The 53,543-nt window shown below is 65.0% G+C and carries 58 protein-coding genes and 1 tRNA gene (2 of these 59 running past the window's edge); 31 read left to right on the forward strand and 28 right to left on the reverse strand.

Going from position 1 to position 53,543, the window contains the following annotated elements:
• The 4 genes from pheT to AB3147_RS09665 form a co-directional block, all read left to right on the forward strand.
• On the forward strand, window positions 1-1,872 hold the 3' portion of the coding sequence (gene pheT, locus AB3147_RS09650) for a phenylalanine--tRNA ligase subunit beta (protein ID WP_286939365.1). It extends 546 nt beyond the left edge of the window; the window shows 1,872 of its 2,418 coding nt (coding positions 547-2,418); its start codon lies off the left edge, out of view; it ends in the stop codon at window positions 1,870-1,872.
• Between the two features lie 2 nt (window positions 1,873-1,874).
• Entirely contained in the window at window positions 1,875-2,213 is a 339-nt protein-coding gene (locus tag AB3147_RS09655) for an integration host factor subunit alpha (RefSeq protein ID WP_082579019.1), read from the forward strand.
• Between the two features lie 58 nt (window positions 2,214-2,271).
• The gene (locus AB3147_RS09660; protein WP_175138542.1) at window positions 2,272-2,706 is read left to right on the forward strand and encodes a MerR family transcriptional regulator; all 435 of its coding nucleotides are present in this window, start codon (window positions 2,272-2,274) and stop codon (window positions 2,704-2,706) included.
• A gap of 245 nt (window positions 2,707-2,951) precedes the next feature.
• Window positions 2,952-3,028: transfer RNA gene (locus AB3147_RS09665), tRNA-Pro, on the forward strand.
• Between the two features lie 56 nt (window positions 3,029-3,084).
• Here the strand turns inward: AB3147_RS09665 and AB3147_RS09670 are convergent.
• From AB3147_RS09670 to AB3147_RS09680, 3 genes are read right to left on the reverse strand one after another with little or no spacing between them, the layout of a single operon-like run.
• Window positions 3,085-3,564: a tyrosine-type recombinase/integrase gene (locus tag AB3147_RS09670; RefSeq protein ID WP_367351802.1), complete on the reverse strand. Its 480-nt coding sequence runs from the start codon at window positions 3,562-3,564 to the stop codon at window positions 3,085-3,087.
• The gene (locus AB3147_RS09675; RefSeq protein WP_367351803.1) at window positions 3,545-3,898 is read right to left on the reverse strand and encodes a hypothetical protein; all 354 of its coding nucleotides are present in this window, start codon (window positions 3,896-3,898) and stop codon (window positions 3,545-3,547) included. The genes AB3147_RS09670 and AB3147_RS09675 overlap by 20 nt, the downstream gene beginning before the upstream one ends.
• A gap of 23 nt (window positions 3,899-3,921) precedes the next feature.
• Window positions 3,922-4,233, reverse strand: a complete 312-nt coding sequence (locus tag AB3147_RS09680) for a hypothetical protein (RefSeq protein ID WP_367351804.1) — start codon at window positions 4,231-4,233, stop codon at window positions 3,922-3,924.
• Between the two features lie 377 nt (window positions 4,234-4,610).
• Between AB3147_RS09680 and AB3147_RS09685 the strand changes: the two genes are divergently transcribed.
• Entirely contained in the window at window positions 4,611-4,931 is a 321-nt protein-coding gene (locus tag AB3147_RS09685; RefSeq protein ID WP_367351805.1) for a hypothetical protein, read from the forward strand.
• A 136-nt stretch (window positions 4,932-5,067) separates the two neighbouring features.
• Here the strand turns inward: AB3147_RS09685 and AB3147_RS09690 are convergent, their stop codons facing one another.
• Together AB3147_RS09690 and AB3147_RS09695 are read right to left on the reverse strand one after the other, a co-directional pair.
• The gene (locus tag AB3147_RS09690; RefSeq protein ID WP_367351806.1) at window positions 5,068-5,514 is read right to left on the reverse strand and encodes a hypothetical protein; all 447 of its coding nucleotides are present in this window, start codon (window positions 5,512-5,514) and stop codon (window positions 5,068-5,070) included.
• A gap of 13 nt (window positions 5,515-5,527) precedes the next feature.
• On the reverse strand, window positions 5,528-5,716 hold the full coding sequence (locus AB3147_RS09695; protein WP_367351807.1) for a hypothetical protein: 189 nt from the start codon (window positions 5,714-5,716) through the stop codon (window positions 5,528-5,530).
• Between AB3147_RS09695 and AB3147_RS09700 the strand changes: the two genes are divergently transcribed.
• Complete coding sequence (locus tag AB3147_RS09700) at window positions 5,707-6,891, forward strand: hypothetical protein (protein ID WP_367351808.1); 1,185 nt, start codon at window positions 5,707-5,709, stop codon at window positions 6,889-6,891. The genes AB3147_RS09695 and AB3147_RS09700 overlap by 10 nt on opposite strands.
• A 376-nt stretch (window positions 6,892-7,267) precedes the next feature.
• On the opposite strand, the gene AB3147_RS09705 is transcribed toward AB3147_RS09700, so the two are convergent.
• The 4 genes from AB3147_RS09705 to AB3147_RS09720 all read right to left on the reverse strand — a co-directional run bounded on the left by AB3147_RS09705 (window position 7,268) and on the right by AB3147_RS09720 (window position 10,110).
• Window positions 7,268-8,539, reverse strand: a complete 1,272-nt coding sequence (locus AB3147_RS09705) for a putative Na+/H+ antiporter (protein WP_367351809.1) — start codon at window positions 8,537-8,539, stop codon at window positions 7,268-7,270.
• A 170-nt stretch (window positions 8,540-8,709) separates the two neighbouring features.
• On the reverse strand, window positions 8,710-9,231 hold the full coding sequence (locus tag AB3147_RS09710) for an anti-virulence regulator CigR family protein (protein ID WP_367351810.1): 522 nt from the start codon (window positions 9,229-9,231) through the stop codon (window positions 8,710-8,712).
• A gap of 247 nt (window positions 9,232-9,478) precedes the next feature.
• Window positions 9,479-9,703, reverse strand: coding sequence for a CrpP-related protein (locus tag AB3147_RS09715; RefSeq protein WP_175185015.1), 225 nt, complete (start codon window positions 9,701-9,703; stop codon window positions 9,479-9,481).
• A 164-nt stretch (window positions 9,704-9,867) separates the two neighbouring features.
• The gene (locus AB3147_RS09720) at window positions 9,868-10,110 is read right to left on the reverse strand and encodes a CrpP-related protein (protein WP_279973418.1); all 243 of its coding nucleotides are present in this window, start codon (window positions 10,108-10,110) and stop codon (window positions 9,868-9,870) included.
• A gap of 250 nt (window positions 10,111-10,360) precedes the next feature.
• Between AB3147_RS09720 and AB3147_RS09725 the strand changes: the two genes are divergently transcribed.
• Together AB3147_RS09725 and AB3147_RS09730 are read left to right on the forward strand one after the other, a co-directional pair.
• On the forward strand, window positions 10,361-11,275 hold the full coding sequence (locus AB3147_RS09725) for a PhzF family phenazine biosynthesis protein (RefSeq protein ID WP_367351811.1): 915 nt from the start codon (window positions 10,361-10,363) through the stop codon (window positions 11,273-11,275).
• A gap of 258 nt (window positions 11,276-11,533) precedes the next feature.
• Window positions 11,534-11,968, forward strand: coding sequence for a GNAT family acetyltransferase (locus AB3147_RS09730; RefSeq protein WP_367351812.1), 435 nt, complete (start codon window positions 11,534-11,536; stop codon window positions 11,966-11,968).
• 39 nt (window positions 11,969-12,007) lie between these two features.
• Here the strand turns inward: AB3147_RS09730 and AB3147_RS09735 are convergent, their stop codons facing one another.
• The gene (locus AB3147_RS09735) at window positions 12,008-12,961 is read right to left on the reverse strand and encodes a M14 family metallopeptidase (protein ID WP_367351813.1); all 954 of its coding nucleotides are present in this window, start codon (window positions 12,959-12,961) and stop codon (window positions 12,008-12,010) included.
• Between the two features lie 242 nt (window positions 12,962-13,203).
• Between AB3147_RS09735 and AB3147_RS09740 the strand changes: the two genes are divergently transcribed.
• Window positions 13,204-13,404 carry a hypothetical protein gene (locus tag AB3147_RS09740; RefSeq protein ID WP_224776782.1) on the forward strand — a complete coding sequence of 67 codons (201 nt, stop codon included), beginning with the start codon at window positions 13,204-13,206 and terminating at the stop codon, window positions 13,402-13,404.
• Window positions 13,405-13,504: 100 nt separating this feature from the next.
• Window positions 13,505-14,101, forward strand: coding sequence for a BPSL1445 family SYLF domain-containing lipoprotein (locus AB3147_RS09745; RefSeq protein ID WP_175124033.1), 597 nt, complete (start codon window positions 13,505-13,507; stop codon window positions 14,099-14,101).
• Window positions 14,102-14,197: 96 nt separating this feature from the next.
• On the opposite strand, the gene AB3147_RS09750 is transcribed toward AB3147_RS09745, so the two are convergent.
• Window positions 14,198-14,431 carry a hypothetical protein gene (locus AB3147_RS09750; protein ID WP_175124034.1) on the reverse strand — a complete coding sequence of 78 codons (234 nt, stop codon included), beginning with the start codon at window positions 14,429-14,431 and terminating at the stop codon, window positions 14,198-14,200.
• Window positions 14,432-14,556: 125 nt separating this feature from the next.
• A complete protein-coding gene (locus AB3147_RS09755; protein ID WP_006226939.1) occupies window positions 14,557-15,027 on the reverse strand; it encodes an Lrp/AsnC family transcriptional regulator in 471 nt (156 codons plus the stop codon).
• A gap of 160 nt (window positions 15,028-15,187) precedes the next feature.
• Here AB3147_RS09755 and AB3147_RS09760 point away from each other — a divergent pair, with 160 nt between their 5' ends.
• From AB3147_RS09760 to AB3147_RS09785, 6 genes are all read left to right on the forward strand, one after another.
• Window positions 15,188-16,099, forward strand: a complete 912-nt coding sequence (locus AB3147_RS09760) for a DMT family transporter (protein WP_367351814.1) — start codon at window positions 15,188-15,190, stop codon at window positions 16,097-16,099.
• A 63-nt stretch (window positions 16,100-16,162) separates the two neighbouring features.
• Entirely contained in the window at window positions 16,163-16,909 is a 747-nt protein-coding gene (locus tag AB3147_RS09765) for a sulfite exporter TauE/SafE family protein (protein WP_367351815.1), read from the forward strand.
• 72 nt (window positions 16,910-16,981) lie between these two features.
• A complete protein-coding gene (locus tag AB3147_RS09770; RefSeq protein ID WP_175138534.1) occupies window positions 16,982-17,206 on the forward strand; it encodes a hypothetical protein in 225 nt (74 codons plus the stop codon).
• A gap of 327 nt (window positions 17,207-17,533) precedes the next feature.
• The gene (locus AB3147_RS09775; RefSeq protein ID WP_006218759.1) at window positions 17,534-17,746 is read left to right on the forward strand and encodes a hypothetical protein; all 213 of its coding nucleotides are present in this window, start codon (window positions 17,534-17,536) and stop codon (window positions 17,744-17,746) included.
• A 147-nt stretch (window positions 17,747-17,893) separates the two neighbouring features.
• Complete coding sequence (locus AB3147_RS09780; RefSeq protein WP_367353527.1) at window positions 17,894-19,000, forward strand: AGE family epimerase/isomerase; 1,107 nt, start codon at window positions 17,894-17,896, stop codon at window positions 18,998-19,000.
• Between the two features lie 99 nt (window positions 19,001-19,099).
• A complete protein-coding gene (locus tag AB3147_RS09785) occupies window positions 19,100-19,315 on the forward strand; it encodes a hypothetical protein (protein WP_006388022.1) in 216 nt (71 codons plus the stop codon).
• Window positions 19,316-19,435: 120 nt separating this feature from the next.
• On the opposite strand, the gene AB3147_RS09790 is transcribed toward AB3147_RS09785, so the two are convergent.
• Entirely contained in the window at window positions 19,436-20,371 is a 936-nt protein-coding gene (locus AB3147_RS09790) for a LysR substrate-binding domain-containing protein (RefSeq protein ID WP_175138533.1), read from the reverse strand.
• A 105-nt stretch (window positions 20,372-20,476) separates the two neighbouring features.
• Between AB3147_RS09790 and AB3147_RS09795 the strand changes: the two genes are divergently transcribed.
• From AB3147_RS09795 to AB3147_RS09830, 8 genes are all read left to right on the forward strand, one after another.
• On the forward strand, window positions 20,477-21,466 hold the full coding sequence (locus tag AB3147_RS09795; RefSeq protein ID WP_367351816.1) for a Bug family tripartite tricarboxylate transporter substrate binding protein: 990 nt from the start codon (window positions 20,477-20,479) through the stop codon (window positions 21,464-21,466).
• A 2-nt stretch (window positions 21,467-21,468) separates the two neighbouring features.
• Window positions 21,469-22,347 carry an N-formylglutamate amidohydrolase gene (locus tag AB3147_RS09800; RefSeq protein WP_175138531.1) on the forward strand — a complete coding sequence of 293 codons (879 nt, stop codon included), beginning with the start codon at window positions 21,469-21,471 and terminating at the stop codon, window positions 22,345-22,347.
• A gap of 122 nt (window positions 22,348-22,469) precedes the next feature.
• The gene (locus AB3147_RS09805) at window positions 22,470-22,796 is read left to right on the forward strand and encodes a hypothetical protein (protein ID WP_175138530.1); all 327 of its coding nucleotides are present in this window, start codon (window positions 22,470-22,472) and stop codon (window positions 22,794-22,796) included.
• A gap of 163 nt (window positions 22,797-22,959) precedes the next feature.
• Window positions 22,960-23,991: an ABC transporter substrate-binding protein gene (locus AB3147_RS09810; RefSeq protein ID WP_175138529.1), complete on the forward strand. Its 1,032-nt coding sequence runs from the start codon at window positions 22,960-22,962 to the stop codon at window positions 23,989-23,991.
• Window positions 23,978-24,994, forward strand: a complete 1,017-nt coding sequence (locus AB3147_RS09815) for an ABC transporter permease (RefSeq protein ID WP_367351817.1) — start codon at window positions 23,978-23,980, stop codon at window positions 24,992-24,994. The genes AB3147_RS09810 and AB3147_RS09815 overlap by 14 nt, the downstream gene beginning before the upstream one ends.
• Window positions 24,988-25,791, forward strand: coding sequence for an ABC transporter ATP-binding protein (locus AB3147_RS09820; RefSeq protein WP_367351818.1), 804 nt, complete (start codon window positions 24,988-24,990; stop codon window positions 25,789-25,791). Before AB3147_RS09815 ends, AB3147_RS09820 begins: the two co-directional genes overlap by 7 nt.
• Window positions 25,785-27,221: a cytochrome c gene (locus tag AB3147_RS09825; protein ID WP_367351819.1), complete on the forward strand. Its 1,437-nt coding sequence runs from the start codon at window positions 25,785-25,787 to the stop codon at window positions 27,219-27,221. Before AB3147_RS09820 ends, AB3147_RS09825 begins: the two co-directional genes overlap by 7 nt.
• Window positions 27,222-27,268: 47 nt before the next feature.
• Window positions 27,269-27,802 (forward strand): OsmC family protein, encoded by a 534-nt coding sequence (locus AB3147_RS09830; RefSeq protein ID WP_367351820.1) that lies wholly within the window; start codon window positions 27,269-27,271, stop codon window positions 27,800-27,802.
• Window positions 27,803-27,807: 5 nt separating this feature from the next.
• Here the strand turns inward: AB3147_RS09830 and AB3147_RS09835 are convergent, their stop codons facing one another.
• Window positions 27,808-28,650, reverse strand: a complete 843-nt coding sequence (locus tag AB3147_RS09835) for a LysR substrate-binding domain-containing protein (protein ID WP_175124042.1) — start codon at window positions 28,648-28,650, stop codon at window positions 27,808-27,810.
• 111 nt (window positions 28,651-28,761) lie between these two features.
• On the opposite strand from AB3147_RS09835, the gene AB3147_RS09840 reads away from it, so the two are divergent.
• Window positions 28,762-29,745, forward strand: coding sequence for a bile acid:sodium symporter family protein (locus AB3147_RS09840; protein WP_367351821.1), 984 nt, complete (start codon window positions 28,762-28,764; stop codon window positions 29,743-29,745).
• Between the two features lie 78 nt (window positions 29,746-29,823).
• On the opposite strand, the gene AB3147_RS09845 is transcribed toward AB3147_RS09840, so the two are convergent.
• Both AB3147_RS09845 and AB3147_RS09850 read right to left on the reverse strand, forming a co-directional pair.
• The gene (locus AB3147_RS09845) at window positions 29,824-30,210 is read right to left on the reverse strand and encodes a Rieske (2Fe-2S) protein (protein WP_367351822.1); all 387 of its coding nucleotides are present in this window, start codon (window positions 30,208-30,210) and stop codon (window positions 29,824-29,826) included.
• Window positions 30,211-30,261: 51 nt separating this feature from the next.
• The gene (locus AB3147_RS09850) at window positions 30,262-32,067 is read right to left on the reverse strand and encodes an ABCB family ABC transporter ATP-binding protein/permease (RefSeq protein WP_367351823.1); all 1,806 of its coding nucleotides are present in this window, start codon (window positions 32,065-32,067) and stop codon (window positions 30,262-30,264) included.
• 270 nt (window positions 32,068-32,337) lie between these two features.
• Here AB3147_RS09850 and AB3147_RS09855 point away from each other — a divergent pair, with 270 nt between their 5' ends.
• Window positions 32,338-33,162, forward strand: a complete 825-nt coding sequence (locus tag AB3147_RS09855) for an aldo/keto reductase (RefSeq protein ID WP_175124046.1) — start codon at window positions 32,338-32,340, stop codon at window positions 33,160-33,162.
• A 164-nt stretch (window positions 33,163-33,326) separates the two neighbouring features.
• On the opposite strand, the gene AB3147_RS09860 is transcribed toward AB3147_RS09855, so the two are convergent.
• Together AB3147_RS09860 and AB3147_RS09865 are read right to left on the reverse strand one after the other, a co-directional pair.
• Window positions 33,327-33,524, reverse strand: a complete 198-nt coding sequence (locus AB3147_RS09860; RefSeq protein WP_175124047.1) for a hypothetical protein — start codon at window positions 33,522-33,524, stop codon at window positions 33,327-33,329.
• Window positions 33,521-34,693, reverse strand: a complete 1,173-nt coding sequence (locus tag AB3147_RS09865; RefSeq protein WP_239213845.1) for a PepSY-associated TM helix domain-containing protein — start codon at window positions 34,691-34,693, stop codon at window positions 33,521-33,523. Before AB3147_RS09865 ends, AB3147_RS09860 begins: the two co-directional genes overlap by 4 nt.
• 191 nt (window positions 34,694-34,884) lie before the next feature.
• Between AB3147_RS09865 and AB3147_RS09870 the strand changes: the two genes are divergently transcribed.
• Window positions 34,885-35,598, forward strand: coding sequence for a metallophosphoesterase (locus AB3147_RS09870; protein ID WP_291377352.1), 714 nt, complete (start codon window positions 34,885-34,887; stop codon window positions 35,596-35,598).
• A 59-nt stretch (window positions 35,599-35,657) separates the two neighbouring features.
• Here the strand turns inward: AB3147_RS09870 and AB3147_RS09875 are convergent, their stop codons facing one another.
• Together AB3147_RS09875 and AB3147_RS09880 are read right to left on the reverse strand one after the other, a co-directional pair.
• Window positions 35,658-38,276, reverse strand: a complete 2,619-nt coding sequence (locus AB3147_RS09875) for a penicillin-binding protein 1A (protein WP_367351824.1) — start codon at window positions 38,274-38,276, stop codon at window positions 35,658-35,660.
• Window positions 38,277-38,373: 97 nt separating this feature from the next.
• The gene (locus tag AB3147_RS09880; RefSeq protein ID WP_175124051.1) at window positions 38,374-39,189 is read right to left on the reverse strand and encodes an AraC family transcriptional regulator; all 816 of its coding nucleotides are present in this window, start codon (window positions 39,187-39,189) and stop codon (window positions 38,374-38,376) included.
• 184 nt (window positions 39,190-39,373) lie between these two features.
• On the opposite strand from AB3147_RS09880, the gene AB3147_RS09885 reads away from it, so the two are divergent.
• A complete protein-coding gene (locus tag AB3147_RS09885) occupies window positions 39,374-40,639 on the forward strand; it encodes an MFS transporter (protein WP_367351825.1) in 1,266 nt (421 codons plus the stop codon).
• A gap of 13 nt (window positions 40,640-40,652) precedes the next feature.
• On the opposite strand, the gene pgaD is transcribed toward AB3147_RS09885, so the two are convergent.
• From pgaD to pgaA, 4 genes are read right to left on the reverse strand one after another with little or no spacing between them, the layout of a single operon-like run.
• Window positions 40,653-41,099, reverse strand: a complete 447-nt coding sequence (pgaD, locus tag AB3147_RS09890; RefSeq protein ID WP_367351826.1) for a poly-beta-1,6-N-acetyl-D-glucosamine biosynthesis protein PgaD — start codon at window positions 41,097-41,099, stop codon at window positions 40,653-40,655.
• A complete protein-coding gene (gene pgaC, locus AB3147_RS09895) occupies window positions 41,096-42,433 on the reverse strand; it encodes a poly-beta-1,6-N-acetyl-D-glucosamine synthase (protein WP_367351827.1) in 1,338 nt (445 codons plus the stop codon). The genes pgaD and pgaC overlap by 4 nt, the downstream gene beginning before the upstream one ends.
• On the reverse strand, window positions 42,430-44,463 hold the full coding sequence (gene pgaB, locus AB3147_RS09900; protein WP_367351828.1) for a poly-beta-1,6-N-acetyl-D-glucosamine N-deacetylase PgaB: 2,034 nt from the start codon (window positions 44,461-44,463) through the stop codon (window positions 42,430-42,432). The genes pgaC and pgaB overlap by 4 nt, the downstream gene beginning before the upstream one ends.
• A 21-nt stretch (window positions 44,464-44,484) precedes the next feature.
• The gene (gene pgaA / locus AB3147_RS09905; protein WP_367351829.1) at window positions 44,485-46,902 is read right to left on the reverse strand and encodes a poly-beta-1,6 N-acetyl-D-glucosamine export porin PgaA; all 2,418 of its coding nucleotides are present in this window, start codon (window positions 46,900-46,902) and stop codon (window positions 44,485-44,487) included.
• A 598-nt stretch (window positions 46,903-47,500) separates the two neighbouring features.
• Between pgaA and AB3147_RS09910 the strand changes: the two genes are divergently transcribed.
• Window positions 47,501-48,730, forward strand: coding sequence for a GGDEF domain-containing protein (locus AB3147_RS09910; RefSeq protein WP_175124057.1), 1,230 nt, complete (start codon window positions 47,501-47,503; stop codon window positions 48,728-48,730).
• Here the strand turns inward: AB3147_RS09910 and AB3147_RS09915 are convergent.
• Window positions 48,720-50,636: a S9 family peptidase gene (locus AB3147_RS09915; protein ID WP_367351830.1), complete on the reverse strand. Its 1,917-nt coding sequence runs from the start codon at window positions 50,634-50,636 to the stop codon at window positions 48,720-48,722. The genes AB3147_RS09910 and AB3147_RS09915 overlap by 11 nt on opposite strands.
• A gap of 155 nt (window positions 50,637-50,791) precedes the next feature.
• On the opposite strand from AB3147_RS09915, the gene AB3147_RS09920 reads away from it, so the two are divergent.
• Window positions 50,792-51,247 (forward strand): BPTD_2524 family lipoprotein, encoded by a 456-nt coding sequence (locus AB3147_RS09920; RefSeq protein ID WP_175124059.1) that lies wholly within the window; start codon window positions 50,792-50,794, stop codon window positions 51,245-51,247.
• Between the two features lie 17 nt (window positions 51,248-51,264).
• On the opposite strand, the gene AB3147_RS09925 is transcribed toward AB3147_RS09920, so the two are convergent.
• Window positions 51,265-51,687, reverse strand: coding sequence for a PaaI family thioesterase (locus AB3147_RS09925; RefSeq protein WP_175138512.1), 423 nt, complete (start codon window positions 51,685-51,687; stop codon window positions 51,265-51,267).
• Between the two features lie 75 nt (window positions 51,688-51,762).
• Between AB3147_RS09925 and dinB the strand changes: the two genes are divergently transcribed.
• Window positions 51,763-52,860: a DNA polymerase IV gene (dinB, locus tag AB3147_RS09930; protein ID WP_367351831.1), complete on the forward strand. Its 1,098-nt coding sequence runs from the start codon at window positions 51,763-51,765 to the stop codon at window positions 52,858-52,860.
• A 111-nt stretch (window positions 52,861-52,971) separates the two neighbouring features.
• On the opposite strand, the gene AB3147_RS09935 is transcribed toward dinB, so the two are convergent.
• Entirely contained in the window at window positions 52,972-53,430 is a 459-nt protein-coding gene (locus AB3147_RS09935) for a GatB/YqeY domain-containing protein (RefSeq protein WP_056569773.1), read from the reverse strand.
• A gap of 94 nt (window positions 53,431-53,524) precedes the next feature.
• Window positions 53,525-53,543, reverse strand: partial view of an excinuclease gene (locus AB3147_RS09940; protein WP_367351832.1) — the end only. The gene runs 422 nt beyond the window's last position; only the last 19 of its 441 coding nucleotides appear in the window; the start codon falls outside the window, past its right edge; the stop codon is at window positions 53,525-53,527.

Genomic DNA, 53,543 nt, shown 5'->3' on the forward strand with positions numbered 1-53,543 from the left:
ACCGGCGCGCCGCTGTCGGTGCCCACCGCGGCCGCCGTGCCCGTCACGCTCGACGAGCGCCTGCCCGTCAAGATCGAGGCGCCCGACCTCTGCGGCCGTTTCGGCGGCCGCGTCATCCGCGGCGTGAACGCCCGCGCGGCGACGCCCGAATGGATGAAGACGCGCCTCGAGCGCGCCGGCCAACGCTCGCTGTCCGCGTTGGTCGACATCTCCAACTACGTCATGCTCGAACTGGGCCGTCCGTCGCACGTCTTCGATCTGGATAAGATCGGCGGCGACATCGCCGTGCGCTGGGCGCGTGAAGGCGAAACCCTTGAACTGCTGAACGGCCAGACCGTCACGCTGGATCCGAAGGTCGGCGTGGTCGTCGCTGGCGAGCAGGTCGAAAGCCTGGCCGGCATCATGGGCGGCGAAGCCACCTCGGTGACGCTCGACACGCAGAACATCTACCTCGAAGCCGCGTTCTGGTGGCCGCAAGCCATTGCCGGCCGCGCGCGCCGCTTCAAGTTCAGCTCCGAAGCCAGCCACCGCTTCGAACGCGGCGTCGACTACGCCAGCATTCCCGAGCACATTGAATTCATCACCCGCCTCATCGTCGACATCTGCGGCGGTCAGGTCGGCCCCATCGACGACCAGATCGTCAATCTGCCCCAGCGTCCGCCGGTGCGCATGCGCCTGGCGCGCTGCCACCGCGTGCTGGGCGTGCCGGTCACACGCGAGCAGGTCGCCACGATCTTCGGCAGCCTGGGCCTGGACTACTCGGTCGAAGGCGACGACTTCATCGTCAACCCGCCGTCGTTCCGTTTCGACCTGGAAATCGAAGAAGACCTGATCGAGGAAGTGGCTCGCATCTACGGCTTCGAAAGCATTCCCGACGTGCCGCCGATGGCGCGCGCCAAGATGTTTTCGCAGCCCGAAGTGCGCCGCGGCGCGCATGCGCTGCGCCGTCTGACGGCTGCCCAGGACTACCAGGAAGTCGTGAACTACAGCTTCGTCGAAGCCGACTGGGAACGCGATTTCGCGGGCAACGACAACCCCGTGCGCCTTGTGAATCCGATCGCCAGCCATCTGTCGGTCATGCGTTCCAGCCTGATCGGCGGTCTGGTCGCCAACATCCGTCACAACGCCAACCGCAAGCAGTCGCGCGTGCGCCTGTTCGAACTGGGCCGCGTGTTTTTCCGCGATGCCTCGGCCGAAGACGGTCCGCTGCAAGTGGCCGGCGTGCGCCAGCCCATGAAGCTCGCGGGCGCCGCATGGGGCCCGGCGGTGGAAGAGCAGTGGGGCGTGCCCACGCGCCACGTCGATTTCTTCGACGTGAAGATGGACGTCGAGTCGCTGTTCGGCGCCCGCGGCCGCCGCCTGCGTTTCGAGGCAGCGGCGCATCCCGCCCTGCATCCCGGCCGTGGCGCGCGCGTCATGCTGGACGGCAAGCAGGTCGGCTGGATCGGCGAACTGCATCCGCGCTGGGCGCAGCAGGCCGACCTGGCGCATGCGCCGGTGGTGTTTGAACTGGACGTGGACGCATTGTCCGAAGGCGAATTGCCGCAGGTGCGCGAGCTCTCGCGTCAGCCCGTCGTCGTGCGCGACCTGGCGCTGTGGGTCGATGAGGACGTGACCGTACAGTCCATGCTCGACACCGTTGCCGCTGCCGTCAAGGCCGACGCGCAACTGGCCGTAGTGCAGGATGCGCGCGTGTTCGACGTGTGGCGTGACAAGGCGCAAGGCAGCGAACCCGTCGCCGAGAAAAGCCTTGCGTTCCGTTTCTGGCTACAGGACACTGAGGTCACTTTGGACGAAGCCCGCGTGGCGGATTGCCTTGCGCGCATCAAGGAAGCCCTGGTTGCCGCGCACGGCGCGCGCCAACGTGGCTGAACATGGGGACCAGTATGCTTGCCGAGCAACGCACCCTCACCAAGGCTGAGCTGGCCGAACTGCTCTTCGAGCGGGTCGGCCTGAACAAACGCGAAGCCAAGGACATCGTCGATACGTTCTTCGAGGAAATCCGCGACGCCCTGGCGCGCGGTGATTCCGTCAAGCTCTCGGGTTTCGGCAACTTCCAGGTGCGCGACAAACCGCCGCGCCCTGGTCGCAACCCCAAGACCGGAGAAACCATTCCCATCGCGGCGCGGCGCGTGGTCACGTTCCACGCCAGCCAGAAACTCAAGAGCGTGGTGGAGCAGGCCGTTCCCGCAGCACCAGAGGCCGCGGAGTGATACGCTTTGTCGGTAATTGTTATCGGCGCCCCACGCATCGCGCGCATAAAATCCGCTTATGACACGTACTGAATCCACCGTTACCCTACCGCCCATTCCCGCCAAGCGTTACTTCACCATCGGCGAAGTCAGCGACCTGTGTGGCGTCAAGCCTCATGTCTTGCGGTACTGGGAACAGGAATTCACGCAGCTCAAGCCCGTGAAGCGCCGCGGCAACCGCCGCTACTATCAGCATCACGAAGTGCTGCTTATCCGCCGCATCCGTTCGTTGCTTTACGAACAAGGCTTCACGATCAGCGGCGCGCGCAATCGCTTGGGCGACGCGCGCGACGTGCCGCACGATCAGGACGCCGCCGTGCGCCTGTCGGGCACCGAGATGCAGTCGTTGCGCAATGAGCTCGGCAACGTGTCCGCGATGCTCGCCGAAGCATTGGGCACCGCGGCCACTGCGCCCGCTGCCAGCAGCACGACGCACACGGCGCCTGCCGCCTGAGCCGCTGTCACCGCGGTTCTTCGCTTGAAATCCAAAGCTTGATATCAGTACCCGCAGCGCGCGATGGCCTTCACCCGGCCGCGCGCTCTGCACAACGTAGTGCCTTGCGCTTTGTGCGCGCCGGCTCATCACACGCAGTCTTGCGAAGGGCGCACGCAAAGCGCAAAAATTTTTTCGAGTATTCAGCACTTTTTTTGCACCAATGCGTGCAAACATTTTTTAGTTCTGCTATACTCTTTTTCTTTCGGGGCGTAGCGCAGCCTGGTAGCGCACTTGCATGGGGTGCAAGGGGTCGCGAGTTCGAATCCCGCCGTCCCGACCAGTAGTTCCAAGGCCGTCAGTGAGAAATCACTGACGGCCTTTCTCATTTGCGGGACTTTATGCAGCTCGCCGCTTCAACACCGTCAACGCCGGACTGCGCGAATCGGTAGCAGATACCTTGTTTGCATGCTCGATCAGCTTGGACAACTCCGCTGCCGAGTAATGCGAGGTAATGCCGCCGTCGGTGTGCCCGATCAGGGCCTTGCGATCCTCCTCTGGAACGTCGGCTGCGCGAAGCCTTCTCCCGTACGTATGTTTCAGGTCGTGCACCCGCAGTTTGGCAAAACCGGGGTGCGGTGCGCGCTTGTGTAATTCCTGCCACTTGGCCGCAGCGCGCTTTCGCGCATTGCGCCAGGCCGTGTCGTTCATCCGGCGCAGAGGCCGTCCCTCATAAGGAAATACCCATTCCTCATCTTGGCCGCGTTGTTTTCGGATGACGGAGCGCGCCACGTCATTCAGCACAACCAGACGTTCTTCGCCATTCTTGACGCCCGAATCTTCGAAACGGCCCCCAAAATCAGCGGGCAGCAGAAACACGCTGGGTGCCAAGCTCGGGAACCTCGATTTCCCATTCCCAGCGCAGTTTGCAAAGTTCCTGCTCGCGGCAGCCGGTGTTCACTTTGTAAGGCGCCATCGCCAGAAGGTGATCGGGCAGCTCCTTGAATAACACCGCCTGCTCGTCCCAGGAAAGAGGGTAGGGCTGACGGCTTTTCTTCTCGCTGAGCATTTCAATCATTGGCACGGAGTCGAGCCACGGACGCTTTTGGTCGTCCCGCCACTTTCGCGCGCACAAATTCAGAATGCGGACGACACGCTGTAGTGCGATGTTGATCGTGCGGTTTGACCGGCCAGCTTCTTGCCGGTCTTCCACATAAGGCTGCAGCGCCTCGTCGTCTATTTCGTCACGAATAGATCGCCGATGTAGGGGGCCAACTGCTTGAGGTAGATTGCCGACAACCAGATGGACCGCTGGTGCTGATACTCCTCCAGAAAACGGGTCGCGGCTTGACGCCAGGTCCGCGACTCGCGCACACCGAATACTTTGGTCTGCTGCAGTTGTTCTAAGCGGAAGACGAGATATTCCTCGGCTTTTTCCCGCTCGCTGACGCCAGTGCTTTCGCAAATGCGTCCAACGCCTTTGACCTGCTTGTCGATGTGCCAGACGCCGTCCCTGAGCGTGAGGCCGGTGAGCCTCTTTTGCCCCATAGTTGTGTAACTCCTTTGCTATGGCGGCGCTCGCTGCGGGGTTGATCGTTGCCCGCAGGGGCTGCCTTGTCAATCGCCTTCAATGTTGCGTATTCGTCCGCGAAGCGGTCCAGCTCGCGTCGATCGAAGGCAATTCCTTGCTTTCCGATGCTGATTTCGGTCAGGTGCGGGCGTGCTTCCTGGGTGAACACGCGGCGGCACATGCCGAGGTACGCCGGCGCTTTGCCGACTCGGATGAATCGCGGAGAAATGTCGGACATTTATCTGATCCTCTTGGACTGCGTCCATGGTTGGCGCCCCGCGCGTGGGCGCCTTCTGCCTGCTCGATCAGATCCCGGCGCGCGACGCGCTGCCGTCTCTTGCCCCATTCGGATAGGATGCTGATTTCAGAATGGACGGGCGCCATGGATAGGAATCCCTCGCTTGTGACTGGCCTTGAAAGCCGGCTTGCTGTTGCGAAAGATGCCGGTAAAGCAGACCGGTTGATGGTCGTGGAGGGCTTGGCCCCGCACTGGTTTTCGGACCATTGGCCCTCTCTCGCTATCGCTTGGTTGGAAGAAGGATTTCCGATCGATGCAGAAATTGCGGATCTTCTTGAAGCGGCATCGAACGACAAGGCCCGCTCGCAACAAGTACGGCATAAGGCCTTTGCCCTGTTGGTCGCCTGGAGACGGTCGCAATCGGTGGGCGGTCAATGACAGCACTTTCCAGCCCGTCGTCGCGCCAAAGTCGCCAACGCGCGGGCCGCGCGCGGCGAACGCGTCTATCCAGGCCTGGTCAGGCTCTTTCAGCACAAGTGGACATTTAGTCGTCGTCATACGCGCGGACCCGCCATCAGAGACTTGATTCGTGTCTGCATGAACAAATCCCCTTGATCCTCGGGTGCCATAACCCGGCGCAGGATGGGAAGCGTGTGGCGCAAAGCTTCGATGGTCCGTTCCTGCACAGGAACGATGTAGTGCAGGGCCACGTGCAGATCCCGCAAGGGCTGGACGGGCAGTTGCTTTCCGTGTCGCGTCTCCCACATTTCAAAGTGCCGCCCTCGATCGCGGGCGCGGCCTCGTATCGATAGCCGTCGCGCGCAAGGAAATCGGGGTGGCCGCGCGCGTTGACCGACACCTTGCCCGTGCGGTCCAGTTCGTCGAACAGCTGCTCGAGCGGGCGCATGACGATCTCAGCGCCGACCATCATGGGTGCGGTCTTGGGCCGCTCCTCGCGGCGCGCACGGCTGCGCCGCCGGCTTTCGATGCGCTGTTCCAGTCTGCGATCCTTTCGGTTCATTTAGGGGGCATGGTCAGGCCTCCGCGCGCTGCAGGTCCTGGATGGTGAAGTAGACGTCCATGCCGCCTTTGACGTCCGCCATCGCCCTGTGGGCGTTCTCCAGAGGTTTGCCCGTGAAGAATTGCACGGCCTCGCCCTTCAGCGGCCCGGTGTTCGTGATCGACCAGATGGACCCGGCGCACCGCGGCTTCGATGAATCCAAGGAGCGGCGCCAAGATTGCGCGGCCGGGCGAATCTCTGTCCGACATCGAGCGCCGCCAGCGCAACAAGTTCCTGGGGAAGATCGGCGCATGGGCGGAGCAGGAGCCCATCAAGGAGCGCCTGGCCAAGGCATCCGACCGGTGGCAGGCCAAGCTGGTGCAAGGCATATTCGACCAGTTCGCGCCGCTCAAAGGCATCAGCGCAACCGCCTACATGCAGGCGCACCTGTCCAAGGGAGCGGACGGCGCAGCGGAATATCTGGTCCGCCACGGCGCGGTCAAGTTGCAGGACGGCGCGTTGGACACCTACGGCGGCAAGGGGCTGGCCGAGATCCTGGCTGGCCTGAATGGCGAGCACGATCATTTCATGGCTTGGATTGCCGCGAACCGCGTCGAGCGCCAGGCCGCGGAATGGCACGTGCGATTCGACAATGGTGTGAAAACATCTGACAAGGACAGAAACTCCATTTCGCTGGAGTGGGTCATTGCAGCAATCCCACTGTATGTGTGGCTGGTTGCATATTTTTATGGGCAAGGTGAGTACATTGCTGCCGGGGTGCCGCGGGTAGTGTCGGAGATGGGTTTCACCAGTGTGCTAAACGCATCTGTGTTCGCGGCAATACTCGTAATTTTTCCGGTATTGGGCGCCTCGGGGCATATTCAACGTTTCTATTCCCTAAGTCCGAGGACGGCTTTGGGAAGCTTAGTGACTGTCGTAGGCTGTTACGCGGTTGTCCTTGCGTTCACGGCCTCGCCAAGCCGCGCACTGGCTTTCGCTCATTTTTTCATCATTACCATTGTTCTGGTCTCGGCCGGTGTTCTCGCCAGGAAAAGCGTCGAATTCAACGGCCTTTTCGCTCGGCTGTGGCGGTGGTCGTGGTTGACCCGCATCGTTGTAGTCTTTCTGTACGTGGAACTTGTGTGCGGCTTAGCGCTATGGTTTGGATATAGCGGTCGACTGATGAGGGAGGGCTTCACTGTCATTGAGTCGAAGTGTGGCCCCCCTGTTGAGGTATTTCAAAGAACGGGTGAGTCAGTCGTTTTACTGCATCACACCGCCGAACCGCGTATCGAGATTCGGTCCTTAAGTAGTGGAGGGACACTGCTAATCAGTAAGTTGACGGCAGGAGAACTAGAATCCCGAACAGCAATGTTCGGTCCATGCCCTAAATGGTGAGCGTCTTAGCCCCCCACGGGCGATGTCTACGCGCGGGACTTTTGCGGGACATCGCTGAGCGTCAAAGAGCGGCGTTGAGCACGGTTCGCAGCGAGCTAAGCGCCTAAGTTGTTGAAAGTTAAGTCCTATCTATTTCGTCTCTTGCATGGGGTGCAAGGGGTCGCGAGTTCGAATCCCGCCGTCCCGACCAGTAGTTCCAAGGCCGTCAGTGAGAAATCACTGACGGCCTTTCTCATTTGCGGGCCTTCAGGTTCCTACATCTAGCCAGGTTCCCAAAATGGCGTGGTGTACGCGCGTTTCGTGGTGCACGCGCGTCTCGTGGTGCACGCACATTTCGTGGTGCACGTGCATTTCGTGCTGGCCCTTTCTACACAGCCTACAAAAACAGCAATGCGCCGGCCGCAACGGCTGTGGGCGCCAACGCACCAAGCAACAGACCGCCAACGCTGATTGTCTCGTCTGAAAACCCGCGCTTGAGCAGCGCCACGCCCGCCGGATTCGGCGCGTTGGCGATGACCGTCAGGCCGCCGCCGGCAACCGCGCCCGACACGAGCATGTACTTCGATTCGTCGGATATGCCCTCAATCAACGAACCCAGGTAGGTCAACGCGGCATTGTCGGTGATCGCGGTGAGCGACAGAGATCCGAAAAACAACGCGAGCGGTTCCAGGCTCGAGACGATGGGCTGCAGCCACCAGGCCTGCATGCCTCCCAGGATGACCAGGCCAGCCAGGAAGAACCCAACGAGCAACGCTTCTTTGATGATCAGCGGATTCTGATGCCGTTCGTACGCCTGGGTGTAACCCAGGAACAGCAGAAAGAGGCCGATGAACGCGACAGGGTGGTGCGCCAGTGCCACGACCGCCGCCAGTACGGCCAGATGGACCAGAACAACCGAGAGCGGCACGGGAGGCCTTTCCGACCGGCCTACGCTTTCAGTTGGCAATTGCAGCAGATACTTGCGCATCATGAGTGTCGCAACGGTCGCGTTCACGATGACGGCAATCGCGGCTTTCCAGCCGAAGGTTGCCAGCATGAAGGCGGAATCCCATTGCCAGGTTGCGGCAACCATCAAGACGGGAGGGGCGGCATAGGCCGTCAAGGTTCCTCCGATCGAGATGTTGACGAACAGCACGCCAAGCGCGAAGTACTTGGGAACAGCCGGAATTGCCGGCCGGAACAGCTGCGGCGCGAGCATCAAGGCAGCGATGGTCATGGCGGCCGGTTCCGTGATCAGCGATCCCATCAGCGGTACCGCGGCCAGGCCCAACCACGCCGTCGCAACGGAGGTGTGAAAGGGCACCTTCCTGGCAATGAGGTTGACTGCGGCCATGACAGTCTGGAGTACCGGGCGGGACGCCGCCACTACCATGACGACAAATACAAACAGCGGTTCGGTGTAATTGCGAGACTCGGCGTACGCGAGCGCTTCTGCGCCGCCGGCGGCCATCGCCATGACGATAAGCAGCACAAATGCCCAGAAGCCGAAGACGATCTCGACTTCGCCCAGAAGATGGAACAAACCGGCGTGGCGAGGGTAGCGGTGCGATAGCCGCTCGAACTGCTTGACGGTGAAGGTGTGGATCAGCGCCAGCGCAAAAATGATGGCGGCTGCAATGTCGAGGGCGTGGGTGGTGCTGGTCTGCATGGACGTAGGGGTTCCGCGCGGCGGCCCGACCAGCGCTTTGACCTGCCAGCGCGAAGGAAGACGCCTGACACCCAGTCAGGCAGTGTATCAAACTGAATGGAGCGGACAGTGAAATTCGAGGGGGCGATATTGAACCTCACGGACCTCCAGTCCGACCGCCGCCGTGCTCATCAATCGAACACATCAATCAGCACATCCGCGACTACAGCCGTCGCAATGGCAACAAGGACAAGATCCGAGCCGGCGATTCGCCATTCGTACCCGGGATAGGCGGGGAGGCGAGCGAGCATTGGGCCTGGGACCAATTTTTTGGCGATACCTGGAGGCAGGGGCTTTCCGCGTGCGAGGTTTTTGCGGATGCCCGGCGGCAGTTGGCTGTAGCCCGCCAGACCGTATTCATGTGCGTAGGTTCTGGCGGTGGAGACCGTGATGCCTGCAAAGCGCAGCGTGACGCTGGAACTATCGGAATTGCCGGTTTTGCCGTTTGATCCGCCGCCGCTACCGGAATAGCCTTTTCCAGAGCCGTTGCCGTTGTTATTGTTTTTTCCGCCGCCTTTGTTTTGCCCCTGTCCCTGGCTCTGGCCTGGGTTGTCGGGTTTGCCTTTGCCCTCTGGCGGCGCGGCGAATGCGCCGGTGTTCAAAAAAATACAGGAAATGGCTGCAATAAATCCCGGCTTGGCCCTGAATGTCATGACTCGCTCCTACTCAGCCTGAGGCTGGCAGGCTGATTCTAGGGCGGGCAAACATTTTTAGGGTTTGCGGACCTGATCATTTGTAAGCGACTGCGTGCGCAGGGGGGAAGGGGCCGCAGCGGCGAGAGGGAGGGAGTGTGCGTAACCGCCCTCTGCTTGATCGAAAGACAATCACGCCGCTGCGGTGTCAGTTCCGTAGCAAACCGCGTTCCCGACGACGGTGGACGCAATGCCCGCAACCACGTCTTTAATCGAACGATTGCTGTATCAGCCGGCGGCGTTGCAGTTCAGCGAGGCGGGCTTCAGTTTCTTCGCGCCAGCCTGCTTCCCAGGAGGCCAGCCTGGCGCGCCATATCGGTAGCGATTCGCCCGTATGGCCTGGCATGTTGGCTTCTTTCATGAGGGGGCAAGCGGAAAGCGGCACGCCATATCGGGCGGCTTCCTGGCCGGCTTTGTGGACGGGGTCATCCATTTTGCGCCTCCTGCAGGGAAAGGTCCTAAGCCGAAAGATGAGCGCGATCAGGATTCGTGTCCAGAAAAGTTACGCGAAGAAATAGCGGGATGGATCAGACATGCGCCAACGTCCCCGCATCGCCAATGCAAAGCGCCCCGTTTCCCGGGGCGCCTTTCACTTCATCAAATAACCAGCAGCGACATGGTGCGCGGCACAAAACGTGTCCGGATGCCGGGTGGGGCCTGGCCGCCGCCGGTGGCTTCCATCCATCCGGCTTCCCAGGCCTCGACCTTGCCGCGCCATTGCGAAATCGATTCGCCGGTGTGACCCGGCATGGCGGCGGCACGGTAATACGGGCAGTCCCACAAGCTCAATCCGTCGCGGGCCGCTTGAGCGCCCAGCTTTTGGATGTCTTCGCGTTGCATGGCAATACTCTCCAAAAGTAGATGCACGGGACGCAAAGTATTCCGCAGGCATCTGCGATTTTCAATAGTCTGGGCGCATCAACCGAGGCGGTGCGGGTGTCATGCGGGCCGCGCACGTGATAGACCACGGACACCCCGCGCCTCGTCTGTTATGCGCGCAATTTCGCGGCTCTGTGCCTTTCGCGACCGCCTTGCGGCACGCACAATTTCCGCTTCCCGCCGGCTTCAGGCGGATCTTGAGGATGCTTGGATGCGCTACCGCTACGTCACCGCCGATGTGTTCACCGGCCACGCCTATCAAGGCAATCCGCTGGCTGTTGTATTGGACGCGCAGGGGCTGGACACCCGCCAGATGCAGTTGATTGCGCGCGAATTCAATTATTCGGAAACCAGCTTCGTGATGCCGCCGCAAGACCGCGCCCACACGGCGCGTGTACGCATCTTCACGCCGGACCGCGAGGTGCCGTTTGCCGGTCACCCGAATGTCGGCACGGCCGTCGTGCTGGCGCGCGAGCAGATCGCGGCAGGGCTGTCTGCGCCGCAAGCGTTCGAATTTGAAGAAGAAGCCGGCCTGGTGCGGATTGCGTTGGCGTACGGCGAAGACGGGCTGCAGGGCGCGGAGCTGCGCGCGCCGCAGCCGTTGTCGTGCGGCCGCGAGGCGGCGTTGGATGCGGTGGCAAGCGCGCTGCGGCTGGATGTTGCGGACATTGACGTGTCGACGCACGCACCGATGGTGGCGTCGGTGGGCCTGCCGTTTCTGGTGGTGCAGCTTGCCAACCGCGACGCGTTGCGGCGCGCGGTGCCGGACTTGGGCGGTTACGCGGCCCTGATGCCGCAGCTTGGCGCAAAGTCCATCTACGTCTACACCACCGACACGGCGGGCGAGGCGATGGACGCGCCCACCGATATCCAGGCGCGCATGCTCACCGGCCGGATGACCGAGGATCCCGCCACGGGTAGCGCGACAGCCGCGGTCACGGCGCTGCGGGCATCGCTGGCGGGCAAGGGCGTTCTGCGGTTACGGGTGGGGCAGGGCGTGGAGATGGGGCGCGCAAGCTTGCTGCTGGCGCATGCCGAACCGCGCGAGGACGGCGTATGGGCCAGCGTGGCGGGGCAGGCCGTCGTGGTGATGGAAGGCACGCTGCCTGCACCCGCGGCGGACTGACGGCGATGCGCGTTGCTGGCGGAAGACGGCCTCGTGTATGCTGCTGCGCATGAACACTTCGCATATCGCTGCCGCAATGCGCGCGGATTTCCGACGAATCACTCGACGTCTACGTTGAGTGGCCAGCCGTGTTCGGGCGCCGATTTTCCGGCGCTTATTTCAGAAGGCCACGATACCCTCGTGGCTTTTTTGTTTGCCGTATTTCCCCCGCCGAGGCGTGTCGCAAGGCCTTCATCCTTTCATAACAAGGAATGAAGCATGTCTAATCAAGACCTCGCCATCCGGCCTTTTCATCCGACCGACGAGACGGCGCTTATCGCGCTGTGGCACGCTTGCGGGCTGACGCGTCCGTGGAACGATCCACGCAAGGACATCGCGCGCAAGTTGACGGTGCAGTCCGATCTGTTTCTGGTAGGCGTGCTGGACGGCGAGATCGTGGCGACGCTGATGGGCGGGTACGACGGTCACCGCGGCTGGATCAACTATCTGGCCGTGTCGCCCGAGCATCGGCGGCGTCAGTTCGCCACGGCGCTGATGCGGGCCGTGGAGCGCAAGCTGCTGGAGATGGGGTGTCCGAAAATCAATCTGCTGATCCGTTCGGACAACATCGCGGTAAAGCGTTTCTACGACAGCCTGGGGTTTCAGGAGGACGCGGTGACGAGCATGGGCAAGCGCCTGATTCCGGATCTTTGAAGATGGCGGGTACGAAATACCCGCCTCGAATCATCGGTCTTAAATCGCCTGCGTCAAATACACGGCTTCACGTCCGACGATCGGCATGCGCGTGGGCATGAAGATCGTGCACGCATCGCACGGGGAGCGGATTTCTTCCGTGCCGTTCATGGCAATCAGCTCGCCCTTGTCGAAGGTCTCGAAGCCGATCACGGGTCGCGTGAAGGTGAAGTCTTCGGACTTCACCATGTGGACCTCCAGCAGGCGATAGCGTTGCGGGTTGGGCGGGGGCGGCGTGCCGGCCGGGGTGTCGATGAGACCCAGATGCGCCAAAAAGCGCAAGGTGACGTCGGTGGCGAGGTCGGCGGCGGAGCGGGCGAAATGCTGGCCGCATTCGACGACGAGCGCGCCGCCACTGTTCGACAGCGGGTCACCGTGATGGCCGTAGCCCATGACGCCGGTGCCCGGAAACTTGTCTTGCGGCATGACCAGATGGACCTGGGGTGATCCGACAGCCGCGGCCAGCGCGGTGTTGCGGTCCATCTCGTTGTAGACCCAGAACGGTTGCACGGGCGCGCGCGTGGAATGGATGTCCAGCACGAAGTCGGCGGCATCCAGGATGGGGCGCATTTCGCGGGCACGGCGCAGTTCGGGGCTGTCCTCCGCGCCGTCGAGCATGGCGGCGGACCAGATGCGATTCAGGTTGTGGACGAGCTGGCGGTTGTCGTAGGGCCGGTCGATGTCGAAGGCCTCGTAGGCCTCGACGTGGGCAAAGCTGACCGTCAGTGTGCCGATCTTCGGGCGTACGCCGGTGTCCAGCAGATGGGTGGCGGCCACCATCCCACAGATCTCGTTGCCGTGCGTGATGGCGTTGATGAGCACGTGCGGCCCGGGCTTGCCGGATTCAAAGCGGTGGACGTAGGGAATGCCGGTGTTGCCCTCTCGGTAGGCAGAGAGGTCACGCGGCAAGACTTCCAGCGGAGCGGTATCAGGTTCGAAGGCAGGTGTGGTCATGAGAGTTGGTTGAAGGTGGATGTTGAAGACAAGGCGAGAAAACAGCGTTTTTGATCGCATTTTTGCGATCTTCAAGATGCCTCGGCACTAGGAGCATTAGTACGTTTTTACCCCTAAAAAACTTCGCTTTCCAAGCCTTTTTCTTTGGGGCATATTGCGGCCGGGCAGTCGGAATTCATAGGTGCAGCATGAGTGGGTGGCCACAGCGTCATATCAATGGTTTTCAAGTGCAGTGCGAAGTCGTGGACTTGAATACCGGCGTGTTGGCTATTGAAATACTTGTGAGCCGCAACGGCAACGAGACCGTTGCGCGGCGCTGGTCACTGCCCCGCTTCGTGACCTTCAACGACCCCGTCAGTGCACGGCGCCATGCCGAACTGGTGCTCTCCGGCATCCTGTCCGTGGACGAGTACACCGGTGAACCTCGCTACGGAATTCTCTAGCGCTCGCTAGTGTTTTGTTTCGTTTATCACATTCGTCTGACTTGTCGGATCTGGAATGCCCGGTACAGTTGTCCCTGTATGACAACAAAAGGAGAGCTCCATGTTCGACACTTTTCCTGTTCTGCGCCGCACCGGCATGGCGATCGCGATTGGCGCCGCCGGTCTCGTTTTTGCGGGTTGCACGACGACCACGCCCAGCAAGTCGCCGGCCGCCTCGACGTCCGAGCAGCGGCAGTCGATGAACAGCGCGGCCAACGCGACCCTCGCCAAGCTTTATGAAGCCGCTCCCCAGTCCAAGGATCTGGTGGCGCGCGCCAAGGGCGTGCTGGTGTTTCCGGACGTGCTGAGCGGCAGCTTCATCGTGGGCGCCGAACATGGCAAGGGCGTGCTGCGCGTGGGCGGGCAGAATGCCGGCTACTACAGCACGACCGCGGGCTCGATCGGCTTCCAGGCCGGCGCGCAATCGAAGGCGATGATCCTGCTGTTCATGACGGACGACGCCTTGAACAAGTTCCGCAACAGCAGCGGCTGGACCGTTGGCGCGGACGCCACGGTGGCGGTGGTCAACATCGGCGCCAATGGCCGCATCGACACCAACACGGCTCAGCAGCCGGTGGTGGGCTTCGTGATGAACAACGGTGGCCTGATGGCGGGCGTGTCGCTCGCGGGCACGAAGATCTCGAAGCTCGATCGCTGATCGGGCAAGCGCCCAGTCAAAACGCCGCGGATTCTTCCGCGGCGTTTTGTTTTATGCGGGGCAGGTTGGACCCGCCCCGCGAGGTGTGCCGGCCGTTCAGCCGATCACGTTGTCGCTGTTATTGCGCAGCGCTGCTTCGCGCTCGATCTCGGCTTGCTCGATGTGCGGATCCAGCCCGCGCCAGCGCAGGATGTGGCCGCGCTCTTCTTCGGGCTCCCAGCCCAACATGCCATAGCGCGTGATTTCGGTTTCGCCGCTGGCGAACTCCACTTCAAAGTAACCCTGACGATCGGGTAGCGAATTGCCGGGGAACCATTCGGTTTCGGGCATGGTTTGCTCCTTGCTAAGCGATGGGAGGGATGCTGACGCCGATCAGGAAAAGCCGGCGTCATGCGGTTTCATTGTGGGCCGGCCCCCGCAATCCCGCAAGCGCCGGATGGATACGAAATGCGGCGTCAGGCAAGCGGCACGGCGGTGGTGTAGAGCACCTGCTTGAGGGCAAAGCTGGAACGGATGCTTGCCACGCCGGGGATGCGTGTGATGTGTTCGACGATCAAACGTTCCAGCGCATCGACATCCGGCACGAGCGCACGGATCAGGTAGTCGGCGTCGCCGGACATCAGGTAGCACTCCATGATTTCGGGCAGCACCGCGATCTCGCGTTCAAACACGTCGAGCGCGGCCTTGCGCTGCTTGTCCAGTGAGATCTGGATGAAGACGTTGACCTTCAGCCCCAATTTGCGCGCATTCAGCAGCGTGACGCGCCGATCGATGAGGCCTTCGGTTTCCAGTCGCCGCACGCGCGCCAGGCACGGCGAAGCGGACAGATTGACGCGCGCGGCAAGCTCAACGTTGGTGAGCCGGGCGTCGCGTTGAAGTTCATTCAGGATGCGGATGTCGGTGGCATCCAGGTTGATTTCCGGCATAAGTGACCTTCAAGCGGCAGGTTGGCAGTGCATGTGTGCTGAGTATGCCGGTTATTGGCGCAGAAAGCGGTCAAAAATGCTGGGGTTTACCCTATAGACTGTTCCGTCCTTCGGTCAAAGGGCCGAAGTGCAGAATAATCAGCGGCATAGCAGGGTAGTAATGAGTCAGCACGGCAGTCTTCGCAAGTTCCTCCCGCTCGCGGGTGCGGTTGCCATTTGGGGCGGAAACTGGCCCGTCATGAAGCTAGGCCTGGCGCACATGAGTCCATTGTGGCTTGCCGCCAGCCGATTCGGCTCCGCCGCGCTGATCAGCGTGCTGGTGCTCGCGGCGCTGGGTCGCTTGCGTTTGCCCTCGCGTCAGGAATGGCCGCTGGTGGCGGGCGTCGCCTTGCTGCAGATGGGCGCATTCACGGCGTTGGCGCTTTGGGCCCTGCAATACGTGGCGCCTGGCCGCGCCTCGGTCATTGCCTATGCGACATCCATCTGGGTGATTCCCTTGTCATCGATGATTTTGAAGGAACGCCTCTCGGTGGGCCAATGGCTGGCGACGGCGCTCAGCTATGCCGGCATCGGCGTCATCGTCGCGCCCGCATTCAGCCCGTGGCAGGCGCATACCGTCATCGGTCTGGTGATGCTGTTGGGCGCGTCATTTGCCTGGGCCTGCAACATCATCCAGTTGCGCGCCAATCGCCATGTGCGGCTGGGCGCCGACATGATTCCCTGGCAAACCGCGATGGCCACGATCCCGCTGGCCGCGCTGGCATGGCTGCGCGACGGTGCGCCGACCTTTCTGGGCGATGCGCAGGCCTGGCCGCTGATCCTGTACACCGGACCGCTTGCCACGGCGCTGACGTTCATCGTCGTGCTGGGCATGACGCAGAAACTGCCGCCTGCCGCGACGTCCATCGCGATGCTGTGCGTGCCGGTGATCGGTTTGATCGTGTCGTCCGTCGTGTTCTACGAACGCATCTCGGCAGACCTGGCGCTCGGACTTGCGCTGATCGCTGCCAGCGTCGCGGCTTCCGCGTTGGCCACGCGCCTGCGGCGGCCGCTCGCGCTGCGTCCGTCCTAGAACGCACTAGAATGGCGTGCGCCGGAAATGGTCCCGGCCGGTGATGCGGAACACGCTGCAGATATGGACTCGTTATACGTAGTGGTCGTGTTGGGGGCAATGGCTGCGGGCTTTGTTCAAGGCCTGTCGGGCTTTGGCTTCGGCATGGTGGCCATGTCGTTCTGGGCCTGGACCATTGACCCGCGGCTTGCTGCGGCAATGGCCGTGTTCGGCGCATTGACCGGGCAGTTGCTGGCGGCCTTCACCGTGCGCCGCGGCTTTGCCATGGCGCATCTGCTGCCGTTCGTTGTCGGCGGATTGCTCGGCATTCCGCTCGGCGTGAAAGTGCTGCCGCATCTGGACCCCGTGGTGTTCAAGGCCTTCATCGGCGGACTGCTCGCCATCTGGTGCCCGGTCATGCTGTTTGCCGCGCGCATGCCGCGCATCACGGTGGGGGGCAAGGTGGCCGATGGCGTGGCCGGCGCAATCGGCGGCGTCATGGGCGGGCTGGGCGGATTCACCGGCGTGATTCCCACGTTGTGGTGCACCTTGCGCGGCTTTGATCGCGACGTGCAGCGCGCGGTGATCCAGAACTTCAACTTGTCGATGCTGGCGGTGACGATGGCCAGTTATGTGCTGACCGGTGTCGTCACGCGCGACATGTTGCCGCTGTTTGCATTGATCGTGCCCGCAATGCTTGTGCCGACGATATGGGGCACGCGCGTCTATGTGGGCATCAGCGATGTCGCGTTTCGCCGGGTGGTGCTGGGCTTGTTGACGATATCCGGCATCGCGTTGCTTGCGTCGTCAGTGCCCCGCCTGCTTGCCTGAGTGCCTCCGCCTGAGGGGCGGAAAGGGCTTGACGGCCGTGCTATCGTTGACAAATTCAAGAGAGAATCACGCATGGCATTGCATCGTTTCGAAAAGGGCGAACTGGGACATTGGCTACGCGTCGTGGCCGACAACAACGAGCCCGGCGCGGTCCAGACCGAAGTGCCCGCGCATGTCGCGCAGGCGCTGGAAACCTTGCGCTGCATTGAATCCGGCGCCGATGGCCGCTGGGTCATCACCGACAAGGGCAGGCTCTCGCTGCGCATGGAAGAGCCGGGCGCCATCCATTTGCGCTAAGCCATTTGCGGTCTTCGCGGCGGTAAGACAATCGTCCGATTACGCAGTTCACCATATCCGTCATTTGAACAGCCGCAGGCAAAGTACTGCATGGTGGCGAATGTTTTCGCAGTATTTCGTGCTGGATGCGATCCCTACAGTGCGGCAAGGCATATCCTGAGACGGAATGTGGGAATTGACATCTTTCGGACGTATTCCACCCTGCGTCCGACCAGTAAGATGAACTTTGCGTGACGGATGCAGGTCTATTGTTTTGCGCGGGTAATTTTGTCCTGTCGCACGTCACGCGTGGTTCGCGCGTTTAGGTAACCGACTGGGAGGTAGCACATGCAGCATCGTGACCAGGAAGTACTGATCGACGTTTCCACAGCGGCCATGGATACCGGCGGATATGGCGTATTGCTGACGGTTACGGCTGAGGGCGGCACCGAAGTGGATGCCGCGTTTTCCCACTTGGGCAACTGCGCTTCGTTGGACGAAGCACGTGATCGCGCGGAAATCTTCGCGCAAAACTGGGTAGAGGAAAATATCTTCCGATAGGGCTTGCACCCTGGACGGAGCTGATCGGCACGACCGGTCTGTGTGTGCATGAGCACGTGGCGCATACCTTCGAGATGGCGACGACGATTTCGGTTATCGTTGCTGCTCCAAAACCTGGGGCCCTCGTCGGGTATGCGTCGTTCCAAGATGACTGCCGCACAGACCAATTCCTTTCTAGCGGATGATATCCGCGCGCTGCGGGCGCATTTTGATTCGGTCGTGTTGCCCATGTGGTTGGGCCGCGGTTTCAACGAAACGCTCGGCCTGCCTTACGAATCTCTGAATTCCGCCAACGGCGAACCGTTGCCAGCAACGCGTTATCGCGCGATGGCTTGTGCGCGCCAGTTGTATGTTTTTGCGCAGGCGCCGGGCGAGGCGCCCGCGCAGCATGCGGACCGGTTGTTCGAATCCCTGCGCCGCGTGTTCCAGGACGAGCACGGCGGTTGGCGATACAGCGTCGATGCAGCCGGTCAGCCGCTGGACGATACGCAGGACCTGTACACGCACGCGTTCATCGTACTGGCAGCTTCTGCCTATTTCCGGCGTGGCCGCAACGCGCAGGCGCGCAAGCTGATGCTGGCCACGGCGCGCACGATCGAGGCGCGTTTCAAGACCACGGATTCGCTGTATCACGCGGCGCTCAGCGCGGACTTCGCACAGCCGCTGAAACCGCCGGCGCAAAATCCGATGATGCATCTGACCGAAGCCTATCTGGCGGCGGCTCAGGTTGCCGAACCCGCCTGGTTTGCGCAGCATCTGCGCGAACTTGCGCAAGGCATCAGCCAGTTCTTCGTGCATGCGCCGACGCAATGCGTATCAGAGGCGTTGCAGGGCAGTGCTGCAAACCGGCTGGAGCCCGGCCATCAATTCGAATGGCTGTCTCTCGTGCACGAATCGGCGCAGGTGTTCGAAGGTCTGGACCTTGTAGAGTCCCTGCCGCGCGCCGTGCAGTGGTCGCGTGATCATGGCGTCGATGCCGCGGGCGTGATCGCCTCGCTGGACGAGTCCGGCAAGGTTGCGGACGATACCCGCCGAATCTGGGCGCAGACGGAATATCTGAGGGCCCTGGCAGTGATGGGCGATTTCCCCGCGCTACAACCGGCGCTGGCAAATTTCCGCAGCCGCTTCCTGCACCCCGCGGGCTGGAACGAGTGCCTGGATACAAACGGAAACGTGATACGCGCCGACATGCCCTCCACATCCCCCTATCACCTCGCAACATGTTTGGCGGCGTTACAAAACGTTGTTTGCTAATCACGTTAACAATTTAGTTCTCCCTATGAAGGCGATTTAATAGAAAGACATTGGTGAAATCCCTTACAATTTGCTAACACTGTTTGTGGGGAAGCATCAATGAGCGTTATGTGTTTGGCTTGCCAACGCATTAATCCAGGACTTGCAGGCGTAGCGCCGCATTCGCACCTGGGACATCAAGGATTTACCAACCCAACGCAGAAAGGCCGGGAAGAAAGCCGCGAAGATCACTTCCGCTGCCTGAATTGCGGCGCGAAATGGCTGCGCGAGACCGACAAATGGGGCGTGGACCTGGGCTTCAAGCTCGCGCCCTGATCGGAATTCACCGGCACTCGTACGACACGGGCCCCTTCATGGGGCCCGTTGCTTTTGGGGCGGAATTCGGCGTGCGGAAAGGTAAGGACGATAGCCGGCGCGGCGCGATGCGCGGGGCGTTCAGCAAGGGGCGCGTGCCGCCATGACATCGGGATCGCGGCTGGCGGTTTCCAGCAGCCATTGGCGGAAACAGGCGAGGGCGTAGTGATCGCGCCGCTGTGCGGGAGCGCACAGGTGATAACCGCGGTCGATGCGGATGACCAGTTCTGGAAAGGGCGCGGCGACCCGGCCCGCCTGCAGTTCGTCCCGGACCAGGCAGCGTTGCAGCACCGCGATGCCCATGTCGGCCATCACCGCGCGTATCAGGATGGATACCTGATCAAACCCGTTCGACAGCGCGACGCTGCCGCGCGCCACGCCAGCCGCACTGAACCATTGCGACCAGTTTTCCTGGCCGTTGGTATGAAACAGCAGCGGCTCGCCGAGCAACCCCTGCGGCGTGCTCCACAGACCTTGGGCGTGACGTTTCGCCAGTCGCTCCGGATGGCAGATCACCACCATCTCGCGACCGATGACGTAGTCCGCGTGCCAGTTGGGCCACTGCGCCGGCGTGCCAGACAGGATGCTGGCATCCGGCGTGGCGCCGGAAAAGTCTTCGTTGCGGCGGTAGGCCGAAAAGCCGAGCTGGATGTCAGGGTGGCGCTGGTGGAAGTCCGGCAGGCGCGGCACAAGCCACGCGCTGGCCAGCGTCGGAACAGAAGAAAGCGTCAAGCGCAGCCGCCGGTCGTCGGCGCGTAACTCCGTGCTGAGCGTTTCGATCGCCTGCAGCGGCGCCCGCGCGCCATCGTAGAGCTTGCGGCCGGTGTCGGTCAGCGTGAGGCCGTGCGCATTCCTGTGCATGAGAGGCTGGCCGAAGTGCGCCTCCAGGCGCGAGATGGCACGGCTGATGGCACCCTGCGTGACGCACAGCACTTGCGCAGCCTGAGTGAAGCTGCCCAGCCTGGCCGCCGTCACGAAGGCATGCAGCTCGGACATCGACGGCGAATGCAGCCGCATCTAGCATGACCTTTGGTAATGAAGGAGTGCAATATAGTCGTTTGAAAGGGGATCGTAAAGTTTGGACACTGGCGGCCTTCAGAACAACAACCCAGGAGTCGCCTCATGTCCCGCCGTCTTTTTGGCCGGTCCGCGCGCTTTGCGCTCGCCGGCATGTTTGCCACGTTGTCCTTCTGCGGCGTCACGCATGCCGCCGACTATCCCGCGCGTCCGATCAAGCTGGTGGTGCCGTTCGCGGCGGGCGGTTCGACGGACATCGTGGCCCGCCTGGTGGCTGAGTACGCAGGGCGGGATCTGAAGCAGACCATCGTGGTGGAGAACAAAGCTGGCGCTGGCGGATCGCTGGGCATGGAACAGGTGGCGCGGTCGACGCCGGACGGGTACACCATCGGCATGGCGACCATGAGCACGCACGGGTCGAATCCGGCCGTGTTCCGCAAGATGAACTATGACCCGGTCAAGGACTTCGTGCCGGTGGCCAATGTGCTGGCCGTGCCCAGCATCTTTGCGATCAATCCGAACATTCCGGCCAGGAACATGGCCGAATTTGTGGCGCTGGCCAAAGGCGCGCCCGAGCGCTACAGCTTCGCGTCGCCGGGCGTGGGCTCGCTGGGACACGTGAACATCGAGAATTTCATGATGCTGTCCGGCATCAAGTTGCTGCACGTGCCTTATCGGGGCGCGGGTCCGGCGTTGAACGACGTGATGGGCGGGCAAGTGGATGCGATCACGGACAATCTATCGTCGACGTTGCCGCAGGTGCTGGGCGGCAAGCTGCGTCCGCTGGCCGTGCTAGGCGCCGAACGTTCGCCCTTGCTGCCCGACGTGCCCACGTATATCGAACTTGGCTATCCCGACATGGGCACGGGCGGCTGGTTTGGTCTGGTGGCGCCCGCCGGCACTCCGCAAGCGGTGGTGGAGCGTCTGAACAAGGCCGTTCGCGTGGCGATGGATAACCCGGAATTCCGCAAGAAGGCCGAAGACGTGGGTGGTACGCTGATGCCCACGACGCCGCAAGAATTCCAGGTGCAGATCGACCAGGCGTTGGCCCGTTATGCAAAAGTGGCCAAGACCGCCAACATCCAGGCTGATTGACGATGACGACCGCCGACTTCCCCGCTGTTTCCGTTCATGAACCCATCGGGCCCGCGTTGCCGTTGGTCTGTGATTCGCCGCATAGCGGCGAGCGTTATCCCGACGATTTCGGGGCCTCGGCCACGCTGGCGCAATTGCGCCAGGGCGAGGACACGCACGTGGACGCGTTGTGGTCGGCGGCGCCCGCACTGGGCGCCACGCTGGTGGCTGCCAATTTTCCGCGCGTCTACATCGACCCGAATCGCACGTTGCAGGATCTGGATCCGGAACTGCTGGCCGAGCCCTGGCCCGAGCCGCTGGATCCCGGCGAGAAGACGCGGTTGGGCAAGGGCCTGATCTGGCGGCGCATGGACAAGGCCACGCCGATCTATGACCGCAAGCTGACGCTGGCGCAGGTGCGCCATCGGATCCAGGCGTACTACGAGCCTTATCACGCGGCGCTGGCCAAGGCGATCCGGCACGTCGAGGAACGTTTTGGCGCCGTGTGGCACCTCAATCTGCATTCGATGCCGAACGATGCCTACGAGCGGCTTGGACGTCACAGCGAGCATCCCCTTGCGGACTTCGTGCTGGGCGATCGGGACGGCACGACGTGCGAGCCGGAGTTCATTGCATTGATTGAGACGGCGCTGCGCGACAAAGGCTATACCGTGGCGCGCAACGATCCGTACAAGGGCGTGCAACTCATCGCGCAGATCGGCCAGCCAGCGTTGAACCGGCACAGCCTGCAAGTCGAGATCCGGCGTCCGCTTTACATGGACGAGGCGACGCGCGAACGCAATGCCGGCTTCGATTCGCTGCGCGCCGATCTGTCGCACGTGCTGGAGCAGGTGGCGGCCTTCGTACGGGTACGCGCACAGGCGATCGCGTCGACAAAATAGAGTCGCTTGCATAACGGCGCGCGGACCGGCATTTTGCGGACGTTGCGCCCTTAAGTTTCCTTGCCGCAGGCCGTTGTGCAACGTGTCGGTGCGCTTGCATGAATGCGCTCAAGGAAACCGCAATGTCCGAGAAGATCATCAATGGATTTTCAGTGGTCGCGTATGCGACCCAGCCCGAAGGGCGCATCCCGCCGCGTGCGTTTCTGGAGACGCGGCGTCTGCCTGTAAAAGCCGCCGCGCCTGCGAACACTTCCGTAACTGCGACGACCGCCGAAGACGCGGATCCTACCGCGGAGCAGGCTGCGCCGGAACCCGAAAGCCTGGCGTTCGAGATTTTCGTGAGCCGGCGTTTTCGCAGCACGATCGAAGCGATGTCGGCTGCACGCAACGCGCTGGACCGCGTGAAATCCGTTGATGCGGACGGCGTTCCGGAGCCGTTGCCGGAGTAGCTGCACGGGGCGTTTCTCGCGTCGTTGCACGAGCCAATTTGCACGCGCCGGGAGCCCGCTCCCATATTGTTATCCCGACTTTGTATTTGTCTAACGCCTGAGCCCAGGCCGATGATGCCCCCTGGCAATCGTCGCCATTCTGGGTCTCTCAAAAGGAAGGTTGATGAATACGAAAGTCCATTCGGGCGCCGCTTCGGCGCACGGGATTTCTCGCCGCGCGCTGTTGCGCGCGGCCGGTGCTGCGGGCTTGGCCGCGCCGCTGGGCATGCTGGGCTCGCGCGTGCTGGCGGCCAATGCCGCGCCGCGCACGTTCAAGATCGCGTGGAGCCAGACCGCGGTGTGCCAGTCGCCGGTGTCGGTGGCGCTGGAGCGCGGCTTCTTTGATAAATACAACCTCAAGGTCGAACGCATCAATTTCAGCGGGTCCACGGATCAGTTGCTGGAAGCGATCGCGACGGGTCACGCCGATGGCGGCATCGGCATGGCGCTGCGCTGGCTCAAGCCGCTGGAGCAGGGGTTTGACGTGAAGCTGGCGGTCGGCACGCACGGCGGCTGCATGCGGTTGCTGACGGCAGAGGATTCGCCCATCAAGTCCGTGAACGATCTGAAGGGACGCCGCGTGGCCGTGTCCGATCAGGCCAGCCCCGTGAAGAATTTCTTTGCGATCCGCGTGGCGCAACTGGGGATTGATCCGGAGTCGGTGGATTGGCGCCAGTATCCGCAGGACCTGTTTGGCGAGGTGCTGAGAAAGGGCGAGGTCGATGCGATCGCGGGCGATGATCCGCTGATCTACACGCTGCGCGAGGACAACAAGCTGCGCGAGATCGCCACCAACATCGAGGGTGATTACGAGAACCGCACCTGCTGCGTGCTGGGCCTGCGCGGGGACCTGGTCCGCAAGGATCCCGAGTCGGCGGCGGCGATCACGCGTGCGGTGATCGATGCGCAGCGCTGGACGGCGTCGAATCCCGACGAGACTGCGCGCATCTTTGCACCCTACGTGCCCGGCAAGGTGCCGCCCGAGCGCGTGGCCGCGATCCTGCGCAGCCACAGTCACGGCCACGCCTCGACCGGCGCGGCGCTGCGCGAGGAGATCGTGGGATACGCCAAGGACCTGAAGACCATCAAGGTCCTGAGCGCCAGCCTGGACATCAACAAGTATGCGCAAGCGGTGGTGCCCAATGTCCTCGGCTGATGCGTTGACGGTGGGGGCCGCAGGCCATGCGCCCGGCGCGGTGGGTTGGCGGCTATGGAAGACGGGCGTGGCCGCCGCGGCGCTGTGGGGGGCCGTGGGCGGCATCACGCTCGCGTGGCCCAACGTGGAAGTCGGCTTCACGTCGTGGGGATACACGCGCGAGTTCGGCGTGGCGGCCCTGGCGCTGGCCATCTTGCTGCTGCTGGCGGCTGTGTCGGGGGCGGAGCGGCTGCCGCCGATCCGTGCGCTGCATCGGGCCGGGCCGTGGCTGCTGGCGCTGGCGGTGGCGGTGGGCGCATGGGAGGTCGCGACGGCCAAGCTTGCGCTGCTGCCCAGCCCGTTCTTCGCGCCGCCGCAGTCGTTGATCGAGGTCTATGTGTCGGACTACAAGCGCCTGGCCGACAGCCTCGTCAATTCGCTGTGGCTGCTGGCTAACGGCTTCGTGCTGGGCGCGGCGGCCGGGTTTCTGACCGGGGTCGCGATCGGGTGGTCGCGCGGACTGGGGTACTGGGTGCATCCGGTGCTGCGGTTTCTGGGACCCGTGCCGTCGACGGCGCTGCTGCCGATGGCGTTCTTCTTCTTTCCCTCCAGCTGGTCCGCAGCGGTGTTCCTGATCGCGCTGGCGACGTGGTTTCCAGTGACCGTGCTGACGTGGTCGGGCGTGGCGGGCGTGAACCGCGCGTACTACGACGTGGCGCGCACGATGGGCGCCAATGAATGGTTCCTGGTGCTGCGTGTGGCGATTCCGGCCGCCTTGCCGCAGGTGTTCGTGGGCCTGTTCATGGGGCTGGGCGCGTCGTTCTCGGTGCTGGTGGCGGCCGAGATGATGGGTGTGAAATCGGGATTGGGATGGTATCTGTCGTGGGCGCAGGGCTGGGCCTCGTACGCCAACATGTACGGGGCGCTGATCGTGATGGCGTTGGTGTTTTCCGGGCTGATCACGTTGCTGTTCCTGGGCCGTGACCGTCTGCTGGCCTGGCAGAAGGGAGTCGTGAAATGGTAGCGACTGCAACGGCGCACGCCAGCGTCCAATCTGCCGGCGCGCGCGGGGCCGCGCTGGCGGTGCGCGGCGTGAATCATCATTTTGATCTGGATGGCGCGGCGCTGCCGGTCCTTGACGACATCGACCTGGAGGTCAAACCCGGCGAGTTCGTCGCGTTGCTGGGTCCCAGCGGGTGCGGCAAGTCGACGCTGCTGCGGCTGGTGGCCGGGCTGGAACCGCCGGCGCAGGGTGACCTGCTGGCCGACGGCGCGGCAATTGCGGGCCCGTCGCCGTCGCGCATCGTTGTCTTTCAGGATCCGACGCTGTACCCGTGGCGCACGGTCTGGAACAACGTGGCGCTGGGGCTGCAGGCGCGGGGCCTGTTGAAGACGCAGCGGCACCGCGTGGACGATGCCTTGCAACGCGTGGGGCTGACGGCGTTCAGCCAGGCCTATCCGCATCAGCTCTCGGGCGGCATGGCGCAGCGCGCGGCGCTGGCGCGCGCGCTGGTCAACGATCCGCGCATCCTGATCCTGGACGAGCCTCTGGGCAAGCTGGACTCGCTGACGCGCATCGCCATGCAGTCGGAGCTGGTGGAGCTGTGGCAGCGCACGGGCTTTACCGCCTTGCTGGTCACGCACGACGTCGAGGAGGCCTTGTTCATGGCGTCACGCATCGTGGTGCTGAGCGAACGGCCCGCGCGCATCAAGGACGAGATCGTCAATGACCTGCCATACCCGCGTCATCGTGGCGATCCGCGGTTGGCGGCATTGCGGCATCGCGCGCTGGCCCTCTTGGGGCTGGACGCGACGTGGTGAGCGCGGCGGCGCTTGCGTTGGCTGCCGCAGGGGCGGGCGGTGCATTGATGGCGTGGTCGGCGGTGGCGGGCAATGCGGGAGCGGCGGGGCGAGGTGCGGAACGAAGCCTGCCGTGGGTCGCGGCGGGGGCGCTCGCGGCGTGCGCCGTGCTGCTGGCGTTGGCATGGCAAGCGGTGCCGGGCCTGCCCGGATTGCTGGGATCTCGTGTGGGGCATCTGGCGCTGGGGCTGACGGCCCTCCTGCTCGTGGCCAGCCTGGCCGCGGCATGGCTGCACAGCCGCGCGGGGGAGGTGGCAGCCGCCGCCAGACCGGCGTGGCGGCGCGGCGTCGCGGCGGCGCTGGGCGCACTGGGGCTGTTGGTCTTGCTGCTTGCTCTGTCGATCTGGCGCCAGCCTGCGGACGCGCTGGCGCTGGTGTCGTGGCCGTTTGCGTGGCGGTATGACCCGGCCCTGCCCGTCAGTCCGTATACGTGGAACCGGCTGTGGCTGGCGCTGGCGCAGAGTGCGGTGGCATTGGGTCTATTGGTGGCCGCCGTGTTTGTGCGGCGATGGCGGCTTGCGCTGCTGGCGGTTGCCGCTGCGCTGGTGCTGGCGACGAGCTGGCCCCAGCCGCGCCTGCTGCTGACCGAGGCGCGGGACACTTCTTATCAACGTTCGCCGCTGGCGTTTTCGGACACGAACGTGCTGCAAGGCGGCCGGCTGTATGCGCAGCATTGCGCGTCGTGCCACGGCGCGGCGGCGGACGGACGTGGGCCGCTGGCGGCCGGTTTGCCGGTGTGGCCGAGCGTTCTGGGCGCCGCGCTGTTCGACAACCGGCTGGAAGGCGAGCTGTATTGGCGGCTGGCCCACGGCGGACACGCGTCCGCCGGACGCACCATGCCTGGCCCGGACGCCGCGCTGCGGCCGGACGAGATATGGCAGGTGCTGGACTTCCTGCGCCTGCACGCCTACGGGACGAGCGGCGGGGCAGGCATGCCGGCGATTCCCGCGCCAGGGGTGGCGCTGACCTGCTGGGATGGCCGCGCGAGCCGTCTCACCGGCCTGCGCGGATTGCCCGTGCGCGTCGTGGCGCAGGCGGCAGGCACGCCGGCTGAACCGCAGGATCCGCGCCTGTTGACGGTGGCGCTGACGCGCGGCCGTGCGGGCGCAACGGATGCCGATTGCGTGGCGGCGGATCCCGCGGCGTGGGACGCCTATGCCTTGGCCGCCGGCGTGCCGCCGGACGACCTGGCGGGCGCGCAGTTCCTGGTGGACCGCCGCGGCTGGCTGCGCGCGCGCCTGCTGCCGCATGCCGCGCCGGCGTGGACCAGCGCCGACGACGTCTGCGGGCCGGGCGGGCGCATGGAGGCCAGCAACGCGCGCGGCCTGGGCGAGATTCTGCTGGCGATGGACCGTGCACCCATTGCCATGACCGACCTGCGGCGCAACTGAATGCCGCGCGTCCTTCGCACGTTTTTCTTCCAAGCGAGGTCTGCAAGATGAGTACGTTGAACGAGTATCTGGACCAGAAGCGCGCCGCCGTATTGCTGCGCAACGGGCGCGACCCGAAGACGGTGGAGCCGGTGAAGCTGCGTGCGCACGTCAGCGCGGAAGGGCGCAGCGGCGTGCGGCGCATCCGCATTCGCGATCATCAGGTGGTGAGCGACAGCCCGGCCGATTTTGCGGGCTACGACCTGGGGCCGAGTTCGCCCGAGTTGCTGCTGGGGTCGCTGGGCAGCTGCCTGACCCACATCTTTCTCATCAAGGCGGCGGAGCTGGAACTGCCGCTGGAATCGCTGGAGGTGACGATCGAAGGCGACCTGGACCTGCGCGGCGGCAAGCCGGGCTATGAAGCGGTGCCATTTTTTCCGCACAACATCCGCTATACCGCGCACATCGTGTCGCCGGCGGACGAGCACGCGGTTCGCGCCGTGCACGAGGCGGTGGAGGCGTGGTGCCCGATCCTGAACCTGCTCAAGCAGCCGCAGGCGCTGCACGGCAGCATCGAGCACACGCGCTCCGCGCCGCAATAGGGGCGTCAGGTCAGGGTGCTGCGCATCAGGATCTCGGTCAGCGCGCGGGTGGGTTTGCCGGGCGACGGGGCTGAGATGACGATGAATTCCACGGGCGGCAGCGTGGGCAGGTTGGCCGCGCCCGCGGGCGCCGACAGGCCTGCAGTGGACAGGTGCGAGGGCTGCACGGTGATGCCCAGTCCCGCGCGGGCTGCTGCCTGGCAGCCCGCGTAGCTGGTGCTGGTGCAGACGATCTGCCAGCTCCGGCCCGCGCGGGCCAATGCGTCGAGCGCCAGCGTGCGCGTCACGCTGGGCTCGCGCAACAGGATCAACGGAAGGGGCTCGTCGGGATCCACGCGCAGACCTTCCTTCGCGCGCCACAGCAGCGCCTCCTTGTGCAACGTCTGGCCGCGCCGGTCGCCGCGCCGGCGCTTGCCGATCATCACGTCCAGACGGTTGTCGTCCAGCAGCTTGTAGAGGTCGGTGGTGACACCGATGGTCAGGTCCAGCTCGACTTCCGGATGCGCCAGGCGAAACGCCGCCAGCACATCGGGCAGGGGACCCATCGCCAGATCGTCGGAGGTGCCCAGCCGGATCCGTCCGCGCAGGCGGGGCGCATCGAAGAGGCGCTCGGCCTTTTCGTGCGCGGCCAGGATGATCTCGGCATGCACGAGCAGGCTGCGGCCGTCGCTGGTCAGCGCGAGTGAGTGGGTGTCGCGCTGGAACAGGCGGCGATTCACGGCCTGTTCGAGCTGGCGGATGTGCTCGCTGACGGTGGGCTGGGTCAGGCCCAGCCGGCGCGCGGCTTCGGTGAAGCTGGGCGCGCCCGCGGCGGCGGCGAAGGTCTTGAGCCAGAGCGGGTTCAGCATGGGCGGGATGCGGTCATAGGGATTTCCAATGACAGTTAAAGTACTCAGTGGTCTTCACGATGGCAAGGGCCGCGCCTATAGTGGGCGCAACTTTCTGAACACGCCTTTGCCATGCGCCGCTTCCTGCCAGACCAATTCACCCTAATCCTGATCGCCACGGTGGCGTTCGCCAGCTTTTTCCCGGCGGTGGGCAAGGGCGCCACGTTCATGATGGTGGCGAGCAATGTGGCGATCTCGCTCCTGTTCTTCCTGCACGGGGCGCGGCTGTCCACGGATGCCATCGTGTCCGGCGTGAAGGACGTACGTCTGCATGGCCTGATCCTGGCCTGCACCTTTCTGTTGTTCCCCGCGCTGGGCCTGGGACTGCGCGCGCTGTTTCCCGGGCTGCTGACGCCGTCGCTGTGGATCGGCGTGCTGTTCGTCTGCACGCTGTCGTCCACCGTGCAGTCGTCGATCGCCTTCACGTCGATGGCGCGCGGCAACGTGCCGGGTGCGATCTGCGCGGCGACGGCCTCCAATCTGCTGGGCACCGTGCTGACGCCGCTGCTGGTGGCGGTGCTGCTGCATCGGCAGGGCGGCGGGCATGGCCTGGCCGACGCTGGCCGCATCCTGCTGCAACTGCTGCTGCCGTTCGCGGTGGGCAGCCTGCTGCGGCCGTGGATCGGGGCGTGGGCGCTGCGCAATAGCCGCACGCTGTCCAAGGTGGATCGCAGCTCGATCCTGCTGGCGGTCTACACCGCGTTCAGCGAGGCGGTCGCCCAGGGCATCTGGCATGCGTTCCCGGCCATCGACCTTGCCACGATGGTGCTGGTGAACGCCTTGTTGCTGGGATCGGTGCTGTTGATCACGACGTGGGGCAGCCGCAAGCTGGGGCTGACCAAGGAGAACGAGATCACGCTGGTGTTCTGCGGATCGAAGAAGTCGCTGGCGTCCGGAATTCCGCTTGCGACCGTGCTGTTCGGCACGTCGCAGATGGGCGTGGTGGTGTTGCCCTTAATGATCTTTCACCAGATGCAGCTCATGGTCTGCGCGGTGCTGGCGCGGCGTTATGCCGAGCGGGCGGAGCCGGTGCAGGCGGTGGCGGCGCGGGCGTAAAGCCGGGCGCAAATCGGGGCGCAATCCCGGGCGAAAAGCCGGGCGCGATTCCGAACCATTGCGCCGCGCCTAAATCGGTCAGGCGTCCGCGTCCGCTGGACGGATCTTGCCCGCGGGCTGCCAGTAGACGCCGCCGTCGCGCTCGGAAACGTCTAGCGCGGTCAGGCGTCCGTTTCTACAGGGGCCACCCACGCACAGGCCTGTGTCGGGCTGGTAGGTGGCGCCGTGGCGGGCGCACATGATGAGGTCGCCGGCGCGGGTGAAGAAGCTGCCTTCCCAGTCCAGTTCGACGCCGACGTGGGCGCAGCGGTTCAGGTAGCCATGCACCCGGTCCTGGTAGCGCACGAAGAAGGCGGTGGTGCGGCCCGCGCCATCGGTCACGGACACCTTCACGCCGAGGCCGCCGTTGACCAGATCGCCGGCGGCGCAGACGCGGACTTCAGGGAGGGTGGGGGAATCCTGCATGGGAGGCCTGGCAATCAAAGGGTGCGATGTTCGGACAGGGGGCGCGGCTTGTCAATCCGCCGGCGCCGCCCGGGCGCTTTCCTGCTGGCGGGCCCACATGCCGGCGTAGATGCCGGCCTGGGCCAGCAACTGCGGATGGCGGCCGCGTTCGACGATGCGGCCATCGGCCAGCACGATGATCTCGTCCGCGTCCGCCACCGTGGACAGGCGGTGCGCGATGATCAGCGTACTACGGCCCTGGCTGACTTCGCGCAGGTTGGCCTGGATCTCGCGTTCCGTGTGGGTGTCCAGCGCGCTGGTGGCTTCGTCGAACAGGAATATGGCCGGATTCTTGAGGATGGTGCGGGCAATCGCCACGCGCTGCTTTTCGCCGCCCGACAGCTTCAGGCCGCGTTCGCCCACCATCGTGCCGTAGCCGTCCGGCATGGTCAGGATCAGGTCGTGGATGTGAGCAAGGCGCGCGGCGGCCTCGATTTCAGGGTCCGTGGCGCCCGGCCGGCCGTAGCCGATGTTGTAGCGGATGGTGTCGTTAAAGAGCACCGTGTCCTGCGGCACCACGCCGATGGCCGCGCGCACGCTGGCCTGCGTGACGTCGCGTACGTCCTGGCCGTCGATCAGGATGGCGCCGCTGTCGGTGTCATAGAAACGGAACAGCAGCCGCGCGATCGTGGACTTGCCCGCGCCGGACGTGCCTACCACGGCCACCGTCTTGCCGGCGGGAATCGAGAAACTGACGCCCTTCAGGATGGCGCGGCGCGGATCGTAGCCGAAGTGCACGTCGCGGAATTCAACCGCCCCGCCAGAGACTTGGAGCGGCGTGGCTTCGGGGCGGTCCGCCACTTCGCGGTCCTGGCCCAGCAGCTCGAACATGCGCTCCATGTCGATCAGCGCCTGCTTGATCTCGCGGTAGATGAAGCCGAAGAAGCTGAGCGGCGTGTAGAGCTGCAAGAGGTACGTGTTGACCAGCACGAAATCGCCCAACGTGTAGCGGCCCTCTGCGATGCCGTTGGCTGCCATCCACATCACCAGCGTCAGTCCCGTGGAAATGATGAGGGCCTGGCCGACGTTCAGGATCGACAGGCTGACCTGGCTGCGCACGGCGGCGCGTTCGTAGCGGGTGAGCGAGGCGTCGTAGCGCTGGGCCTCGTGTTCTTCGTTGCCGAAATACTTGACGGTCTCGTAGTTCAGCAGGCTCTCGATGGCCTTGGTGTTGGCCTCGGAGTCGGTTTCGTTCATCTGGCGCCGGAACTTGGCACGCCATTCCGTCACGGCAAGCGTGTAGGCCATGTACAGCACGACGGTGGCGCCAGTAGCCAGCGCCAGCCAGCCGTCGAACATCTTCCACAGCACGATGCAGACCAGGCTGATCTCGAAGAACGTGGGCAGGATGTTGAACAGCAGGAACGACAGCAGTGTCTGGATGCCCTTGGTGCCGCGTTCGATGGCGCGGTTCAGCCCGCCGGTCTGACGCGCCAGGTGAAAGCGCAGCGCCAGACCGTGCAGGTGGCGGAAGATCTGCAGGCCGACCGAGCGGATCGCATGTTGGCCCACGCGCGCGAAGATGGCATCGCGCAGTTCCGAGAACAGCAGCGACAGCACGCGGGCGGTGCCGTAGGCGAGGATCAGGCCGAGCGGCACCGTCACCGTGCCGGGCGCGCCCTTGCCCAGTTCGTCGACCGCCTGCTTGTACAGCAGCGGCACGTAGACGGTTGCGGCCTTGGCGGCGAACAGGCACAGCAGCGCCGCCACGACGCGGACCTTCAAGCCGGTCTTGCCGGGCGGCCACAGGTAGGGAAACAGCGTGCGAAGCGTGGCAAGTCCGCCGCCCTTGGCGGGCCGCGTTTCAGGAGAATTCATGATCGGGATGCTGGGTTTGGGGCCGCCTCCGACAGGGGAGTTAGGCCGTTTGCAGGGCATTATGAGGCACCAGCGGTAATATTTGAGGGATAACCCCTGGTACGGAAGCACCAGCATCGGGGGATTGAAGGCTGTATTGCGACACGGGCGCAGCACGTCGGGCCCGTTTCTTTCTCTTCCAACCGGGGGTCCGGCCGGCTGCTCCCCTGGTTGCGCGACCGGGCGCGTTTTCGCCGCGCCTGGATCGCGTCGCTTGCTACGGAGGGTCTTATGGCGAAGGTACCCGCAGTGAAATTGAACGACGGAGGCAAGATTCCGCAGTTGGGCCTGGGAGTCTGGCAGGTGCCGGACGATCAGGCAGCGTCCAGCGTGAAGGAAGCGCTGGCGGCAGGTTACCGGTCGGTGGACACGGCGGCGATCTACGGCAACGAGGCAGGCGTGGGCGCGGGCCTGCGGTCGGCCGGCGTGGCGCGCAAGGACCTGTTCATCACCACCAAGCTCTGGAACGACAAGCACGGCTACGACGACGCGCACAAGGCGATGGACGAAAGCCTGGAGAAGCTGGGGCTGGCGTACGTGGACCTGTACCTCATCCACTGGCCGGTCGCGGGTAGCGAGAAGTTCCTGGACGCCTGGCGCGCCATGATCGAGATGAAGGAAGACGGCCGCGCGCGCGCGATCGGCGTGTCGAACTTCACGCAAGCCAATCTGGAACGCCTGATCGACGCGTCCGGCGTCACCCCCGCCGTCAACCAGATCGAGCTGCATCCGGGGTTCACGCAGAATGCGCTGCGGGCCTTTCATGCGCGGCATGGCATCGTGACCGAGTCGTGGAGTCCGCTGGCGCAAGGCAACATCACGAAGGAAAAGGTGATCCTGGACCTGGCGCAAAAGCACGGCAAGTCGCCCGCGCAGGTGACGCTGCGCTGGCACCTGCAGCACAACCTGGTCGTGATTCCGAAGTCCGTCACGCCCGAGCGCATCCGCGAGAACATCGACGTGTTCGACTTCGAGCTGTCGGCGGCGGACATGGCGGCCATCGACGGCATCAAGGAAGGTCCGCGCCTGGGCCCGGATCCCGAGAAGTTCGCGTAGGGGAAGCAGCCCCGGCGGGTGGCGCGGCGAGCGGGGCCGCGCAGCCGGCCGGGGTAAGTGTCCGGCCTTTATCGGCGGGGCCGTCATTGGCCGAGCCGCGATTGGCGGGGCCGCCATCGGCTGGGCGGCGGTCTGCGGGACCGCCATCGTCGCGATGTGTTCGGCTAGTGCTTGAGCGGGAACACCCAGTACCGCACGATGACCACGAGCAGGATGCTCAGCGCGGTCCAGGACGCCCAATGCCAGGCGCCGGTGCCCAGCAGGGCCGCCAGCAAGCCAAAGATGCTGAGCACGCCCAGCAGGATCGGCACGCCCCACACGAACAGGAAGCCCCGGCTGCCTTTACTCGTTGAGCGGCTCATGCGGGCGTCCTTTGCGGGGTGGCAGCCTGGTGTTTCTTGATGAGTTCGTTGATGCGCGCTTCGGTGGCGCGGCGCCGGGCCAGCCACAGGTACAGTCCGCTCACCAGCACGACGATGGTGACGATATCCAGCAGCGCCCAGATGATCTTGAGTGGCAGGCCGCCGTAGTCGCCGAAGTGCAGCGGCCGCGAAACTTCCAGCGCGGTCAGATACCACGGCATTTTCGCCACGGTCGTCAGCGCACCGGTCCGCCCGTCGATCAGCACGGGCGTGTTCAGCTTGGACGTCAGGGGCGAGTCGCCACGCATCCACGCAATGAAGTGCTGCGGGCTGCCGAAGGCGTTGCCGGGGAAGGAGATGAACGACACTTCATTACCCGGCATGGCCTTGCGCGCGGTGTCGGCCACCAACTGCGCCGACGCGAGCTGCGTGGGGATGGGCTGACCCTTGTAGGGTTCCAGCACGCGCGGCAGTTCGGTGGATTGCCACAGACGGAAGAGCGGCGTGGACAGTTCGTTGATGACGCCGGTCAAGCCCACCACCAGCGCCCACACCAGCGTCACGATGCCCAGCAGGTTGTGCAGGTCCAGCCATTTCAGGCGCGTCGAGCGCGTGGCGCGCACGGTGCCGAATTCCAGCTTCTTCATGAAGGGGCCGTACAGCACGACGCCGGACACGATGGCCACGCAGAACAGCAGGCCCATGAATCCCAGGAACAGCTCGCCGGTCAGGCCCGCGAACAGGTCCACGTGCAGCGCCAGCATGATGCCCATGAACGAAAACTTGTCTTCGGTATAAAGCGGGCCATCGAGCAGCACATCGCCCGTGCGGGCATCCATGCGGATCGCGTGGCCCGAGGCCAGTCCGTCGCCGGGCATCTTCGCCATGCCGACGAAGACCTGCGGCTCGTCCGGGTCGAACGACAGGTAGTCGACGACTTCGTTCGGGTACATGGCTCGCGCGTTGGCCACGAGCTTGTCGAGGTTGGCGGGCGGGGTGTCCGCAGGCACCGCGGACAAGGGCTTGCCGTCGTCGAGCCAATGCTCGATCTCGTGATGAAACACGAGCGGCAAACCGGTCAGACAGATGATGAGCAGGAAGATCGTGCAAACCAGGCTGGTCCACTTGTGGACGAGATACCAGGTTTTGATGGTGGACGCGGCGGTCATGGCGACGGCGGGAAGCGGCTTGGCGCCACTCCTTTTCAGGGCAGTACGGGAAAGGAGAAAACATTATCACGAACAAGTTCGATTCTCGTAACGCTATTTGACCCTTTCGGTAACGAGGCTGGCCGTGGGGACGGACCAAAGCGGGTTAAAAAGAAGGGTCAGATTTTTCCTTGCGGTATTCCCGAATCATCATGGAGCAGCGTTTTCTCAAGGTTCCGCGCAACGAGTCCGGCCGCGATTTCGCGGTAGGCGATGTGCATGGACATTTTTCGCGCCTGCAACAGGCGCTGGATGAATTGGGGTTCGACCCCACCCGCGACCGGCTTTTTTCCGTGGGCGATCTGGTTGATCGGGGACCCGAGAACGAGGCCGCGCTGGACTGGCTGGCCAAGCCCTGGTTCTACGCAGTGCAAGGCAATCACGAGGACTACGCGATTCGTCACGTGCGCACCGGCAAGGTGGATGTGACGAACTGGCGCGGTTATGGCGGTGGCTGGTTTCTGGATCTGCCCGCCGAGCGGCAGCAGGTGTTTGCCGAAGCCTTTACCCAATTGCCGATTGCCATCGAAGTGGAAACGTCGTCCGGCGCCGTCGGACTGCTGCATGCCGACTGCCCGGTGTTGTTCTGGCCCCGGCTGGAGTCCGCGTTGCAGGACCGCTACAAGCGCACCAGCGCGGCGTGCCAGTGGTCGCGCGACCGTCTACGCCAGATGGACCGAACCGGCATCCTGGGCGTGCGGGCGGTGGTGGCGGGGCACACCCCGGTGGCGTCGCCGCTGGCGCTGGGCAACGTGTATCACATCGATACCGAAGGCTGGAACGGCGGCTATTTCACGTTTCTGAATCTTGAATCCCTGCAGGCGTGGCCTCGCGAGGTCGTGACCGAGGCCGGGGCCGCCGAGTAGGGCGGACGGAACAAAGCAAAACGGGCGCCGAGGCGCCCGTTTTGCGTGATGCGCAGCTTTTACAGCGGCCGGGCGGTCACAGCGCCGGGGGCGGTCACGGCGCTGGCGCTTACGCCGGCCGAATCGGCTGGCGCGGCTGCGGCAGGGACGGCTGGCGTCTGCACGCCGCCCGAAGCGGGCATGGCCTGCGCCTGCGGGACGGGGGCGGCGTCTGCGCGGGGCACGGGGATCGGCATCAGCGGCGGCTGGATCGGACTGCCTTCGGGAGCCGCGGCGCCGCCGGGAGGCAGTGGCTTGACCGAGGTGTCGACGCCGTCGGTCGAGCGGTTGTTGTTCAGGAAGTCGGTCAGCGCGTCGCCGGAAGACAGGTCCAGCGAGGCCACCGCCTGGCCGGGCGGGAATTCGGAGAAATAGTATTCGCCGTTGTCGACCAGCAGGCCGTCGGGGCGCGGCGCCGGCTTGGCTTGCGGCACGTCCTTCAGGACGGGCTGCATATAGTCCAGCCAGGTGGAGAGCGCCAGGCCGCTGCCGAACTCGTTGGTGCCGAGCGACTTGGGTTGGTCAAAGCCCATCCAGACGGTGGTGGCCAGCGTCTGCGTGAAGCCCGAGAACCAGACGTCGACGGCGTCGTTCGTGGTGCCGGTCTTGCCGCCGATGTCGTTGCGCTTGAGCACCTGATGCGCACGGGCGGCGGTGCCGTTGACCGTGACATCGCGCAGGATGTCGTCCATGACCCAGGCGGTGCGCGGGTCGATGGCGCGCGCCTGCGCGTCGCCGGCCACGACGGGCTGCGTCTTCATCAGCACGTTGCCGGAACGGTCCGTGACGTGGTCGATGAGGTAGGGCGTGACGCGGTAGCCGCCGTTGGCAAACACGCTGTAGCCATTGACGACCTGCAGCGGCGTGGCGCCACCCGCGCCCAGCGCAAGCGGCAACACGGCCGGCCAACGTGATTTATCGAAGCCGAAGCGCGTCAGGTAGTCCTGTGCGTACTGCGGTGAAATCGCCTGCAGGATGCGGATCGATACCATGTTCTTGGAGCGCATCAACCCCTGGCGCAGGGTCAGCATGGGTTCGTACTTGTTGCCGTCGTTCTTGGGCTGCCAGGCCTTGGAACCGGTCTGCTCGGCCGTCAGCATGAAGGGCTGATCGGAGATCTGCGTGGCGGGCGTCAGGCCCCGTTCCAGCGCAGCCGCATAGACGAACGGCTTGATGTTCGAGCCCGGCTGGCGCCATGCCTGCGTGACGCGGTTGAAGTGGCCGCGGTTGAAGTCGAAGCCGCCGATCATGGCGCGGATGGCGCCATCCTGCGGCACCATCGAGACCAGCGCAGCTTGCAGCGCCGGCATGTTGATGATTTCCCAGTTGTCGCCGTTCTTGTGGATGTAGACCACCGAACCGCGCCGGATGCGCTGGGTGTCGCTGGCCTTGGGATTGAGCGCGCGGGCGACGACCGCCAGGGCCTTCTTGTCCGAAATGGTGATGATGTCGCGGCCGCTGCGCGCCACGGTGACTTCGGTGGGGCTGGCGGCCAGCACGACGGCGGCAAGCAGGTCTTCGCTGTCGGGCGACTTTTCCTGCACGCCGTCCAGGATCTCGTCGAGCGCCTGGGGGTCCTGTTCCACGCCGTCGGGCAGATCGACCTGGTCTTCCGGGCCCGGATAGACAGCGCGGCGGGTGTAGTCGATGATGCCGTCGCGCACGGCGCGGTAAGCCGCTTCCTGCGCCTTGGAATCGATCGTGGTGTAGACGTCGATGCCCGACGAGTAGGTGTTCTCCTGGAACACGCCATACATCAGTTGGCGGGCCAGTTCTGCCGGATAGTCGCCGTGCACCGCAAAGCCGCGCGTGCTGCTGCCATCCGCGCCGCGGATCGTGATGCGCTGTTGCAGGGCTTCGTCGGTCTGCTCCGGCGTCAGATAGCCCAGCGTCTTCATGCGGCCCAGCACGTAATGCTGGCGGATCTCGGCGCGCGGGTAATTGGTGATCGGATTGAAGCGCGAGGGCGCCTTCGGAATGCCGGCCAGCATGGCGGCTTCGGCGGGCGTGACCTCCGACAGTGGCTTGCCCAGATAGGTGCGCGAGGCGGCGGCGAAACCATAGGCGCGATGGCCCAGGTAGATCTGGTTCATGTAGAGCTCGAGGATCTGGTCCTTGGTGAGCTCGGATTCGATCTTGAACGTCAGCAGCAGTTCATAGAACTTGCGCGAATACGTCTTTTCCGACGACAGATAGAAATTGCGCGCGACCTGCATGGTGATCGTGCTGCCGCCCTGGGACTTGGATCCCTTGACGATGTTGGTCAGCACGGCGCGCGCGACGCCCATCCAGTCGACGCCGCCGTGGCTGTAGAAACGGTCGTCCTCGGCCGCCAGAACGGCCTGCCGCATCACCGGTGGGATTTCGTCGAAACGCAGCACGTTGCGGTGCTCTTCGCCGTATTCGCCGATGAGCACCTTGTCCGCGGTGTAGATGCGCAGGGGCACGCGTGGCCGGTAATCGGTCATCGCGTGCAGGTCTGGCAGGCTGGGCCACGCCAGGGCCAGTGCGAGGCCAAGCACGACGGCGCCGCACACGGCTGCGCCGGCGGCGGCGATGCCCGCTTTGACCAGGAGAGGTTTCCAGGGGAGGCCCGATTTGCCGCCCGGGTTGGCGGAGGATTGCTGGGGATTGCTCATTGCAGGCGATTCTAGGGCAGAACGCTATAGACCGCCCAGGGCGCAATAAGGTTTCGGTAACGAAATCTGCCCATGTGAGCGGATATTCAGCTTTTGTTCAGGTTGGCGAGGCCCCGGGGACGGATTGCAGATAACGCTGGGGTGGGGCGCCGAGTGCCCGATGAAACATGGCGGAGAAGGCGCTGGCGCTGCGGTAGCCGAGGTCCGCCGCAATGCGCGCCACCGGCACGCCCATCGACAGCCGGCACACCGCATCAGCCAGCCGCACCTGCTGCACCCACTGTCTGTAATTCAGTCCGAGTTCGGATTGAAACAATCGGATCAGCGTGCGCGCACTGGCGCCGACTTCGCTTCCCCAGTCCTCGATGCCGCGTTGCAGGCCGGGCTGGTCCAGAATGGCCGCGCAGATGGCTTGCAGGCGCCGGTCGCGCGGCCACGGGATCTGAATGGGCACGATGCGCGCGGCGGCCAGCTCGGCCAGGATCAACCCCGCGATCTGTTCGACCCGTCCCCCGAGCGGGTAGTCGATGGGCTCGGCCGTCAACGCCAGGATCAATTCCCGCAGCAGGCCGCTGACCTCGATCACCTGGCACTCGGGCCAGTAGTCCCGGGCCGCGTCGGCTTGAATGTAAAGGGAACGCATCGAGACCGCGCCAACCATGTCGACGCCGTGCGGCACGCCCGCCGGCACCCATAGCGCGCGCAGCGGCGGCAAGGCCCAGAAGCCGCTGGGCGTGGTGACGCGCATCACGCCTTCGACGGCATAAATGAGCTGGGCGCGCGGGTGGGTATGGGGACCGGTCTGCGCGCCGGGGGAAAATTCCTTGGCCATCGCCGTGACGACGCGCGGACGATGCTGGTAGTCCTGCGCGTTGATGCTGCGGGCGGGATCGGGAGGAGGGCGGACGACCATGGTGTCACTTCCGACAAAAGGATGAGGAGGCGCCCGGAAGCGCATGGCGCCTATTCTGCCATTGGGTTGGCATGGCGGTTGTCACTTTCTCGACGAAAAATGGCAGATTACGCCGGCGCCGGATTTCTACACTGATGCCTGGTTCCGGCGAGTGGCCGGCTTGTCCATTTTCTTCGTGCGACTCATGAACTCCGCCCAGAATCCCGCTGCCGGCCTGTCTGCCTCGACCTCTGCCGCACCCGCCGTTGCGGGGACGCCCGCCGCGGGATCGCCCGCCGCCTCCGATCCCTCCACCGCCTTCAAGGTGCTGGGCGCGATCAGCGTGGCGCATCTGATGAACGACATGATCCAGTCGATCCTGCTCGCCATCTATCCCATGCTCAAGGACTCGTTCAGCCTGACGTTCACGCAGATCGGGCTGATCACGTTGGTCTACCAGCTTGCCGCGTCGTTGCTTCAGCCGTTCATCGGTTTCTATACCGACCGGAACCCCAAGCCGTACTCGCTGCCCGTGGGCATGGGCTTCACGCTGGTGGGCCTGTTGATGCTGTCGATGGCGCCGTCGTTTGGCTGGCTGCTGGTGGCGGCGGTGCTGGTGGGCACGGGCTCGTCGGTGTTCCACCCGGAATCGTCGCGCGTGGCGCGCATGGCGTCGGGCGGGCGGCACGGGCTGGCGCAGTCGCTGTTCCAGGTGGGCGGCAATGTGGGGTCGGCGCTGGGGCCGCTGTTGGCCGCGCTGTTCATCATTCCGCACGGGCAGGGCAGCGTGGCGTGGTTCTCGCTGGCGGCGCTGTTCGGCATCGTGGTGCTGATGTGGATCGGGCGCTGGTATGGCGCCAACCGCGTGCTGCTCAAACCGCGTGCGCGGCGCGAGGGCGTGGGCAACGGGTTGACGCGCAATCAGGTGCTGGGCGCGTTGGGCGTGCTGGGCGTCCTGGTGTTCTCGAAGTATTTCTATCTGGCCAGCCTGAACAGCTATTTCACCTTCTACCTGATCGACAAGTTCGCGCTGTCGGTGCGCGAGGCGCAGCTGTATCTCTTCCTGTTCCTGGCCGCCGTGGCGGTGGGCACCGTGGTGGGCGGACCGGTCGGCGACCGCATCGGCCGCAAGATCGTGATCTGGGTGTCGATCCTGGGCGTGGCGCCTTTCACGCTGATGCTGCCGCACGCCAATCTCTTCTGGACGGGCGTGCTCGTCGTCATCATCGGCGTGGTGCTGGCGTCGGCCTTCTCCGCGATCGTGGTCTATGCCCAGGAGCTGGTTCCGGGCAAGGTGGGCATGATCGCGGGCCTGTTCTTCGGCTTTGCCTTCGGCATGGGCGGCCTGGGCGCTGCGGTGCTGGGCAGGGTGGCCGATGCCACCAGCATCGGCTACGTCTATCAGTTGTGTGCGTATCTGCCGCTGCTGGGCGTGGTGGCGATTCTGTTGCCGAAGATGCGGCGGGTGTAGGCCCGCCGTCCCGTCAGCCCGCCCGCAATGATTGCAGGCGCGGCAGGCGGTGCTCGATGCCGTCGATCTGCCCCGCGCTGCCGTGGTGGATGACGGCGACGCGGGTGGCGCGCAACTGCGCCAGCGTCTCGGCGCTGACTTCAAAGCTCTTGGCCAGACGCTGATCGGTCAATGGGCGGATCGGCTTGCGGCGGTCCTTGCCGCCGAAGCGGCGGTGGTTGTACACGGCCCACGCCACCAGCACCGCCGCGTTGACCACGGCCAGCACGGCATAACCCCACAAGGTCTGCACCGTCGGCAGAAAGACGGGCAGCAGCGGCGCGTCCGGGCCGCTGGCGGCCCCGCGCAGAATGGCCAGGATGCCGGCGCCAAATAGGTAGACGAACGCGAACCAGCCAAAGGCGGTCAGCGCGAAGTCGAACAGATAGCCCGCGCGCGAGCGTTGCGTGGTGATGATCATGATGCCTCCGGTGATTTGATGCCGCGGTCGGGACTAGTCCAGCGGGCACGCTGGGCCTGCTTGCGCAGCATGACCTTGGGGAAACTGACCAGCGTGGTGAAGAGACTCACCATCCAGTAGGCCAGCGGATACCAGATGACCCAGTAGAGCGCGCGCGCCAGGCCCGGCTCATAGCGGCGGTCGATCAGGATGCTGACGGCGAACTGCAGCAGGCACACGACCGCCAGCATCATGCCGGTGAAGGCGGGCGGCAGCAGGCTGGCGATCTGCATGTTGTTGGGCAGCGCGACGACCTGGCTGACCAGCCACAGCACCACCGACAGCCCGAACGCGAATGCCCAGGCGGTCGACAGGCAGAATTCGGCCATCAGCGGCCACAGCCGGCGGTGGCGCCAGTTCCAGATCGAGCGCAGGTTCTTCAGGAACACCTCCGCGCCGCCCTGCGCCCAGCGCAGCCGCTGCTTCCACAATCCGCGCAGGGTCTCGGGCATCAGGATCCAGCACAGCCCGCGCGGCTCGTAGAAGATGGACCAGTGGTCGCGCTGCAGCTTCCAGCTGATGTCGATGTCCTCGGTGATCATGTCCAGGCTCCAGTAGCCCGCGCGGTCCAGCGCAACGCGGCGGAACGCCGCGACGACGCCCGACACCGTGAAGACCTGCCCGTACACGCGCTGCGTGCGCTTGATGAGTCCGATGATCGAAGAGAACTCGCCAACCTGGATGCGCCCGATCAGTGTGGAGCGGGTGCGGATGCGCGGGTTGCCTGTGACGGCGCCGACGCGCGGGTTGTCGATCAGCGGCGCCACCAGATACGCGGCGGCATCGGGATCGAGCAGGGCGTCGCCGTCGATGCACACCAGGTATTCGCTACGGGCCGCCAGCGCGCCCATGCGCAGCGCCATGGCCTTGCCCTGGTTCTGCGCCAGGTGCACCACGCGCAGGTGCGGGTGTTCGGCGGCCATGCGGTCCAGCAGCGCGGCCGTGCCGTCGGTCGACCCGTCGTTGATGGCGATGACTTCGATGTGCGGATAGTTCTGATTCAGCGCCGCCACCAGGGATTCTTCGCCGTTGTCGGCTTCGTTGAAGCACGGCACCAGAATCGACACCAGCGGCGAGCCGGCCAGTTCGGGCGGGGTGCGTTCAGCCCCCCATGCCCAGTGGCGCTCCCAGTGCCACCAGAAGTAGATGCCGCCCGCCATCCACATGCCGGACATGAATAGCGGATAGAAGAACACGAAGCCCAGCAGCGCTTCGCCGGTCAGCATCAGGGTGAATCCAAACGGCGCGCCGAGCACCGCGCAGAGAATCAGCAGGGCAATCAATCGATCAGTCATTGGAGGGGATACCAGGCTTCGGAGATGGCGGGCCGGATGCCTTGCAACCGGGGCTGGTCTTGCGAGAAGTCGTCGGGGTAGTAGCCGAAGCTGCGGGCGCCGCGCAGTTGCAGGCGGCGCATCCAGCCGGCCAGCACGTCGGTGTCCACCGGTGTGGCATCGGGCCGGCCCGGGCCGGTGCGCCAGTCGCGGCTTTGCAGTTCGAACACGGTCCTGGACAGCGCGCCGGGACGGCGGGCGACGGTCTCGACCAGCGCGTCCAGCCACGCGTTTTCCTTGCCGGGCGCCACGTTTTCCATCAGCGGCATCGCCATCGGCGCGGTCCAGTCGTAGGCGGCCAGAAAGTCGTCCAGGTTCTGCGCGAACCAGGTTTCGCTTTCCGGATTCAGGATGGGCTGCGCGTAGATGTTGCGGGCCGTCTTGATCTGCGGCCCCCGCACGGCGCGCACCTTCTCGGCGAGCGCCATGGTGAAGTCCACCAGATGGCGGCTTTTGTAGCGGGTCCAGCGCTGCATCGTTTCCGGATCCGCACGAAGTTCTGCGATGCTGCCCGGCAACCCCGCCGCGCGGTACGCGGCCAGTGCGCCGGGGCTGGCGTCCTCGAAGTCCGACAGCAGCGCGTCGTCGTGGAACAGGATGCCGTCGAAGATCGCCTGGCGCGCCAGGTCTTCGTACAGATCGCCGATGCGTGCGCGCACGGTGGCGTCAAAGGGCGACAGGCGGCGGTACTGGCCCGGGTCGGGCGCCACCAGCCCGGTGTCCGGATCCCAGCGCTCGACGCGCGGCAAGGCCGGGTCCATGTCGAAGGCCAGCACGGGCATCCAGGCGTAGACCATCACGTTGGCGCGGTTGTGCAGTTGCCAGGCGGCACGGTTGAAGAGGTCTGCGCGCATCGGCAGCCAGCGGTTCGGGAAGTACAGCGACTTCACCAGCCCATCGCCCTGCGGGTCGGAATAGGCCTGCAGGAACACCGTGTTGATCTGCATGTCCAGGATGCGCTGCACCAGCACGCCCAGATTGCGGTCGGTCTGTTCCGGGTCCGGGTCGTAGACGTAGTCCAGATCGATGTGCGCGACGCGCATGAAGGGGTCGGCCTCCATGCCCACCACGCTGTTGGCAAAGGACTTGAGCGCCGGATCGCTGGCCAGCAGCATGCGCGGCGTGGACATCAGGCGGGACAGGCGCCCGGGGCCGTCTTCCAGCGTCAGCGCCATCTCGTAGCCGTTCTCGGCGGTGATGCGCAGCGTGGAGCCGCCTTCCGCGCCATACGGCCAGACCCACACGCGCGGCTTCTTGCCGGTGGCCGCGCGGATCTTTTCCGTGATGGCGGCCACGTCGCGGCCCATGCGGGCGTCAAACTGCGCCTCGGTCTCGTACTGGCCGGTGCGCGCATCAAAGGCGCGGATGGCGGCGGCCGGCTCGGTGTTGCCCTGCGGATTGGCCACCGCGCCGTAGTGCGACGCGTCCGTGTGCGCGGCGATTTCCACCAACCCGGAGCGCGAGATCTCGCGGATCTCGTCCCAGTTCAAAAAGCGGTTGCGGGCCTCGGGCGTGCCGCCGAAATCCACCGGGCGGTCGGACGGGGTGTCCATCCAGACGCCCACGGGCGCCAGCAGCGCCGGCCATCCGTAGGCTTTCAGGATGGACAGCACGCGGGTATGGAAGCTGCGATAGCCGTCGTCGAACGACAGCAGCACAGCGCGGTCGGGCAGCGGCTTGCCGCCTTGCCGAGCGGCCAGGATCTGATCCACCGACACGGCCTCATAGCCGTTGGCGCGCAGCCAGGCCAGCTGTTCCGCAAGCCGGTCCGTGCGCACGCTGAGAAAGGCCTGATCGGGGTCGTCGTCTTCAACGTCGTGATAGGCCAGGGCCAGGAACTGGCCATTGACCCACGGTTTGTCGATGGCCGCGAGCGGGCGTTCGGCGGGCGGCGTGTAGACGGGGATGTCCTTGGCGCAGGCGGTCAGCGCCAGAATCATGAGGAACAGGATGCCGGCCAGGAGCAGCCGGGTATGCAGTTTGAGCATCATGTCGTTTCCGGAAAAACCAGGTCAGAAGCGGTAGGCAAGGTCGAAGACGACGCGCAGTTCACGCTCGCGCTCGCCGTCATAGGGCCGGCTGGTGCCGGTGACCATGAAGCCCATGTCCAGAACGTCGTTCGCGCGGTAGCGCTGGCCGTAGCCCAGCGCGACGACGCCGCCCGTGCCGTAGCCCTGCTGGCTGTAAGTGCCGGCGCCCAGCGTGCCGATCTGTTCCCATGCGGTTTCGTAGCGGCGGTGCAGCGTGTGCGTCAGCCGCACGCCGGGCAGGGCCAGGAAATCGGCGCTGGGGTTGAAGTAGGGCGCGTCGTCGCGGTTGTTGTGCTGGGTGGACAGGCCCAATTCCAGGTCGGCCTTCAGGTGCGGCGCGGTGTAGACGCGCTCGCGGCCAGTCAGTCCGAATGCCCAACGGGTGTTGCCGTCGCTGAAATGGGACGGGGCGGCCGACAGGGTCCATTCGCGCCGCTCGTCGGCGCGCCAGCGCACGTACATCGACAGGCCGTTGGACGAGACGTCGTTGGTCAGTGCGCGCAGCGGCGTGTCGCGCGACAGGATTTCGGCCGAGCCGCCCACCTGCCAGTGGTCGTTCAGGTCGTAGGCGGCGGACAGCCGCGCGCCGGGCTTGACGCCGTGGCCGTAGTCGTTGGTGGAGACTTCGCCTTCCACCGTCAGGTCGCGCACGCGCCATTCCACGCCGGTGCGCAGCCAGCGGTAGATGCCGCGGCCTTCCTCGAAGTCACCCGATGCGTAGCCGCCGCCGCCAAAGACGCGCCAGTCGTAGCCCATGGGCGGGGAATACAACACGGCGTCGATGCCGAAATCGCCGTTGCCGGTGACCGGACTGTCCGAGGCCAGGCCGCGGTAGCCGGTGATGCGCAGCTCGGCCTTGCGGTGGACCTCCCACTCGCGGGCCAGCCGCCGGCTGGTCAGGTTTTCGGGCGAGCGGGCCAGCGTGTCGGCGGATAGCGCTTCGGCCTGACGCCATTCCTGCAGATCCATCGCCGTGAAGCCCTGGCCGTTCTCGACCGCCAGGTCGCGTGGCGCCAGCGTTTCGGCCAGCTTCAGTTCGATTTCCGACGCGCGGGGCTGCGAGCGGGCGCGGTGGACGGTGGCCAGATCGCTGCGCAGCGCGGAATTGTTGGGCGCCTGCTGCACCATCTGCGCCAGGCGCTGGTGGGCCTCGATGGTGTCGTCGGCCTGAAGGTGCGTGGCGGCCAGCGTCTTGCGGCTTTCCAGGTTCAGGTCGTTGGGCATGCGCGTGGCCTGGCCCTTGTAGTAAAGCCAGGGGGCGTAGCCGGCCTGGACGGCGTCCGTGATCGGAGGCGTTTCGTCGAATTGTTCGCCTTCGGCCAGCGCGTAGTACAGGCCGGTTTGCGTGGCCAGACGCTGCGCCGGATCGTCGCCGGGCGCGCTGTCGCTGGCGGCCACCTGCCGGTACAGGTCGCGGGCGCGCTCGGGCTGGCGCAGGTACAGATAGGCGGAGGCCACGTCGCTCAGCGCGTAGCGCGGTATGTCGACGCCTTCGGCCAGCAGCGCCTCGTATTCCTGGATCAGCATCTGCATCTGCACCCGGGCGTGCAGGGCGTGCAGGCGGTCGATGCGGGCGCGCAGCACGTCGGCGCGGGCGTCTTCGCCCAGTTTGCGCCAATCGGCAATCGCGGCGTCGTAGCCGGCCAGCGCGCGGTCGGCGATGGCAAACCGTTCGGCCTCGCCGCGCGCGGGCATGGCCGCCAGCCGCGCCTCCTGCGCCAGTGCGTCGGCCTGCAGGGCGCGCATCTGGGCGGGGGTAAACAGCGTTTCATGGCGACGCGCCCAGTCCAGCGCCACGTCGGCCATGCGGGCGCCCTGAAGCGCCCGGATGTATTCGCGCAGCACGTAGGGCGTGGCGGGCGCCAGCGCCAGTGCCTGGTCGGCCTGATGCAGGGCTTCAAATGGTTGGGACTGGCGCGCGTAGACGTAGCTGAGGGCCAGCCGGGTGTCGGCGTCGCGCGGCTGGCGGGCGATGCGTTTCTCGCCTGCGGCGATCGCGGCTGGGAATTGTCCGGCGTCCGCCAGCGTCATGATCTCGCCCGCCGCGAAGGCGGCTTCGCCCGGATGGCGGCGCATCCCCTGGCGGTAGGCGTCGAGCGCCTGCGGCCAGCGCTGCAGGTCGCGGTAAGCCCGTGCCACGGCCAATTGGACGTCGGCGGGCGGCACGGCGCCGGCCGGCAGCGTCTCGTACGCGACGATGGCTTCGTCAGGCTTGCCCGCCCAGCCGGCGATGACGATCCGGTCGTAAACGGGCCGCACGCCCGCGGCGCTGCCCTGCGCGCGCAGCATTTCCAGCGCAGGTTCGTGGTCGCCGGCGCGAGCGCGCTCGATCAGCGCGTCGTAGTGGCTTGACGGGGCGGCCAGCGCCAGCACGGGCGCGAGCATTGCGCTGGCCGCCATCAAGTTCAGTCTGGGTCCAACGGCGTTTGACCGCCTGGTTCGTTCGATTGGCATCTGTATGACATCCGCAGTGGCAATTCGGGGCGTCCATGGCTCCGCCACGCCGGACGGGCGCGAGCACCCGGCAAGGGCGGCCGCAGGCGAACCAGGCGCCTGCAGCGCGGAAATGAACGTTTGATTGGGACTTGCGCGGCGCCCGCTACGGGGACCTTCGCACTCGCGCTATCGGAGTGCATGGCTAGTACGCGCCACGCCCGTGGGGCGTGATCGCGGCGCTTATGCTGCGCCGTCGACGGATGGAACTTTACGGAAAATTGCCGTGGTTAACTGTCAATTACTGCAAAGGGGGCGTCACGGCGAAGGCGCCTTGGCGTATTCTCTCGTCGCAGGCCGTGCAATCGTCTTGGCGCGGCGGTAAAGGTTCTGGTCGGACGGACGCGCGTTGCCCAGCAGGGCAAACGTCATGCGCGTCCTTTCGCCATTCTCGTAACAAAAAGCATCAAGAATGCTGACGTGTAACGCGCTTTGCTTGCGCGAACCCAGTGCAACTGCAGTCCCAACGGCGGGGCGGGCCGACGAGCCCGAGCCCGAGCGAACCATGACGACTAGCTTGTTTTTCCTGATGTGGGGCCTGGCCACGGCGCTGGCGTTGCCGTTGCTGCTGCCCTTTCACGTCCGCGGCGTCGAAGGGGTGCCTGCGTTCATGGCGGCCAACGCGCTGGCCGTGCTGTCCCTGCTGGCCTACGCGTCGGCCGAGATGATCCCGCCCGCCGCCTATGTGATGGTGTCCAACGCCGCCTGGGCCTGTTCCGCCGCGCTGGTGTACATCGGCGTGCGCCAGTTCTTCGGCATGCATCCGCATATCCTGCGCACCACCTTGTTGTGCTCGCTCTGCACCTTCGGCTTTGCCCTGCTGCTGTACCGCAGCGACAGCCTGGTGTGGCGCATGGTGCTGTATTCCGTCTACACCTGCGTGCTGATGGCAGCGACCGGCGCCGTCATCTTCCGGCAGCGCAGGCGCATCAAGACAAAAGGCGTCGTGCTGTATCTGCTGCTGGCATTTTTTGGGGTGGTGGCGTTGCACGCGCTGCGCGGATATGTCTACGGCGCGGGCGTGGAGACCCCGGTGTCGCTGCTGCAGCCGTCGGCCTGGAGCCTATTTTTCATTGTGTGCGGCTCGGTCACGGTGCCCGGACTCTTCCTGGCGCTGCTCTTCATGATCCAGACCAGCCAGGCGGAAAAGATGCAGGCCGCGCTGACGTTCGACAGCCTGACGCAAGCCTATTCGCGGCGCAGCATCATGGACGAGCTTGAACACGAGCTGCTGCGCTGTGAGCGCACCGGCGGCAAGCTGGCGGTGCTGGTGCTGGACATCGATCACTTCAAATCCATCAACGACCGCTACGGCCATGCGGGCGGCGACACCGCGCTGCGTCACTTCGCGCGCGTGGTGCAGAATGCGGTCCGTTCGAGCGATCGCTTCGGCCGCCTGGGCGGCGAGGAGTTCGTGCTGCTGATGTACGACTGCGATCCGGCGAGCGCGCTGGTGCAGGCGCAGCGCGTCTGCGACGCCTTGCGCGACATGCCGCTCTATCTGCAGGGGCTGGAAGTGCAGCTGACCACCAGCGGCGGGCTGGCGTCCTATCAGCCGGGCGACAGCGCCGACGTCATCCTGGCGCGGGCCGACGTGGCGTTGTACCGGGCCAAGGAGCAGGGGCGGGACCGCGTGGAAATGGCCTGGAGCGGCCGCGGCGTCGTCAAGACAAGCGGCGGCCTGCCGGCCGCCGCGAATGCCCTGGAAGCGGAAACCGCAGGGACTACGGCTTGAGGTGTTCCGTCAGGAACTTCTCCATGGCCTCGTAGAACTCGAACTTGTTCTCGTCGTTGTGAAAGCCATGGCCTTCGTTGTCCTTGACCATGTATTCCACGTCCACGCCGCGGGCCTTGAGCGCCGAGACCATCTGGTCGCTCTCGTCCTTGTTCACGCGTGGATCCTTGGCGCCCTGCGCGACGAACAGCGGCGTCTTGATCTTGTCCGCGTGCAGCGCCGGTGAAGTCGCGGTCAGGCGGTCGCGGTCGCGCACCGGGTCACCCACCATGTCCTGCATTTTGTCCAGCATGGGTTTCCAGTACGGCGGAATGGACTTCATGAACGTGAAGAGGTTCGATACGCCCACGTAGTCCACGGCCGCGGCGTACAAGTCCGGCGTGAACGCCACGCCGGCCAGCGTGGCGTAGCCGCCGTAGCTGGCGCCATAGATGCCGATGCGCTTGGGGTCGGCGATGCCTTGCTCGACCAGCCATTGCACGCCGTCGGTGATGTCGTCCTGCATCTTCAGGCCCCATTCCCCGAAGCCGGCTTCCCAGAAGTCGCGGCCGTATCCGGTGGAGCCGCGGAAGTTCATCTGCAGCACGCAGAAACCGCGGTTGGCCAGGAATTGCACTTCGGGGTTGTAGCCCCAGCCGTCGCGGGCCCACGGGCCGCCGTGCGGATTGACGATGCAGGCCAGGTTCTTGGGTTCGCGGCCGGCGGGCAGCGTGAGGTAACCGTGGATGGTCCGGCCGTCGCGGCTCTGATAGCTGATGGGCTGCACCCGCGACATGTCGGCCTCGGGGATGGCCGGGTTCAGGTCCGCCAGCTTGGTCAGCGTGCCGGCCACGGCGTCATAGATGTAGCGCGCGCCGGGCGTGCGGTCGTTGTAGGCCGCCACGATGAATTTGTTCTCGTCGCGGTTGCCGCCCTGGATGACGACGTCGTAACCCGGCAGGAGATCGGCAAGCGTCTTGTACAGCGCTTCGGTTTCCCCGTCGAAGAACTTGTATTGCGGCTTGTCGGTCTGGTAGGACGCCACGGTCAGCACGCGGCGCTTGCGCGAGAACGCGGCGCCGTCCAGGTCGACGGCCTGGGGCGTGAAGATGACATCCTCGGCGTCCGGCGTGGCCGGGTCGATGACGACCAGCGAGAGCTTGTCGCGATTGCGGTTGCTCAGCGCGTAGAACTTCTTGTCGTCGAACGTGAAGAATGCGGGGCTGACGCTGGTGCGGTAGTCGGTGGTGATGAGCGGGCGGAAGTCGGACGCTTCGTCGTCGCGGTAGAGCAGGGTGGTGTTCAGCCCGTCGCTGGCGACGGCGGCGCGCACCTTGCCCGCGTGGTCGGTCTGCCAGCCGACGATGTTGCCCGGATTCTGCGCCACCAGCACGGCCGCGCCCGTGTGGACGTTGACGCGGTAGACGTCGAAGACTTCGGGGTTGCGTTGGTTGTGGCTGATCAGCACGTGGTCGGGGTCGTCTTCGAGGTCGTCCTCGATGCCGGCGCGCACGCCCTCGTACGGGGTCAGGTCCGTGATCTTGCCGGTCTTGGCGTTGACGGCCAGGACGTGGAAGTTTTCGTCGCCGCCAAAGTCCTTCTGGTACAGCACCACGTCCGGGCCTTTCCAGAAATAGCCGCTGATGTCGCGCGCGGTCTCGCTGGTCAGTTGGCGCGGCTCGCCAACGAGCTGGCTGCCTTGCAGCGGCTGCACGTAGATGTTCATGCGGGCGGGGTTGCCGTCCACGCTGGTGGGCTGCATGAACGATAGCGTCTGGCCGTCGTCGGACAGCCGGAAATAGCCGCGCTCAGGATTGCGGAAGAAATCTTTCAGGGGATAGGCGCGGGGAGGCGGCTGCGTGGCGCAGGCACCCAGGGAGGCGCCGACGATGCCGGCAGCCAGGACGGTGCGCAGAAATGAGAACAAGGGGAAACCTCCGTGATGTCGATCCGCGTTGCAAATAGGCTGGTCGATAATGCCATAGCCGCGCAAGGGGTGTCGAACCGGCCCCGCCGATCCGGCGCCACTTATGCCGCCAGGCGGTTTGCGGGATAATCGCGGCACTTCTTCTGGAGATTTACATGTACAGGAATCTGGTCGCGGCCTCGGCGCTGGCCCTGGGGCTGGCCGGCTGCTCGCTCGGCATTTCGCCGGACAGCGCGTCGCCGCACAGCGAATTCAAGGCGCCGGTGGCCTTCAAGGACGCCTACGATGCGGTCATCCGCCAGTCCAACGCGTGCCTGCGCAGCACCGACAACGCCTACCGCGTCGTTTCCGACCTGAACGAAAGCGCGCAATCCGGTGTGGTGCGCGTGCTGGCGCCGTATTCCGATCGCGAGATGTCGCGCGTTGACCTGAAGTCCGAGGGGCCGAAGTCCACGGACGTGCGCATCGTGATGTGGGGCAAGGGCACGTGGGACCCCGCTGCCATGCGCGCGATGCAGGACGCGGTGTATTACGGGTTGGTGTCGTGCAGCACGTACATGCCGCTGGATCCGCGCCCGCCCGTCAAGCCGACGCGCGATCTGCCGAAGTAAGGCAGGACGAAAAAAGATCAGTCGCCGCCCGGACGGCGGCGGATGATCTTGAAGGTGGCGGTGGCGCGCGCCACCAGTTCACCGTCGGCGCGGCGGATGTCGCCCTCACAGAAGGCGATGGACGCGCCGCGGCGCAGGCAGCGCGCTTCGATGACCAGGTCGCCCGTGCCGGGAGACAGGAACGTGGTGTTCATGTCGATGGTGGCCATGCCCTCGGTGGCGTCCGCGGAGCCGCGCGCGGCGGCGCTCAAGGTGAAGTCCAGTACGCTCATCAACGTGCCGCCGTGCACGTCGCCGCGGCTGTTGGTCAGGTCTTCGCGCCACGGCAGCGTCGTGCGGGCATAGGCGGGCGCGATGCTTTCCGGCACCAGGCCGATGAAATTCATGAAGGGAATGGTCAGGCCGAAGTAGTCGGTTTTGGCGGAGGCGGGTGCAGTCATGGAACCGTCGTGGGCGAGAAGGGATAGCGGATTGCCGCCGGTCATAATATATGTTTTTGCCACGGGATTGAGGTCATGACGGGGCAGGCGTCGGCGCAGTCTGCGCGCAAAATCGTGCATGTGGACATGGATGCGTTTTACGCGTCCGTGGAGCAGCGCGACAATCCCGACCTGCGCGGCAAGCCGGTGGTGGTGGCCTGGACCGGACCGCGCTCGGTCGTGTGCGCGGCGTCCTACGAAGCGCGGCGCTACGGCATCCATTCCGCCATGTCGGCCATCAAGGCCGAACGCCTCTGTCCGCACGCGATCTACGTGCCGCCCGATTTCAACCGCTACCGCGACGTATCGCGCCAGGTGCGGCAGATCTTCGCCCGCCATACCGACCTGATCGAACCCTTGTCGCTCGACGAGGCCTACCTGGATGTGACGGTCAACAAATGCGGGCTGCCATCGGCCACCGAGGTGGCGCAGGTGATTCGCCAGCAGATCCGCGAGGAAACCGGACTGACCGCGTCGGCCGGTGTGGCCCCGAACAAATTCCTGGCCAAGATCGCGTCGGACTGGAACAAGCCCGACGGCATTTTTGTGGTGCGGCCCAGCAAGGTGCTGGCGTTCCTGGGGCCCTTGCCCGTGCGCAAGGTGCCGGGCGTGGGCAAGGTCACGCAGGCGCGCCTGGAGCAGCTTGGCATCCAGACCGTGGGCGACCTGGCCACGCACAGCGCGCAGGAGCTGGAGCACTACTTTGGCCGCTATGGCCGGCGGCTGTACGAGCTGGCGCGCGGCATCGACGAACGCGAGGTCCAGACCGACCAGCCGTTGCAACAGGTGTCGGCCGAAACCACGTTTTCCAACGACGTCCGGCTGGAGGCCGTGGGCGACGCCCTGGACCGCATGGCGGAAAAGGTGTGGGATCAGGCGCTGAAGAAGGGCGCCTTGGGACGCACGGTGGTGCTCAAGCTGAAGACCGACCGCTTCCGCATCCTGACGCGCAGCCAGACCTGCGCCCAGCCGCCAACGTCGGCCATGGAGCTGGCCGCGCTGGCGCGGCTGCTATGCGATCGCGTGGAACTGCCGCCGGACACGCTGTACCGGCTGGCGGGGGTGGGGATGAGCAACTTCGCAGATCCGGGCGAGCAGTCGCGCCAGCCGGATCTGTTTGGAGGGGCGTTCTAGGTCTCGCCAGGGGCGTTCTAGGTCTCGCCGCCGGGCCGCCCCAAGGCGAGACAGCCCCCTCGGGGGGCAGCTAGCGCGCGAAGCGTGCGCGGCGTGGGGGCATCAACCTTTTTACAGGCGGGCCTTCACTTGTTGCGACAGCGCCGTCATGTCGGCGCGGCCGGCCAGCTTCTGCTTCAGGATAGCCATCACCTTGCCCATCGCGGGCGCGCCCGTCACGCCTTGCGCGGCGACTTCAGCCAGCGCGGCGTCGATGGCGGCGGCCACTTCCTCGGGGGTGGCGGCCTGGGGCAGGAATTCCTGCAGCACGGCCAGTTCGCCCTTCTCCTGCTCGGCGGTTTCCGTGCGGCCGGCCTGCTCGAACGCGGCGATCGACTCGCGGCGTTGCTTGACCTGTTTTTCGATGATGGCGGTGATTTCGGCGTCGGACAGGTCGCGGCGTTCGTCGACTTCCTTCTGCTTGACGGCAGCCAGCAGGAAACGCAGCGTGGTCAGTCGCTCGCTGGCCTTGGCGCGCATCGCGTCCTTGACGGCGTCGGACAGGCGGGTCTTGAGCGTAGCAGTGCTCATCGGTAAACCTTTGTGGTGTTGCGGTAATCGGGAAGTGTAAACCGGGCCGGGACGCGCCGGGCGCGCCCCGGCCCGCGGATCAAGTCAACGTGGATCACTTCACCGTGGTCAGG

Origin of the sequence: Achromobacter animicus (assembly GCF_040775605.1) — a bacterium.
GTDB classification, from domain to species: domain Bacteria; phylum Pseudomonadota; class Gammaproteobacteria; order Burkholderiales; family Burkholderiaceae_B; genus Achromobacter; species Achromobacter animicus.

What these genes read in the sequence shown, in the direction of transcription:
- AB3147_RS09655 (WP_082579019.1), top strand. Translation starts at nt 1,875, where the DNA reads ATGGGGACCAGTATGCTTGCCGAGCAACGCACCCTCACCAAGGCTGAG.
- AB3147_RS09660 (WP_175138542.1), top strand. Translation starts at nt 2,272, where the DNA reads ATGACACGTACTGAATCCACCGTTACCCTACCGCCCATTCCCGCCAAG.
- AB3147_RS09680 (WP_367351804.1), bottom strand. Translation starts at nt 4,233, where the DNA reads ATGGGGCAAAAGAGGCTCACCGGCCTCACGCTCAGGGACGGCGTCTGG.
- AB3147_RS09685 (WP_367351805.1), top strand. Translation starts at nt 4,611, where the DNA reads ATGCTGATTTCAGAATGGACGGGCGCCATGGATAGGAATCCCTCGCTT.
- AB3147_RS09690 (WP_367351806.1), bottom strand. Translation starts at nt 5,514, where the DNA reads ATGAACCGAAAGGATCGCAGACTGGAACAGCGCATCGAAAGCCGGCGG.
- AB3147_RS09700 (WP_367351808.1), top strand. Translation starts at nt 5,707, where the DNA reads ATGAATCCAAGGAGCGGCGCCAAGATTGCGCGGCCGGGCGAATCTCTG.
- AB3147_RS09705 (WP_367351809.1), bottom strand. Translation starts at nt 8,539, where the DNA reads ATGCAGACCAGCACCACCCACGCCCTCGACATTGCAGCCGCCATCATT.
- AB3147_RS09710 (WP_367351810.1), bottom strand. Translation starts at nt 9,231, where the DNA reads ATGACATTCAGGGCCAAGCCGGGATTTATTGCAGCCATTTCCTGTATT.
- AB3147_RS09715 (WP_175185015.1), bottom strand. Translation starts at nt 9,703, where the DNA reads ATGGATGACCCCGTCCACAAAGCCGGCCAGGAAGCCGCCCGATATGGC.
- AB3147_RS09720 (WP_279973418.1), bottom strand. Translation starts at nt 10,110, where the DNA reads ATGCAACGCGAAGACATCCAAAAGCTGGGCGCTCAAGCGGCCCGCGAC.
- AB3147_RS09725 (WP_367351811.1), top strand. Translation starts at nt 10,361, where the DNA reads ATGCGCTACCGCTACGTCACCGCCGATGTGTTCACCGGCCACGCCTAT.
- AB3147_RS09730 (WP_367351812.1), top strand. Translation starts at nt 11,534, where the DNA reads ATGTCTAATCAAGACCTCGCCATCCGGCCTTTTCATCCGACCGACGAG.
- AB3147_RS09735 (WP_367351813.1), bottom strand. Translation starts at nt 12,961, where the DNA reads ATGACCACACCTGCCTTCGAACCTGATACCGCTCCGCTGGAAGTCTTG.
- AB3147_RS09745 (WP_175124033.1), top strand. Translation starts at nt 13,505, where the DNA reads ATGTTCGACACTTTTCCTGTTCTGCGCCGCACCGGCATGGCGATCGCG.
- AB3147_RS09750 (WP_175124034.1), bottom strand. Translation starts at nt 14,431, where the DNA reads ATGCCCGAAACCGAATGGTTCCCCGGCAATTCGCTACCCGATCGTCAG.
- AB3147_RS09755 (WP_006226939.1), bottom strand. Translation starts at nt 15,027, where the DNA reads ATGCCGGAAATCAACCTGGATGCCACCGACATCCGCATCCTGAATGAA.
- AB3147_RS09760 (WP_367351814.1), top strand. Translation starts at nt 15,188, where the DNA reads ATGAGTCAGCACGGCAGTCTTCGCAAGTTCCTCCCGCTCGCGGGTGCG.
- AB3147_RS09765 (WP_367351815.1), top strand. Translation starts at nt 16,163, where the DNA reads ATGGACTCGTTATACGTAGTGGTCGTGTTGGGGGCAATGGCTGCGGGC.
- AB3147_RS09770 (WP_175138534.1), top strand. Translation starts at nt 16,982, where the DNA reads ATGGCATTGCATCGTTTCGAAAAGGGCGAACTGGGACATTGGCTACGC.
- AB3147_RS09775 (WP_006218759.1), top strand. Translation starts at nt 17,534, where the DNA reads ATGCAGCATCGTGACCAGGAAGTACTGATCGACGTTTCCACAGCGGCC.
- AB3147_RS09780 (WP_367353527.1), top strand. Translation starts at nt 17,894, where the DNA reads ATGACTGCCGCACAGACCAATTCCTTTCTAGCGGATGATATCCGCGCG.
- AB3147_RS09785 (WP_006388022.1), top strand. Translation starts at nt 19,100, where the DNA reads ATGAGCGTTATGTGTTTGGCTTGCCAACGCATTAATCCAGGACTTGCA.
- AB3147_RS09790 (WP_175138533.1), bottom strand. Translation starts at nt 20,371, where the DNA reads ATGCGGCTGCATTCGCCGTCGATGTCCGAGCTGCATGCCTTCGTGACG.
- AB3147_RS09795 (WP_367351816.1), top strand. Translation starts at nt 20,477, where the DNA reads ATGTCCCGCCGTCTTTTTGGCCGGTCCGCGCGCTTTGCGCTCGCCGGC.
- AB3147_RS09800 (WP_175138531.1), top strand. Translation starts at nt 21,469, where the DNA reads ATGACGACCGCCGACTTCCCCGCTGTTTCCGTTCATGAACCCATCGGG.
- AB3147_RS09805 (WP_175138530.1), top strand. Translation starts at nt 22,470, where the DNA reads ATGTCCGAGAAGATCATCAATGGATTTTCAGTGGTCGCGTATGCGACC.
- AB3147_RS09810 (WP_175138529.1), top strand. Translation starts at nt 22,960, where the DNA reads ATGAATACGAAAGTCCATTCGGGCGCCGCTTCGGCGCACGGGATTTCT.
- AB3147_RS09815 (WP_367351817.1), top strand. Translation starts at nt 23,978, where the DNA reads ATGTCCTCGGCTGATGCGTTGACGGTGGGGGCCGCAGGCCATGCGCCC.
- AB3147_RS09820 (WP_367351818.1), top strand. Translation starts at nt 24,988, where the DNA reads ATGGTAGCGACTGCAACGGCGCACGCCAGCGTCCAATCTGCCGGCGCG.
- AB3147_RS09830 (WP_367351820.1), top strand. Translation starts at nt 27,269, where the DNA reads ATGAGTACGTTGAACGAGTATCTGGACCAGAAGCGCGCCGCCGTATTG.
- AB3147_RS09835 (WP_175124042.1), bottom strand. Translation starts at nt 28,650, where the DNA reads ATGCTGAACCCGCTCTGGCTCAAGACCTTCGCCGCCGCCGCGGGCGCG.
- AB3147_RS09840 (WP_367351821.1), top strand. Translation starts at nt 28,762, where the DNA reads ATGCGCCGCTTCCTGCCAGACCAATTCACCCTAATCCTGATCGCCACG.
- AB3147_RS09845 (WP_367351822.1), bottom strand. Translation starts at nt 30,210, where the DNA reads ATGCAGGATTCCCCCACCCTCCCTGAAGTCCGCGTCTGCGCCGCCGGC.
- AB3147_RS09850 (WP_367351823.1), bottom strand. Translation starts at nt 32,067, where the DNA reads ATGAATTCTCCTGAAACGCGGCCCGCCAAGGGCGGCGGACTTGCCACG.
- AB3147_RS09855 (WP_175124046.1), top strand. Translation starts at nt 32,338, where the DNA reads ATGGCGAAGGTACCCGCAGTGAAATTGAACGACGGAGGCAAGATTCCG.
- AB3147_RS09860 (WP_175124047.1), bottom strand. Translation starts at nt 33,524, where the DNA reads ATGAGCCGCTCAACGAGTAAAGGCAGCCGGGGCTTCCTGTTCGTGTGG.
- AB3147_RS09865 (WP_239213845.1), bottom strand. Translation starts at nt 34,693, where the DNA reads ATGACCGCCGCGTCCACCATCAAAACCTGGTATCTCGTCCACAAGTGG.
- AB3147_RS09870 (WP_291377352.1), top strand. Translation starts at nt 34,885, where the DNA reads ATGGAGCAGCGTTTTCTCAAGGTTCCGCGCAACGAGTCCGGCCGCGAT.
- AB3147_RS09875 (WP_367351824.1), bottom strand. Translation starts at nt 38,276, where the DNA reads ATGAGCAATCCCCAGCAATCCTCCGCCAACCCGGGCGGCAAATCGGGC.
- AB3147_RS09880 (WP_175124051.1), bottom strand. Translation starts at nt 39,189, where the DNA reads ATGGTCGTCCGCCCTCCTCCCGATCCCGCCCGCAGCATCAACGCGCAG.
- AB3147_RS09885 (WP_367351825.1), top strand. Translation starts at nt 39,374, where the DNA reads ATGAACTCCGCCCAGAATCCCGCTGCCGGCCTGTCTGCCTCGACCTCT.
- pgaD (WP_367351826.1), bottom strand. Translation starts at nt 41,099, where the DNA reads ATGATCATCACCACGCAACGCTCGCGCGCGGGCTATCTGTTCGACTTC.
- pgaC (WP_367351827.1), bottom strand. Translation starts at nt 42,433, where the DNA reads ATGACTGATCGATTGATTGCCCTGCTGATTCTCTGCGCGGTGCTCGGC.
- pgaB (WP_367351828.1), bottom strand. Translation starts at nt 44,463, where the DNA reads ATGATGCTCAAACTGCATACCCGGCTGCTCCTGGCCGGCATCCTGTTC.
- pgaA (WP_367351829.1), bottom strand. Translation starts at nt 46,902, where the DNA reads ATGGCGGCCAGCGCAATGCTCGCGCCCGTGCTGGCGCTGGCCGCCCCG.
- AB3147_RS09910 (WP_175124057.1), top strand. Translation starts at nt 47,501, where the DNA reads ATGACGACTAGCTTGTTTTTCCTGATGTGGGGCCTGGCCACGGCGCTG.
- AB3147_RS09920 (WP_175124059.1), top strand. Translation starts at nt 50,792, where the DNA reads ATGTACAGGAATCTGGTCGCGGCCTCGGCGCTGGCCCTGGGGCTGGCC.
- AB3147_RS09925 (WP_175138512.1), bottom strand. Translation starts at nt 51,687, where the DNA reads ATGACTGCACCCGCCTCCGCCAAAACCGACTACTTCGGCCTGACCATT.
- dinB (WP_367351831.1), top strand. Translation starts at nt 51,763, where the DNA reads ATGACGGGGCAGGCGTCGGCGCAGTCTGCGCGCAAAATCGTGCATGTG.
- AB3147_RS09935 (WP_056569773.1), bottom strand. Translation starts at nt 53,430, where the DNA reads ATGAGCACTGCTACGCTCAAGACCCGCCTGTCCGACGCCGTCAAGGAC.